At 68.3% G+C, this 55333-nt stretch carries 57 protein-coding genes (1 of these 57 cut by a window edge); 29 read left to right on the top strand and 28 right to left on the bottom strand.

Going from position 1 to position 55333, the window contains the following annotated elements:
• A protein-coding gene (locus tag Q2100_RS02145) for an AurF N-oxygenase family protein (protein ID WP_302912669.1) crosses the window boundary here: on the bottom strand, positions 1 to 477 show its 5' portion. It extends 429 nt beyond the left edge of the window; the window shows 477 of its 906 coding nt (coding positions 1–477); it begins with the start codon at positions 475 to 477; its stop codon lies beyond the left edge, outside the window.
• Positions 478 to 656: 179 nt separating this feature from the next.
• Here Q2100_RS02145 and Q2100_RS02140 point away from each other — a divergent pair, with 179 nt between their 5' ends.
• Entirely contained in the window at positions 657 to 1910 is a 1254-nt protein-coding gene (locus Q2100_RS02140) for a PucR family transcriptional regulator (RefSeq protein ID WP_302912668.1), read from the top strand.
• Positions 1894 to 3294, top strand: a complete 1401-nt coding sequence (eat, locus tag Q2100_RS02135) for an ethanolamine permease (RefSeq protein ID WP_302912667.1) — start codon at positions 1894 to 1896, stop codon at positions 3292 to 3294. Before Q2100_RS02140 ends, eat begins: the two co-directional genes overlap by 17 nt.
• A 61-nt stretch (positions 3295 to 3355) precedes the next feature.
• Here the strand turns inward: eat and Q2100_RS02130 are convergent, their stop codons facing one another.
• The 4 genes from Q2100_RS02130 to Q2100_RS02115 form a co-directional block, all read right to left on the bottom strand.
• Entirely contained in the window at positions 3356 to 3826 is a 471-nt protein-coding gene (locus Q2100_RS02130) for a VOC family protein (protein ID WP_269894864.1), read from the bottom strand.
• A 4-nt stretch (positions 3827 to 3830) separates the two neighbouring features.
• Positions 3831 to 3962, bottom strand: a complete 132-nt coding sequence (locus tag Q2100_RS02125; protein ID WP_302912730.1) for a hypothetical protein — start codon at positions 3960 to 3962, stop codon at positions 3831 to 3833.
• A 120-nt stretch (positions 3963 to 4082) separates the two neighbouring features.
• A complete protein-coding gene (locus tag Q2100_RS02120) occupies positions 4083 to 4640 on the bottom strand; it encodes a TenA family protein (protein WP_302912665.1) in 558 nt (185 codons plus the stop codon).
• Positions 4641 to 4679: 39 nt separating this feature from the next.
• Positions 4680 to 5474 (bottom strand): TetR/AcrR family transcriptional regulator, encoded by a 795-nt coding sequence (locus tag Q2100_RS02115; RefSeq protein WP_302912664.1) that lies wholly within the window; start codon positions 5472 to 5474, stop codon positions 4680 to 4682.
• A gap of 147 nt (positions 5475 to 5621) precedes the next feature.
• On the opposite strand from Q2100_RS02115, the gene Q2100_RS02110 reads away from it, so the two are divergent.
• Positions 5622 to 6719, top strand: coding sequence for a ferredoxin reductase (locus Q2100_RS02110; RefSeq protein WP_302912663.1), 1098 nt, complete (start codon positions 5622 to 5624; stop codon positions 6717 to 6719).
• Between the two features lie 17 nt (positions 6720 to 6736).
• The gene (locus tag Q2100_RS02105) at positions 6737 to 8131 is read left to right on the top strand and encodes a fatty acid desaturase family protein (RefSeq protein ID WP_302912662.1); all 1395 of its coding nucleotides are present in this window, start codon (positions 6737 to 6739) and stop codon (positions 8129 to 8131) included.
• A 32-nt stretch (positions 8132 to 8163) separates the two neighbouring features.
• Here Q2100_RS02105 and Q2100_RS02100 read toward each other — a convergent pair whose 3' ends face one another.
• A complete protein-coding gene (locus Q2100_RS02100) occupies positions 8164 to 8532 on the bottom strand; it encodes a hypothetical protein (RefSeq protein WP_302912661.1) in 369 nt (122 codons plus the stop codon).
• A gap of 28 nt (positions 8533 to 8560) precedes the next feature.
• Here Q2100_RS02100 and Q2100_RS31805 point away from each other — a divergent pair, with 28 nt between their 5' ends.
• Positions 8561 to 8956, top strand: a complete 396-nt coding sequence (locus Q2100_RS31805; RefSeq protein ID WP_407667563.1) for a hypothetical protein — start codon at positions 8561 to 8563, stop codon at positions 8954 to 8956.
• 40 nt (positions 8957 to 8996) lie between these two features.
• Here Q2100_RS31805 and Q2100_RS02090 read toward each other — a convergent pair whose 3' ends face one another.
• The 3 genes from Q2100_RS02090 to Q2100_RS02080 all read right to left on the bottom strand — a co-directional run bounded on the left by Q2100_RS02090 (position 8997) and on the right by Q2100_RS02080 (position 12291).
• Complete coding sequence (locus Q2100_RS02090; protein WP_302912660.1) at positions 8997 to 9599, bottom strand: dihydrofolate reductase family protein; 603 nt, start codon at positions 9597 to 9599, stop codon at positions 8997 to 8999.
• A gap of 97 nt (positions 9600 to 9696) precedes the next feature.
• Positions 9697 to 10068, bottom strand: a complete 372-nt coding sequence (locus tag Q2100_RS02085; protein WP_302912659.1) for an SgcJ/EcaC family oxidoreductase — start codon at positions 10066 to 10068, stop codon at positions 9697 to 9699.
• A 138-nt stretch (positions 10069 to 10206) separates the two neighbouring features.
• Positions 10207 to 12291: an AMP-binding protein gene (locus Q2100_RS02080; protein ID WP_407667562.1), complete on the bottom strand. Its 2085-nt coding sequence runs from the start codon at positions 12289 to 12291 to the stop codon at positions 10207 to 10209.
• A gap of 122 nt (positions 12292 to 12413) precedes the next feature.
• Here Q2100_RS02080 and Q2100_RS02075 point away from each other — a divergent pair, with 122 nt between their 5' ends.
• Together Q2100_RS02075 and Q2100_RS02070 are read left to right on the top strand one after the other, a co-directional pair.
• The gene (locus Q2100_RS02075; protein WP_302912658.1) at positions 12414 to 12851 is read left to right on the top strand and encodes a hypothetical protein; all 438 of its coding nucleotides are present in this window, start codon (positions 12414 to 12416) and stop codon (positions 12849 to 12851) included.
• Positions 12852 to 13087: 236 nt separating this feature from the next.
• On the top strand, positions 13088 to 13540 hold the full coding sequence (locus tag Q2100_RS02070; RefSeq protein WP_302912657.1) for a DinB family protein: 453 nt from the start codon (positions 13088 to 13090) through the stop codon (positions 13538 to 13540).
• Here Q2100_RS02070 and Q2100_RS02065 read toward each other — a convergent pair.
• The 4 genes from Q2100_RS02065 to Q2100_RS02050 form a co-directional block, all read right to left on the bottom strand.
• Complete coding sequence (locus tag Q2100_RS02065) at positions 13537 to 14250, bottom strand: nitroreductase (protein ID WP_302912656.1); 714 nt, start codon at positions 14248 to 14250, stop codon at positions 13537 to 13539. The genes Q2100_RS02070 and Q2100_RS02065 overlap by 4 nt on opposite strands.
• 64 nt (positions 14251 to 14314) lie before the next feature.
• Positions 14315 to 14914, bottom strand: coding sequence for a TetR/AcrR family transcriptional regulator (locus Q2100_RS02060; RefSeq protein ID WP_302912655.1), 600 nt, complete (start codon positions 14912 to 14914; stop codon positions 14315 to 14317).
• A gap of 95 nt (positions 14915 to 15009) precedes the next feature.
• Positions 15010 to 15357 (bottom strand): hypothetical protein, encoded by a 348-nt coding sequence (locus Q2100_RS02055; protein ID WP_302912654.1) that lies wholly within the window; start codon positions 15355 to 15357, stop codon positions 15010 to 15012.
• Between the two features lie 5 nt (positions 15358 to 15362).
• Complete coding sequence (locus Q2100_RS02050) at positions 15363 to 16643, bottom strand: lipase family protein (RefSeq protein ID WP_407667561.1); 1281 nt, start codon at positions 16641 to 16643, stop codon at positions 15363 to 15365.
• Positions 16644 to 16803: 160 nt separating this feature from the next.
• Here Q2100_RS02050 and Q2100_RS02045 point away from each other — a divergent pair, with 160 nt between their 5' ends.
• Genes Q2100_RS02045 through Q2100_RS02025 form a run of 5 tightly spaced genes read left to right on the top strand, consistent with a single transcriptional unit; the run spans position 16804 to position 19803 of the window.
• Positions 16804 to 17382 carry a TetR/AcrR family transcriptional regulator gene (locus Q2100_RS02045; RefSeq protein ID WP_302912653.1) on the top strand — a complete coding sequence of 193 codons (579 nt, stop codon included), beginning with the start codon at positions 16804 to 16806 and terminating at the stop codon, positions 17380 to 17382.
• 42 nt (positions 17383 to 17424) lie between these two features.
• Positions 17425 to 18060, top strand: a complete 636-nt coding sequence (locus Q2100_RS02040) for a TetR/AcrR family transcriptional regulator (protein ID WP_302912652.1) — start codon at positions 17425 to 17427, stop codon at positions 18058 to 18060.
• Positions 18057 to 19340 (top strand): glycosyltransferase, encoded by a 1284-nt coding sequence (locus Q2100_RS02035; protein WP_302912651.1) that lies wholly within the window; start codon positions 18057 to 18059, stop codon positions 19338 to 19340. The genes Q2100_RS02040 and Q2100_RS02035 overlap by 4 nt, the downstream gene beginning before the upstream one ends.
• A complete protein-coding gene (locus Q2100_RS02030) occupies positions 19330 to 19578 on the top strand; it encodes a F0F1 ATP synthase subunit C (protein WP_264012589.1) in 249 nt (82 codons plus the stop codon). Before Q2100_RS02035 ends, Q2100_RS02030 begins: the two co-directional genes overlap by 11 nt.
• A gap of 33 nt (positions 19579 to 19611) precedes the next feature.
• A complete protein-coding gene (locus Q2100_RS02025; RefSeq protein ID WP_302912650.1) occupies positions 19612 to 19803 on the top strand; it encodes a hypothetical protein in 192 nt (63 codons plus the stop codon).
• A 12-nt stretch (positions 19804 to 19815) separates the two neighbouring features.
• Here the strand turns inward: Q2100_RS02025 and Q2100_RS02020 are convergent, their stop codons facing one another.
• Together Q2100_RS02020 and Q2100_RS02015 are read right to left on the bottom strand one after the other, a co-directional pair.
• The gene (locus Q2100_RS02020) at positions 19816 to 21684 is read right to left on the bottom strand and encodes an alpha/beta hydrolase (protein ID WP_302912649.1); all 1869 of its coding nucleotides are present in this window, start codon (positions 21682 to 21684) and stop codon (positions 19816 to 19818) included.
• Between the two features lie 127 nt (positions 21685 to 21811).
• Positions 21812 to 22249 carry a nitroreductase family deazaflavin-dependent oxidoreductase gene (locus tag Q2100_RS02015; protein ID WP_302912648.1) on the bottom strand — a complete coding sequence of 146 codons (438 nt, stop codon included), beginning with the start codon at positions 22247 to 22249 and terminating at the stop codon, positions 21812 to 21814.
• Positions 22250 to 22341: 92 nt separating this feature from the next.
• Here Q2100_RS02015 and Q2100_RS02010 point away from each other — a divergent pair, with 92 nt between their 5' ends.
• From Q2100_RS02010 to Q2100_RS01985, 6 genes are all read left to right on the top strand, one after another.
• Positions 22342 to 22923 carry a TetR/AcrR family transcriptional regulator gene (locus tag Q2100_RS02010; RefSeq protein WP_302912647.1) on the top strand — a complete coding sequence of 194 codons (582 nt, stop codon included), beginning with the start codon at positions 22342 to 22344 and terminating at the stop codon, positions 22921 to 22923.
• Between the two features lie 171 nt (positions 22924 to 23094).
• Positions 23095 to 24858, top strand: coding sequence for an NAD(P)/FAD-dependent oxidoreductase (locus Q2100_RS02005; protein ID WP_407667566.1), 1764 nt, complete (start codon positions 23095 to 23097; stop codon positions 24856 to 24858).
• 62 nt (positions 24859 to 24920) lie between these two features.
• Positions 24921 to 30461: a type I polyketide synthase gene (locus Q2100_RS02000; protein ID WP_328518101.1), complete on the top strand. Its 5541-nt coding sequence runs from the start codon at positions 24921 to 24923 to the stop codon at positions 30459 to 30461.
• Entirely contained in the window at positions 30458 to 31306 is an 849-nt protein-coding gene (locus Q2100_RS01995) for an ABC transporter ATP-binding protein (RefSeq protein WP_302912644.1), read from the top strand. The genes Q2100_RS02000 and Q2100_RS01995 overlap by 4 nt, the downstream gene beginning before the upstream one ends.
• A 14-nt stretch (positions 31307 to 31320) precedes the next feature.
• Positions 31321 to 32163: an ABC transporter permease gene (locus Q2100_RS01990; RefSeq protein ID WP_302912643.1), complete on the top strand. Its 843-nt coding sequence runs from the start codon at positions 31321 to 31323 to the stop codon at positions 32161 to 32163.
• A gap of 8 nt (positions 32164 to 32171) precedes the next feature.
• Positions 32172 to 33533, top strand: a complete 1362-nt coding sequence (locus Q2100_RS01985; RefSeq protein ID WP_264012581.1) for a cation:proton antiporter — start codon at positions 32172 to 32174, stop codon at positions 33531 to 33533.
• Between the two features lie 35 nt (positions 33534 to 33568).
• Here the strand turns inward: Q2100_RS01985 and sodC are convergent, their stop codons facing one another.
• A complete protein-coding gene (gene sodC, locus Q2100_RS01980) occupies positions 33569 to 34393 on the bottom strand; it encodes a superoxide dismutase[Cu-Zn] (RefSeq protein WP_302912641.1) in 825 nt (274 codons plus the stop codon).
• A 118-nt stretch (positions 34394 to 34511) separates the two neighbouring features.
• Between sodC and Q2100_RS01975 the strand changes: the two genes are divergently transcribed.
• Together Q2100_RS01975 and Q2100_RS01970 are read left to right on the top strand one after the other, a co-directional pair.
• Positions 34512 to 36170, top strand: coding sequence for an ABC-F family ATP-binding cassette domain-containing protein (locus Q2100_RS01975; RefSeq protein ID WP_302912640.1), 1659 nt, complete (start codon positions 34512 to 34514; stop codon positions 36168 to 36170).
• A 48-nt stretch (positions 36171 to 36218) separates the two neighbouring features.
• A complete protein-coding gene (locus tag Q2100_RS01970; protein ID WP_264012577.1) occupies positions 36219 to 36362 on the top strand; it encodes a hypothetical protein in 144 nt (47 codons plus the stop codon).
• Positions 36363 to 36376: 14 nt separating this feature from the next.
• Here Q2100_RS01970 and Q2100_RS01965 read toward each other — a convergent pair whose 3' ends face one another.
• A complete protein-coding gene (locus tag Q2100_RS01965) occupies positions 36377 to 36940 on the bottom strand; it encodes a TetR/AcrR family transcriptional regulator (protein WP_302912639.1) in 564 nt (187 codons plus the stop codon).
• A 53-nt stretch (positions 36941 to 36993) separates the two neighbouring features.
• The gene (locus Q2100_RS01960) at positions 36994 to 38019 is read right to left on the bottom strand and encodes a fused (3R)-hydroxyacyl-ACP dehydratase subunits HadA/HadB (RefSeq protein WP_264012575.1); all 1026 of its coding nucleotides are present in this window, start codon (positions 38017 to 38019) and stop codon (positions 36994 to 36996) included.
• A 156-nt stretch (positions 38020 to 38175) separates the two neighbouring features.
• Between Q2100_RS01960 and Q2100_RS01955 the strand changes: the two genes are divergently transcribed.
• Positions 38176 to 38799 carry a flavin reductase family protein gene (locus Q2100_RS01955; protein WP_302912638.1) on the top strand — a complete coding sequence of 208 codons (624 nt, stop codon included), beginning with the start codon at positions 38176 to 38178 and terminating at the stop codon, positions 38797 to 38799.
• A 15-nt stretch (positions 38800 to 38814) separates the two neighbouring features.
• Here Q2100_RS01955 and Q2100_RS01950 read toward each other — a convergent pair whose 3' ends face one another.
• Positions 38815 to 40020: an FAD-dependent monooxygenase gene (locus Q2100_RS01950; protein WP_302912637.1), complete on the bottom strand. Its 1206-nt coding sequence runs from the start codon at positions 40018 to 40020 to the stop codon at positions 38815 to 38817.
• Between the two features lie 216 nt (positions 40021 to 40236).
• On the opposite strand from Q2100_RS01950, the gene Q2100_RS01945 reads away from it, so the two are divergent.
• Positions 40237 to 41370, top strand: a complete 1134-nt coding sequence (locus tag Q2100_RS01945) for a cellulase family glycosylhydrolase (protein WP_302912636.1) — start codon at positions 40237 to 40239, stop codon at positions 41368 to 41370.
• 15 nt (positions 41371 to 41385) lie between these two features.
• Here Q2100_RS01945 and Q2100_RS01940 read toward each other — a convergent pair whose 3' ends face one another.
• A complete protein-coding gene (locus Q2100_RS01940; RefSeq protein ID WP_264012571.1) occupies positions 41386 to 41970 on the bottom strand; it encodes a TetR/AcrR family transcriptional regulator in 585 nt (194 codons plus the stop codon).
• A gap of 77 nt (positions 41971 to 42047) precedes the next feature.
• On the opposite strand from Q2100_RS01940, the gene Q2100_RS01935 reads away from it, so the two are divergent.
• Complete coding sequence (locus Q2100_RS01935; protein WP_302912635.1) at positions 42048 to 42887, top strand: alpha/beta fold hydrolase; 840 nt, start codon at positions 42048 to 42050, stop codon at positions 42885 to 42887.
• Here the strand turns inward: Q2100_RS01935 and Q2100_RS01930 are convergent.
• Both Q2100_RS01930 and Q2100_RS01925 read right to left on the bottom strand, forming a co-directional pair.
• A complete protein-coding gene (locus Q2100_RS01930) occupies positions 42879 to 44249 on the bottom strand; it encodes a phenylacetate--CoA ligase family protein (protein ID WP_302912634.1) in 1371 nt (456 codons plus the stop codon). The genes Q2100_RS01935 and Q2100_RS01930 overlap by 9 nt on opposite strands.
• Positions 44250 to 44350: 101 nt before the next feature.
• On the bottom strand, positions 44351 to 44932 hold the full coding sequence (locus Q2100_RS01925; protein ID WP_302912633.1) for a TetR/AcrR family transcriptional regulator: 582 nt from the start codon (positions 44930 to 44932) through the stop codon (positions 44351 to 44353).
• Between the two features lie 51 nt (positions 44933 to 44983).
• On the opposite strand from Q2100_RS01925, the gene Q2100_RS01920 reads away from it, so the two are divergent.
• Positions 44984 to 45856 carry an SDR family oxidoreductase gene (locus tag Q2100_RS01920; protein ID WP_302912632.1) on the top strand — a complete coding sequence of 291 codons (873 nt, stop codon included), beginning with the start codon at positions 44984 to 44986 and terminating at the stop codon, positions 45854 to 45856.
• Between the two features lie 7 nt (positions 45857 to 45863).
• On the opposite strand, the gene Q2100_RS01915 is transcribed toward Q2100_RS01920, so the two are convergent.
• A complete protein-coding gene (locus tag Q2100_RS01915; RefSeq protein ID WP_407667560.1) occupies positions 45864 to 46709 on the bottom strand; it encodes an adenylate/guanylate cyclase domain-containing protein in 846 nt (281 codons plus the stop codon).
• Between the two features lie 95 nt (positions 46710 to 46804).
• Here Q2100_RS01915 and Q2100_RS01910 point away from each other — a divergent pair, with 95 nt between their 5' ends.
• Positions 46805 to 47803, top strand: coding sequence for a glycoside hydrolase family 6 protein (locus Q2100_RS01910; RefSeq protein ID WP_302912631.1), 999 nt, complete (start codon positions 46805 to 46807; stop codon positions 47801 to 47803).
• A 3-nt stretch (positions 47804 to 47806) separates the two neighbouring features.
• Here Q2100_RS01910 and Q2100_RS01905 read toward each other — a convergent pair whose 3' ends face one another.
• Together Q2100_RS01905 and Q2100_RS01900 are read right to left on the bottom strand one after the other, a co-directional pair.
• Positions 47807 to 49048 carry an MFS transporter gene (locus Q2100_RS01905; RefSeq protein ID WP_302912630.1) on the bottom strand — a complete coding sequence of 414 codons (1242 nt, stop codon included), beginning with the start codon at positions 49046 to 49048 and terminating at the stop codon, positions 47807 to 47809.
• A 136-nt stretch (positions 49049 to 49184) separates the two neighbouring features.
• Positions 49185 to 49853, bottom strand: coding sequence for a response regulator transcription factor (locus Q2100_RS01900; protein WP_264012561.1), 669 nt, complete (start codon positions 49851 to 49853; stop codon positions 49185 to 49187).
• Positions 49854 to 50079: 226 nt separating this feature from the next.
• On the opposite strand from Q2100_RS01900, the gene Q2100_RS01895 reads away from it, so the two are divergent.
• Positions 50080 to 50265 (top strand): GlsB/YeaQ/YmgE family stress response membrane protein, encoded by a 186-nt coding sequence (locus tag Q2100_RS01895; RefSeq protein WP_302912629.1) that lies wholly within the window; start codon positions 50080 to 50082, stop codon positions 50263 to 50265.
• A 119-nt stretch (positions 50266 to 50384) separates the two neighbouring features.
• Positions 50385 to 50750: an STAS domain-containing protein gene (locus Q2100_RS01890; protein WP_302912628.1), complete on the top strand. Its 366-nt coding sequence runs from the start codon at positions 50385 to 50387 to the stop codon at positions 50748 to 50750.
• Here Q2100_RS01890 and Q2100_RS01885 read toward each other — a convergent pair.
• Genes Q2100_RS01885 through Q2100_RS01875 form a run of 3 tightly spaced genes read right to left on the bottom strand, consistent with a single transcriptional unit; the run spans position 50731 to position 52904 of the window.
• On the bottom strand, positions 50731 to 51306 hold the full coding sequence (locus tag Q2100_RS01885) for a carboxymuconolactone decarboxylase family protein (RefSeq protein WP_302912627.1): 576 nt from the start codon (positions 51304 to 51306) through the stop codon (positions 50731 to 50733). The genes Q2100_RS01890 and Q2100_RS01885 overlap by 20 nt on opposite strands.
• The gene (locus Q2100_RS01880; RefSeq protein ID WP_302912626.1) at positions 51303 to 51623 is read right to left on the bottom strand and encodes a carboxymuconolactone decarboxylase family protein; all 321 of its coding nucleotides are present in this window, start codon (positions 51621 to 51623) and stop codon (positions 51303 to 51305) included. Before Q2100_RS01880 ends, Q2100_RS01885 begins: the two co-directional genes overlap by 4 nt.
• Before the next feature lie 60 nt (positions 51624 to 51683).
• Positions 51684 to 52904: an MFS transporter gene (locus tag Q2100_RS01875; protein WP_302912625.1), complete on the bottom strand. Its 1221-nt coding sequence runs from the start codon at positions 52902 to 52904 to the stop codon at positions 51684 to 51686.
• 84 nt (positions 52905 to 52988) lie between these two features.
• Here Q2100_RS01875 and Q2100_RS01870 point away from each other — a divergent pair, with 84 nt between their 5' ends.
• Positions 52989 to 53816 carry a class I SAM-dependent methyltransferase gene (locus tag Q2100_RS01870; protein ID WP_302912721.1) on the top strand — a complete coding sequence of 276 codons (828 nt, stop codon included), beginning with the start codon at positions 52989 to 52991 and terminating at the stop codon, positions 53814 to 53816.
• A 129-nt stretch (positions 53817 to 53945) separates the two neighbouring features.
• Positions 53946 to 55292, top strand: coding sequence for an ammonium transporter (locus Q2100_RS01865; RefSeq protein ID WP_264012554.1), 1347 nt, complete (start codon positions 53946 to 53948; stop codon positions 55290 to 55292).
• Positions 55293 to 55333 lie beyond the last annotated feature (41 nt).

Below are 55333 nucleotides of genomic sequence, written 5' to 3'. Positions count from 1 at the left end.
CAGCATCGGTCCGCGGAAGATCAGCGCCATCGTGTTGACCCTGCGTGCGCCGCCCTTGGTCGGCCAGAACGGTTCGACGCCCACCCGTTCGATGGCCTTCCCGAACATCAACATGTGGCGCGCCTCGTCGCCCAACTCCGTGAGCTCGTAGAAGGTGCTGTGCGACGTGGGGGAGGAGTGCATCATCGCGCGCAGCAGGGACTGGTTGAGCATGTTCTCGAACCAGATGCCCATGGAGATGTAGTTGACGAACTCCTGCCGGGACAGGTCGATGCGCTGCCGATCGCTCATGCGCTCCCACAGCGGGGTGCCGTACAGGCTCAACATCTGCGGAGGCAGGAAGTACTTGTCGTCGGGAAGCGGAGCGTCCCAATTGATGTCGACGATCGGCTCGTATGACTTCTTGGCCGAACCCTTGAGCAGGCGAAGGGCGAAGTCCTCCCGGCCGGGCGCGGTGGGCGAAGCAGATGCAGTCATGAAGTCCTCTCTCGACGACGGAGGCGTGTCCGCGAGGCCGACGCGGATGCCGCGCGACCTGATGACACCATCATGGCGACTTCTTCGGACAGTTTCTCGCCTCGTACGGGCCAAAGTTCCGCACGAACCTGTCCTCTCCGGACAGTCGTATGCCTGCGCGCGGCCTATCATCGCGGACTATGTCGAACGTGCCGCCCGCCGCGGCGAGACTTCCCCAACTGCCACCGCAGACGCTGGAGGCGATGCGCGCCGGGCTGCCGGCGCTGACGGACAGGATGGTAGAGGCGGTGATCGCCGAGGTGCCCGCATTCGCGCTGGCCGCGCAGGAGTCGTGGCGGCCGGTGATCTACGCATCTGCTGATCAACTGCTGACCGCGCTGATCGAACAGCTGCGCGGTGCGGCCGATCCCCAGAGCTCCGCGACGTCGATGCAGGAAGTGCTCGACACCGCTTACGGTTTCGGCCGGCGGGAAGCGCGCCAGGGCCGGCCCACCGAAGTGCAGCTGGCGGCCTATCGAATCGGGGTCCGTGAGATCTGGCGCGAGTGGTCGGCGTTGGCCGTCGGGCACGGCGTGGGAAGCGACGAGGTGAGCGTCTTCGCCGAGACGTCGTTCGCCTACCTCGATCGGATCTCGGCAGCGGGCGTCGCGGGCCACGCCGACGAAGTCGCCCGACTGGGCCTGGCGCGGGAGAGGCACCGGGAGCGGCTCGTGCGGGCTCTGCTGCGAGATGGGTCGGCCGACGAACTGCGCCGGGCCGCAGAGGAGGCGTCCTGGACACCGTCGCAGACGCTGACCGCGGTGGCACTTCCGAACCGGCACCACGAGAGTGGCGGGCTCATCACGGCCGACTCGCGCACCCTCGAGGTGCCCGACGACGCGATCGAGTTGCCGCACGGGATGCGGATGTTCCTGGTCTCCGCCGTCGGCGGGAAGGCGCGGGCATCGTTCCTCGAATCGATCGGCGCGACAGGCGCGGTCGTAGGGCCCGTCCGCCCGTGGATGCAGGCGCGCTCTTCGGTTCGCCGCGTCATGCGTGCAGCTGAGTTCCAGCCTGCGCAATCAACGGCCGTACTCGACACCGACCAGATCCTTGTGGAGCTCGTGGTCAGTGCCGATGCCGAGGCATTGTCCGACCTGCGGGCACGCGCGCTGGCGCCCCTGCACGGACTGCCCGCTGCGTCCGTCGCCCGGCTCGCCGACACGCTGCGCTCATGGCTGCTGCATCACGGTCGCCGCGACGAGATCGCCGCCGACCTCCACGTGTCACCCTCCACGGTGCGCTACCGGCTCCGCCAGCTCCGTGACGTCTACGGTGGGCGGCTGCAGGATCCGCGATCCATCGCCGAACTCACGGTCGCCCTCGCAGACTCCGGGTTAACCGACGCCGACGGCGATCGCGATCTAGCATCAGCGGGTGGAGACCACATCTGAGTCCAACGAGTACCTCGCCAAGCGCACCCTCAAGCAGGGCACCGCGGGATGGCTACTCCTCGCCGGTCTCGGCGTCGGGTATGTGATCTCGGGCGATTACTCGGGATGGAATTTCGGGCTCGCCGAGGGAGGGTTCGGCGGACTACTGATCGCCGGCGTCCTGATCGCGGGCATGTACCTGGCCATGGTGCTGGGGATGGCGGAGATGTCCTCCGCGCTGCCTGCCGCAGGCGGCGGTTACACGTTCGCCCGTCGGGCACTCGGCCCGTGGGGTGGATTCGCAACCGGCACAGCCATTCTGATCGAGTATGCGATCGCACCCGCGGCGATTGCCACCTTCATCGGGGCCTATGTCGAGTCCCTCGGCCTGTTCGGCATCACCGACGGCTGGTGGGTGTACCTGGCCGTGTACCTGCTGTTCATCGGCATCCACCTCAGCGGTGTCGGCGAGGCGCTCAAGGTCATGTTCGTCATCACGGCCATCGCCCTCGCCGGTCTGCTCATCTTCGCCATCGCGGCGATCGGCAGCTTCGACACCGCGAACCTCACCGACATCGCGCCCACCGATGCGGCCGGCGCCTCGTCGTTCCTTCCCTTCGGTTACCTCGGGATCTGGGCGGCAGTGCCGTTCGCGATCTGGTTCTTCCTCGCCATCGAAGGTGTGCCGCTCGCCGCCGAGGAGGCCAAGGACCCGGCCCGCAACGTGCCGCGCGGAATCATCGCCGCGATGGCCGTCCTGGTGGTCACCGGAGCCACGGTGCTGGTGCTCGCCGCCGGCGCCGGTGGTGCCGAGGTGATCAGCGCATCCGGCAATCCCCTGGTGGAAGCGCTGGGAGACTCGACGATGGCCAAGGTGGTCAACTACATCGGCCTGGCCGGGCTGATCGCCAGCTTCTTCTCGATCATCTACGCCTACTCCCGTCAGCTGTTCGCGCTGTCGCGCGCCGGCTACCTGCCGAAGCGGCTGTCGCTGACCAACTCCCGCAAGGCGCCGACGCTGGCGCTGATCGTGCCCGGCATCATCGGCTTCGTCCTGTCGCTGACCGGCCAGGGCGCGATGCTGCTGAACATGGCGGTGTTCGGCGCCGCCCTGTCCTACGTGCTGATGATGATCAGTCACATCGTGCTCAGGGTGCGTGAGCCGGACATGCCGCGGCCCTACCGCACCCCGGGCGGCGTCGTCACCACGGGCTTCGCGCTGGTGATCGCGGCGCTGTCGGTGGTGGCCACCTTCCTGGTGGACAGTACGGCCGCCACCTGGTGCCTGGTCGTCTTCGCCGCGTTCATGGCGTATTTCGGGCTCTACAGCCGGCACCATCTGGTGGCGAACTCGCCCGACGAGGAGTTCGCGGCGCTGGCTGACGCGGAGAAGGAGATCAAGTAGGGGTGATTGCGCCGGCGTGTCCGGCCCACCGGTGCCACCAAGAGCCGCTGGCCGTGCGGCCTCAAGCGCCGCGCCACATCTGCACGGTGCTGGTCAGACCCCCGGGCAGTTCGATCAACTCGATGGGGGTGCCGTCAGGATCGTGAACGAAAAGCATCCGCACGCCGCCGATGTCGGTGGGTGGGGTGTAGCGCACCCCCACGTGCCGGCCCAGTGCCTCATGCGCCGCATCGAGATCCCTCACCCGGAACGACATGTTGGTGTAGCCGAGATGCGGGCCGTCCACGACGGCGGGTACGTCGCCGAGCGACAGGAGTTCGATCATGGTGGCACCGATCAGGCCGCCGACCATGCGTCCTGCGGCGCCTGCGGTACCGGTGACCTCCTCTAGTCCCGCACCGGCCAGTTCGACGTCGAAGACGACATCCATGCCGAGCACACCGGTGTAGAACGCCAGCGAGGCGTCCAGGTCCGACACGCCGACACAGAGGTGGGAGAAGTTCTCGATCGGCAGCGGGTCCGGCGCGGTCACCACCTCACCAAAGCAAGGTTCCGAGATCGCTGTCAACGGCGCCGCTCAAGGGTTCGGGAAGCTGCGCGTCGCCGATGCGGCGCAGATGGCCGGTTGCGGACCGACACGCGGCACGCAAGGGCTCGCGGTCAGTCACCTCTGAATGCTGAGGCAGTTGAGTAGCATCCCCCTGCCGCGTCCTTGACGCGAGCATCCCTCTCTCGCAGTACGCGCTCCCCGTGTGGTGTTTCGCAGACCACCCCGAGGTCGTCGGACTTCAGGCGAGGGCCATGTCCCAGAACTCGATTTCGTGCGCGAGCACCTCGTCGACCAGCGATGCGTACTCGACCGGGTCGGCGACATCGCCGAGCGCCTCCACGTAGGCCACGAAGTCGGAATCTGTCCAGTGGTCGACGAATTCCTTGAAGGGCGACGCAGGTGATGATGCGGAAGTCCATGCCATCAGGTACACCCGCTCGATGACCCACAGCGCCGTCAACGCTGCGTCGGTAGGCGAATCCTCCAGTCGCGTCAGTAGTTCGCCGTAGGCGACAGTCGCCGGCAGTGCCGGCTGGTCGAGGTCGATGCCCCGCTGCGACGCCTTGTCCTCGAACCAGTCGAGTTCGGCGACGAGCGCGGCACAGCCTGCGGCGAGTACGCCTTGCGCCGGCCGTGGCGCCCGTGCAAGCAGGCGCGCCTGAAAGCTCAGCAGGTCGGCGACGAAGAGCGCGTCCTGAGCGAGCCAGCTGTCGAATGCCGAGTCGGTGATCGTGCCGTCACGAACCGCATGGAGGAACGGATGCCGCGTCGCGGCAGCCCACAAGACATCGGCCATGGTCGACCAGGCTAGTCAGCCGGGCCGGGCCGGGTTGCATCACCTGGCAGCCGTCCCATCGATTGCGACTGCGCGCACGAAAGCGTCGGCGAAGAAGTCGCACGTCGCCTCCAGTTCAGGCAGGGCGACCTGTGGGAAGTTGACCAGTCCGGGCCGCATGATGGCGTGCACGGACATCGGGCTGATCAGCTGTTGGATGAGCAGGGAGCGCGGCAGGTCCCGGATGCGGCCGGCGGCGACTTCGCCGTTCAGCCACCTTTCGAGAACCGCGATGAGGCGCAGGGCGCCGTGCTCGATCAGTGCGCCCGCGCCGGTGCCCGCCGGACGGGCCAGCGTCTCACCGAGCACCGCGGCCAGCACCCGCGGCTCTCGCAGGTACAGATCGGCGAGGGTTCGGTGAATGGCGCGGACCATCTGCGTCAGGTCGGTGTTCGGCGATCCGATGACGTCTTCCATGTCCAGCGCCGGGATGTAGTGGTCGTAGACCGCACGTAGCAGACCTTCGCGGCCGCCGAACGCCGCATACAGGCTGTGCACCGAACACTCCGCATCCTCGGCGATCGCCTCGAGGGTGGCGGACGACACGCCGCCGGCGCCGATGAGTGCGGCCGCCGATTCGACTGCGCGCACCTTCACCGGCGGGCGCCCGCCGGGGTCGACCCCGATGTCGCGTACCGCATCGTCGAGGGGGCGTCGTGAGCCCCCGAGCTGACGCAACAGTGTGCTGCGCGACACCCCGAGGGCGTGCGCGATCACGACGATCGGCACATCGGCGACGTCGCGGCCGAGGCGTTCCGCGGAACGCAGCGTGGCCCGGATGACGTCTGCGGGCACTGGACCCGCCCGACTTGTCTCCCGATCTGACACAGATAGTCAACCTCCCCGTATTAGTGTTTCAGATCACATCAGAGCGGTAACACAGGGTGCTGAGTCGGCCGCTGGGTCGATTCTCGCCGAGTCGGACACGAGAAGCGGGGGATCATGGCGGAACGCGGTGCCGAGCCTCCCGTCCCGCGGGGCCGTCGGCTGTTCCTTCGGGCGGTGCGGTACCTGTTCAACCCGTTGCGCCCGGACGACTACCTCGAGATGGTGAATCCGCTGTGGACCACCAAGGAGCTGCGGGGCAAGGTCGAGCGCGTCGAGCGGCAGGGATCGGAAGCTGTCAGCGTGCTGATCCGGCCGGGGTACGAGTGGCCGGGCCACAAACCCGGCCAGTACGTCCGGTTGGGGTTGGTTATCGATGGTCGGTACCACTGGCGCGCCTACTCGCTGACGTCCGACCCGCAGCCGGACGACGGCTTGATCAGCGTGACGCCCAAGAAGGTCGACGAGGGCGTGGTGTCGCCATATCTGGTGGAGAAGATCCAGCCGGGCGAACTGGTTCGGCTCGGCGAGGTGGAGGGCGTCTTCACGCTGCCCGACCCGGTGCCGGCCAAGATGCTCTTCATCAGCGCAGGCAGCGGCATCACACCGATCATCAGCATGCTGCGGAGCCTCGACCATCGCGGCGAGATCGGCGACGTCGTGGTGCTCCACTCGGCCCGCACCCGCGACCAGGTCATGTTTCTGGAGGACCTGGAAGGTCTCGACCAACGCCACGACGGCTTGCGGTTGGATCTGCGGCTCACGGCTGATCGCGGTCGGATGTCAGCCGACGATCTGGACGACGTGTGCCCGGACTGGCGCGAACGCGACGCGTTCTGTTCGGGTCCGAGCGAACTGCTCGACGCGATGATCGAACACTGGGAGCACAACGGTGACCCGGACCGGCTCCGCTTCGAGCGGTTCCAGCCGAAGATCGACGCCGATGCCACCGAAGGTGAGGGCGGTCAGATCACGTTCCTCAACAGCGACACGACCGCCGACTGCGACGGTGGCACACCCATCCTGGAGGCCGGCGAACAGGCCGGCCTGGAACTCGCGTTCGGTTGCCGAATCGGCATCTGCCACACCTGCGTTGGCACGCTGAAGTCGGGGAAAGTACGCGACCTGCGCTCCGGGGAAGTCACCGAACCCGTCGACCAGGACGTCCGGATCTGCATCCACGCCGCAGAGGGTGACGTGGAGTTCGCACTGTGACCGTGAAGGAGTCAACCGTGACCACAACCGTCGAGAGCCCACTCACCCGCCTCAGCGAGCAGGATCTGGAGAAGCTCGCCAAAGAACTCGACGCGATACACGACGAGATCTTCGCCGAACTCGGTGACCGCGACCGGCACTACATCAAGACGGTGGTCTCGGTGCAGCGCCAGATCGTCGTCGCTGGACGGGTGCTGCTGCTCGGCTCGCGGTCACGAACGGCGTGGGTGCTCGGCACCGCCTGCCTCGGGATGGCCAAGATCCTGGAGAACATGGAGCTCGGCCACAACATCCTGCACGGCCAATGGGATTGGATGAACGATCCCGACATCCATTCCTCGGTCTGGGACTGGGACACCGCATCGTCGGCGCAGGCGTGGAAGCACTCGCACAACTACATCCATCACACCTATACCAATATTCGGGGCAAGGACAAGGATCTCGGCTACGAGATCATGCGGATCGACCCCAACCAGAAGTGGCGCCCCGCCAACCTCGGCCAGCCGTTCTACAACCTCCTGCTCACGCTCCTGTTCGAGTGGGGCGTCGCGATGCACGACACCGACGTGGAGGCGTTGTGGCGAGGCGAGAAGACGATGGCCGACCTCAAGGAGGACTTCAAGAGCATCGCCGGGAAAGCGCGTCTGCAGATCATCAAGGACTACATCGGCTGGCCGGCAGTGAGCGCCGGCGCATTCGCGCTGACCAAACTGGCGCTGGGCGACCGGATCGAGCAGCCCACCCACTCCCGTCTCGGACGTCGGCTCCGCCAGATATCGACCAAGGGCCGGATGGGCTCGGCCGCGGCGACGGCCGATCGGCTGCTGCCCGGCGTCGAGAGCACCTTCCTGCGAACCCTGGCAGCAGACGCGCTGGCCAACCTCATCCGTAACGTGTGGGCTCACGCCATCATCTTCTGTGGCCATTTCCCGGACCAGACCTACACTTTCAGCGAAGAGGAAGTGGAGAACGAGACCCGCGGCGGGTGGTACGTCCGCCAACTGATCGGCGCGGCGAACATCGAGGGCAGCCCCCTGTTCCATGTCATCAGCGGCAACCTGGGCTACCAGGTGGAACACCACCTGTACCCGGACATGCCGAGCAGCAGGTACTCCGAGATCGCGCCGAAAATCAAAGACATCTGCGAGCGATACGAACTGCCCTACAACTCAGGACGATTCGGCAAGCAGTGGTTCACGGTGCACCGCACCATCTTCCGGCTCGCGTTCCCCGGCGGGAAGCCGAGGCCCAAGCCCGGCCCGTACCGCAGCGGCGAGCGACGGGCAGGGCCGCAGGGTCCGAGCGAGGCCAGTCGGTTCCGCGAGCGGGTGCCCGCCGAGCACCCCGACGCCGGGCCGGAACACAAGTCGAGTGGCGTTGCGGTGGAACCACCGCCGCGCGGCAAAGACTGACATTCCTCCCGCGCTGAAGGCTCGGCGCGTTGTCAGGACCCGCTGACCGGCCCCGCCAGAGCGGCGATTTGGAAAGCCGCGATGATGAGCGCCGCGTGGACGACGCAGCCCAGCGCGGGAACGACGACCGTCCTGCGCCGTTTGGCCAGAAACACCGTCGACACGACGACGTCGACGAGTAGGACCGCCACGTTGCCGTAGATCGCGAGGAACATCGCGACGCCGATCCACTTCTCGTCGCCGCACTCGACGTACGCGCACGAATCGATGCTCATCGCGATGCCGAAGCTGAGCACGAAGAACAACAGCGCCAACAGGACATGCAGCACCAGCAGCGCCACCGTTCCGGCGACGTTTCCCGACTTCCGCCGCCGCGGGTCGGCGTCGATGGGGTTCGACATGCGCCCGAGTATTCCGTGTCGCAGACGCGTGGGGCCGCACGAATCCGATTCGCACCTCGATTCAACCGTCCGGCCGATCAGTGAGAAGGTCCGCGTCGCTCCGTTCGATGGAATCAACGGTCTGATCCCGCCGTTACAGAAAGAATCCCGGGCGTTCGGCCCGTCGACGGAGCTGTACAGAGGGAAGAAGGCGGGACCGATGAAGAAATTCGGACTGGCAGGAATTGTCGCAGGCGCGCTGTCTGCAGCCGTGATCGGTTTCGCCGGTCCGGCGCAGGCCGACGACCACGACCACGGATTCAATGGACATCACGGGGACCGCGGTTATCACTTCGGGTATGACCGCGATGACTACTACCCCTGGATCGATCAGCTGTACCCGTCAGTGAGGGTGCCGCACGTCGACACCTCGGTGCACAACTGATCGTTGTTCCGCTACGAGGGCGTCCGCATCGCGGGCGCCCTCAGCGTTTGTCCGACAGCGATATCGAGGCATGCAGGGACGGCCGGTAGATGAGCTCCTGGATGCCGCCGTCCAGCGTCCGGCCTTCGATGAGTTCCAGGTCGAAGTCCGCCGCGCCCGCGAATATCGGATCGTCGCCGGTCTGACCGGTGATCACGGGGAAGATCGTCACCTGGAGCCGGTCGACCAAGCCGGCGGCCATCAGCGCCCGGTTCATCGACAGGCTGCCGTGTGAGCGCAACGGCACCTCGGACTCCTCTTTGAGGCGGGCGACGACGTCGACCGCGTCACCGCTCACGATGGTCGCGTCCGGCCAGTCGAGAGGCCCGGCCAGGGTGGTCGAAACCACCGTCGCCGGCAGATTCCTCATTCGCGTCACCCATGGATCGAGCACCGCCTGCTCGCTGCCCGAGGCCAGCATTTCCGCGAACATCTGATAAGTGGTGCGTCCGAGAACCATTCGCTGCTCCGGCCGATACAGCGCGAGGCGGTGGTCGAGCAGTTCGGGGCCCTGCTTGCCCCAGTAACCGCCCCAGTCGCCGCTGCTGACACCGCCGAAGCCATCCAGGCTGGAGAAGACGTCAAAGGTGTAAGTGGCGGTCACGGCTCTCCTCGAGTGGGTGTGTTTCGGCTGGCTACCGATACAGACGGGAAGCCGCGCCCAAACTCATCGGCAGCGCACGTCTCGTTGCCGCGTCGGTCTACAGCCTGGACGCCTGGTACTGCGCAACCTGCCACCGCTGGCTGTCGCGGGTCAGCACCACGCCGATGGCCAGCTCCGCCGAAGGCCGGTCGGGGTAGGTGAAGGTCGCGGCCAGATAGCCCAGCACGACATCCGCCGAAGGACTACGGGTTTCGAGGATGCGATACGTAACAGCCATGCCGGCGGGCTGCGACTCGTAGTACGCAGCGACGGCGTCGCGGCCCACTCCGTAGGGGCGCAGCCCCTTGAAGACGGCGTCTTCGGTGAACACGGCGGCCACCCGGGACGCGTCGTGGGCGTCGATGGCGGACCGCCACTCGTCCATGACGGCGCGGATGACCGGGTCTGCGCCCGACTGTGTGGGTGTCATGTTCTGTTCCTTTTCTCGACGATGCTCATCGGAACGCCGCAGGGGCGCGCGGAAGTCCGGGTTCGCAGGACGAATGGACTCGTTCCTGGTAGGCGCAGGCTCGCAGCAGTGCTTGCGGCGCGAAGACCGAGACCGGGACTAGCTGGCCGGCCAGCCCGTCCCCAGCGGGAACTGTCCGTCGACCAGGTGGCGCTTCATCACCTTGCCCGTCGTGGTGCGCGGAAGCTGACCGACGAACGTGACGTCGCGTGGAATCGAGAAGCGGCTCAGGCGGTTCCGGACGTAAGTCTTGACCATCTCCTCGTCCAGTGACGCGCCTTCGGCGCGGACGACGAACGCGGCGAGGCGTTGACCGAACTCCGGATCCGGGACGCCGACGACGGCCACGTCGGCGATCTGCGGCAGGACGGCGAGCGCTTCTTCCACCGGCCGTGGGAAGACGTTCTCACCGCCGGAGATGATCATGTCGTCGTCGCGCCCGGCGACGAAGAGTCGCCCGCCGGCATCGAGGTAGCCCAGGTCGCCGGTGTCCATCAGCTGATCTTCGACGGCCGGGGAGTCCGCGTTGGTGTAGCCCTCGAACAGCATGTCGTTGCCGACGAAGATGCGTCCCACGGCGCCGACCGGCAATGGAACACCGTGCTGATCGAGGATGGCGATCCGGGTACCGAGCGGCGGTCGACCGGCGGTGGTCGGAGCGAGTCGCAGATCCGTTGGGTCGGCGATCGTCGCCCACGACACCTCGGTGGATCCGTAGAAGTTGTAGAGAACGTCGCCGAAGGTGTCCATGAACTTGACGGCGGCCGCACCGGGGATCGGTGAGCCGCTGCTTGCGACCACCTTCAGCGACGACGTGTCGTATCGGTCGAGCACGGCGGCCGGCAACTCGAGAATGCGCTGCAACATCACCGGCACCAGGACCATGGCGGTGCAGCGGTGCTGCTCGATCTTCCTCAGGCACTCCTCTGCGTCGAAGCGCTCCATCAGCACCACCGTGGCGAGCAGAGGAGTACTCACCTGCAGGGCGGCGAGACCCCATGCGTGGAACAGCGGCGCGGCCAGCAACATCACCTCGTCGCGACGCAGCGGCATCCGCGACAACATCGCAGCGATGGCGCCAAAACCGGGTGGGGTCGGGCGCCGTGCGCCCTTGGGTGTGCCGGTGGTGCCGGAGGTGAGGACGATGAGTCTGCCGGGTTGCTTCGGTGGCGCCACCGGTTTCGCACCGGCGCCGGCGGTGATGAGCTCCTCGATCGAGTGTCGCTGCGGCACAACAGAGTCAGGGCGTGTCGAGATTCGTGAGATCTCCGGGGGGAGGTAGCGCACCTGTGGCTCGAAGTCGTCGTCGACGAAAATCGCGTCGACCGCGTGGTCACGGACGATGTCTTCGATCGTGCGCGCCGCCAGGCCGGTGTTGAGCAACACCAGATCGGCGCCCAACTTGCTTGCCGCGACCATGCACTCGACCATCGCCGAGTGATTGCGCGCGAGCACCGCGAACTTGCTGTCCTTGGTGAAGCCCTCACCGACGAGGCCCGACACCAGGCATGTGGTCCGCCGGGCCATGTCCTCGTAGGTCGACCTCCCGTACCCGTCGATCGACGCCGTGTTCTGCGGTGACCGCGCCGCAGCCGCCCCGAGGCCGCCGGCGAGGGTGAATCCCCAACGGGCGAGTGAGTTGAGCTGTCGTACGCCACGATCGGGCCGTGACGCGCGGACCACCCCGCTCACGAGCATCGTCTTGACGATGCTCAGGTGCAGCGAACGGCCGTCACCCATGTTGGCCAGCAACGAAGACGGCTTGCGATCGAGGAAGTCCGAGATGCGCGCCAGACCTTCCCGGACCCAGTTCTGGACCGCGCTGTCACTGGCTTTCGCGATGTCGGGGTGCAGCAGACCGACCGCGAAGATCCGCACCGCGATCCGGGTGCTGTCGCCCTCAGGGTTCAGCCGGATCGAGACGAAGCTGCGACTGGCCTGTGTCGACTCCAGTCGGACCTCCAGGCCGGACCGTCGGACGGTCTGACGCATCCCGTGCACGACGACGGCGCCGCGGGGAGTGGACAGCCGCACCTCGAACTCGCGGGCAGCGCCGGGAAGCTGCTCGCACGAACCGACGCCGTGGAAGAACCGCGGGTACCAGTCGGGTTCCTGCAGGATTCGCCAGATATCCGGGCATGAGTGACCCAGCGTCGTGTCGAAGGCGATCACGTCACGTGCCACGCTGGTCCTGCCAGGTTGTTCATGGGCCGGCTGAGAGACACATTGTGGTTCATCCGTAGTGCATGCGGACCTGTTTCGTCGACCAGTGCTAACGCCGTCGCCACGGCTGCCGATACACAGGCATGACCCCGCTCCGCACTGCCGGCGTGCTCGCCGTCGCGCTCGCTGCACCCTGGTGGTCGGTGGCTGCCGCGCATGCCGAGCCCTTCGCCCAACTCGATCGGGTCCCCGTGGTGGCGTCTCCGACCTGTGCCGGCAGCGTCAGCGCCGAGGCTCAGGTGGCGTCGGTGCAGGTCGACGATCGGGTAGAAGACGGTGTCCGGGTCGCGATCCACTACGACGCCGGCGTCTACGACGGACGTTGTGCGCTCACCGTCACCGCCCGTTGGGAGAATCTCGACACGGGGGCCGCCGGAAGCGGTCCGATCACCGCGGTGTCGACGATCGACGGACACTACGGTTTCATCGGCTATGCCAACACCACGTTCGGAACGGGCAGCGGCACGGTGGTGATCACGCTCAGCTCGCACCCGGGTGCCGAGATGCGCATCACGGCCTGAGGCACCGAAACCCGTGACATAGTCTCCTCAGGGGCAGTCGTCCCTGACCGGCCGGGGCGGCGATCGCTGCCCGGCCCGCTGCGCGTGATGCGTTGCGATCTTCCTGGTTCCGCCTCTGAGCCGCCGACACACATCACCGCGACCTGTGGCGCAATTCAACTGCAAGGGATCGGAGCGAAAGAATCATACCCATCGACAGAATCACCAGCGGTGCCGAGCGAACGCTGATCGAGAACATGCTCGACCGCAACCGCCTTGCGCTCATCGCGACCGCGCAGGGTCTGTCCGACGCGGACGCCCGCCGGCGACTCGTGGCGTCGCTGACGACGCCGATCTCCCTGATCAAGCACGCCGCCGCCGCGGAACGGATCTGGTTCCAGCGATTCTGGGCGGAGCTGGACGCTTCCGAATGCGACGGATACTCGAACCGGGACGAGGGCACCTTCGCGGTGGTCGACGGCGAGTCGCTGGCCGACGTCATCGCCGAGTTCGAGCGCGCCAGTGCGCGATCACGTCAGATCGCCGCCCGCTTCGACCTCGACGACGTCAAGGACAGTCCCCGTGAGGGAACCGTCAGCATGCGATGGACGCTGCTCTCGATGATCGAAGAGTTCGCGCGGCATGCCGGTCACGGCGACATCCTCCGCGAGCAGATCGATCAGCCCGTGCTGCGGCAGCCCAACGCCTAGGAGTTCGCGCAGCCCCACTCCGGGACACCGTGCATGACGACGCTCTGTTCCACAGGGAGCCGGTGCATGCGGATCCTGTTCACGGCGGCGTCGGGGTCGGCAGTGCCGAAGGAGATACCGAAGAGCAGCTTGTAGTCGTCGGAGACGTCCAGCGCCTGGCGGACGACGTCGGCGTACATGCCGAGGATGGTCTGGGGAATGCCGTGAAATCCGCGTGCGGTCAACGACAGCAGGAAGTTCTGCGCATACATGCCGATGTCGCCTGCGGTACGGACACCGTCGCCGAGCATCGGCATGAACAGGAAGGCGACGTGAGGGGCGTCGTAGAAGCGGAGGTTCTCGCGCACCACCTCTCGTCTGCCCTCCACGTCGGTGCGGCCTACTCCCCGCGCCTGGTAGACGATCGCGGCGTGGTCGTGTGAGCGTTCCAGGTACACGCCCGTGCCGTAGTCGGCGGTGAAGTCGGGTGAGAAGCGCTCCTCCTCGAATGCCCGCACCAGTTCGGCGCTGAGCGCATCGCGTTTCGCGCCGGACACGACGTGCACGACCCACGGCTGGGTGTTGCTGTTGGACGGGGCTCGCTGCGCGTCTTCCAGTACTTCCCGGATGTCCGGCGGCGACATGGGCGTGGGAAGGAATTGCCGGGCGGAGCTGCGCGACCGCAGCAGGTCGATGAGCGGCGCGGCAGGAACGGCGGCGTCAGTGGTCATGTCAGTGGTCTCTCGAATCGTGGTGAAGCAGGGCTCATCGCCGGATGAGCCCGTGCGGGGATTGCTAGGTGTTGTCGCCGGTCTCGCGAAATCCGTGCTCGATGAGTCCGCGCAACCGGTCCAGTGACTCTTCGTCGACGGTGCCGGCGCCCATGGTCCAAGCCACGGAGACGGCCGCCAGGAACAGGTCGACGCCCTTGACGGACGTGCGGACCTGCCCTGCACGTTGCGCGGTCATCAGGTATTCGTCTGTCGTCGCGATGATCTCGTGACATGGGATGGTCAGCGGGTTCCCGGGCTCCTGTGCCCGGGCGGCAGCCATCAACGGTTCGGGTAACCCGCTGAATGCGCTGAAGTACGCCTCCATCGCCCGAAGCCAGTGCCGCAGGGCGGTGAGCGGGTCGTCGACCTCGGCGATGTCCGCGCGGCGCGCCTCGAGCTCCTGTCGGCGAGTCTGGAGTACCTCCGCCAGGAGCGCTTCCCTGCTGGGGAAGTGCCGGTACAGCGTGCCCGGTCCGACGCCGGCCTCCTTCGCCACCGCCTCGAGTGACGTGCCCACCCCGTAGGTCAGGAAGTGCCGCTGAGCGGCGTCGAGCAGTGCGGCGCGGTTGCGTTGCACGTCGGCGCGAGTCCGACGTCCCTGTTGTTGCGTGTCACTGCTCACGATCTTCTGCCTCCCGGAGGACCGGAAGCGGATGGTGCCTCCGTATACCCACGGTAAAACGGAGGCGGCATCCGGTCAAGTCGATGTCATGCGCATCACGACGACTCGGGTGTGTGCGGTCGCGCAGTGCGGTAGACGTCGCGCACCGTGAGGTATCGCATGCCCGGGACCGGCGGCCGGTCCTCGCCCATGTCGGCGGTCCGTTCGAGGAGTTCGGCCACCATCGGGCCGGCGTCGGGATAGGCGTCGCGCCAATTGCGCAGAGCCGCCGCGGTTCCCGCCGGTATCTCGGCACCGTGCAGGACCAGTGCCCGTGTCGCGATCTCGATGGCGGTGGCGAGATCGCCCGCTCCAAGGGCGACGTAACAGTCGAGGCGCTGGCGCGCCGTCAGACACTGCTCGGCGGCACCGGCGAGCGCCCACGCCAGGTCGACGTGATTCATTCGGCTCAGAAGCGGCCGCAGTTGGGCGTGGTGGCGCGGTCGGCGAATCTGTCGGCCACCCATTCCAGCGCACGGTGCGCGTCGACGACGATGGGGAACGCGTGGTTGACGATCAGCTTGTTGAACAGCGGTGGTTGCTCGTTGGTGAAGAACTCGGCGTCGGCGCCCAGCGCGCACCAGTCCCGGCCCAGTTGGGCAGCCGGGCCATAGGGCACCAGGGGGTCGTAGCGGTTGCTCACGATCAGTACCGGCGCGGCCGGCTTGTGGCGGCCGATGCGCTGCTGCTCGAACAGGCCCTTGAACGGTTCCCTGGTGGGCGCGACCGCCGTGTCGACGGTGAAGTAGCGCTGATTGTGGCGGAACATGAAGTTGGCCATCGTCTCCCCGAGGCACTGATTCTGGGTCTTGGCGATCAGGTCCTCGCCGTCAGGCGTCAGGGCGTGGTGGATGGCATCGGCGTAATCCGGGTAGGACGCGATCGCGGAATTGATGACGTACCCGAGTATTCCGGCGACGGCGCTGCCATCGAGGAACGGCAGCATCACCGACAGGTCGGCCGGTGGTGCGCCGGCGTAGGTGCCGACGATGGGAAGTTCGGGCGCGTAGACGGCGGCGAGTTCGGCCGCCGATGCGGTGGCCGCCCCGCCCTGTGAGTACCCGTAGAGCGCAATCGGTCCCGCCGCATCGAGACCGGAGTCGGGAAGGTTGCGGGCGGCACGCGCGGCGTCGAGGACGGCGTGCCCGGATGCGAGGCGATTGACGTACGTGTGTACGCCGGGGGTGCCGAGCCCTTCGTAGTCGGTGACCACCACCGCCCATCCGCGTTTGATGATGCGCTGGACGAGCAGCAGTTCGTATTCGAGGAAGGTGTCGAGAACCCGGTTCTGATAGAGGTATTCGTTGATCAGGCGAGAGGGTGCGCACTGGTCGCCCTGCCCGTGGGTGCCCACCGCGAAGGACACCAGGGGCCTGGGTCCCGGACCGCTCCACGGCAGCGTGGGGCGGATGTAGGTGCCGGTCACCGGTATGGCCGCGCCGCGAGCGTTGGTGCTGCGGTACATGATTCGGGTGGCCGTCGCCGGCAGGGCGGCGGGGAAGTCGACCGCGGCCGGGATGCGCGAGGGCTCGGTGCGCAGGATCTCCCCGGGTGGGCCCGGCGGCAGCGGATCCGGTGGCAGATAGAAGTCGCCGAGGTAGCCGTTGTCGGCGCGCGCCGACGGCGCGGCCGTGAGAAGGCCGCACACGGCGACCATGACGATGAAAAGGATCCCCCCGGATCGGTGCATTACTGGACGGTAACAACGCAGCAGCCCGCAGGGAAGACTTTTTCTCTATATTTCTAGAGAAAGCATCACAGGCGTTCCAGCCCGCTGCCTTCGGCCCTCGGTATCCTGGGGACCCATCAGTGCACGTCGGAAATACAACGCTCCCGAGCGGCGGCGGGAGTTGGCCGACGCTGCGATCGACCTCCTGGGGCGCGGCGGAGCGCGGGAGATCAGCCACGGCAAGGTGGACCGGCACGCGAACGTCCCGCCCGGCACCACCTCGTTCTACTTCCGCACCCGCAAGGCGCTGCTGCACGCGATCGCCGAGCGGGTCACCGAACTGGACATCATCGACCTCTCCCGCATGACGGAGCTGGCCGGCGACGCCGCGGCCGGCTATACCGGCACCATCGGACTGGCCAGGCTCGTGGTGGCCTCCAACGCGGAACCGTTCCTCACCCGCAGCCGTGCCCGGTACGAACTCGCGCTCCAGGCCAGCCGGGAGCCTGAACTCGCGGCGTACCTCTCACACTTCGCCTCGCAGATCACCGAGCTGACACGCCAAGTCATCCGGGAATGGCACGGCGCCGACGCGGAACCGGACGACGCCGCGCTCGACGAAGAGGTGTTGATGGTCTTGACCTGTATCAACGGCGTGATGATGAGCTTCGTTCACGGCGCTCCCGCCGTCACCGACGCCGAGCAACTCGACCGGTGGCTGCAGACGATCCTCAGCGGTGTGGGCCGCCTGAACAGATGACAGCGTTTGCAGGAATCTGACCGATCGGTCTAATATCTGACCATGCGGTCTAACACCGAGCCAACGTTCACCGAGCGTGCGCGGCGGGATCAGATCGTCGCCGCGGCGCTCGAGATCATCGCGGCGGGCGGCTACGGGCAGGCGTCCGTGGCCAAGATCGCCGACCACATCGGTATCGCAAAAAGTGCTGTGCTGTACCACTTCACAACGAAGTCCGACATCATCGAGGCAGCGGTGGCGACCGTGATGACGCAGGCCGCGTCCGCGATCGTCTCCGCGGTGCGCACCGAACACACCGCGACGGGCAAGCTCGCCGCGTACATCCGGGCGAATGCCGCCTTCATCGCCGCGAACCGCATCCCGGCGGTCGCGATGCTCGACATCGTCACCAGTTACCGGTCGAGTGACGGCCTGCGGTTCGACCAGGCTGCCGCGAAGCCGGCCGGCGACGATCCGCCCACCGGCGATCTGGCACTGCTCGATCCGGCGGCGATCTTCGCCGACGGAGTGGGCAGCGGTGAGTTCCGGCCGCTGTCAGTCACGTTCATGAAGAACGCGTTGCGCGCAGCGCTGGACGGAGCGGTGTGGGAGGCCGCGCGCGACCCGGACTACGACGTCATCGCCTACGGCGAGGAGCTCGTGACGATGTTCGAACTGGCAACGAGGGCGCAGAGATGACGCGAATCGTGATCGAGGCGTTCGGCACACGTGGTGACGTTGCGCCGCTCACCGGGCTCGGCGCCCGGTTGCGCGACGACCTCGGGGTCGACGTGGCGATCGCCGCGCAGCGACCCTATGAGGACATGATCGCCGGCGCGGGTCTGGAGTTCCGATGGCTGCCCAGGGACACCGAACACGCCACCCGGACATCCGGTTACGGGCAGGCGCTCGTCGACGGCGCACGCATGCGCCCGTCGAAGGAGACGCTGGCCGCGATGCGCGACGATCTCTCCGGCGTGGGGGAGGCGATGGCCGATGCCGGGGGCGACGCCGACCTGCTGCTCCTCGGCGGACCTGTCGGGTCCCTGCTCGGCTATCACGTCGCTGAGGCGCTGGACATTCCGAGCCTTGGCGTCTTCCTCCAGCCCGCCAGTGCGACAGCAGAATTCGCCCCTCCACCGTTGACAGCCCGATCCTTCGGGCGAGTGGGCAACCGGTTGGCGTGGCACATGGCCGGCATCGGCGAGAAGGTCTACACACCGCTGATCGACGACCTGCGGCGGACCCTCGGTGTACCGCGACGGCCGCGGCGTGCGTACCAGGCGCAACGCGCGGCACGATGGCCGATCCTCTACGGATTCAGCGCACACGTGGTGCCGCGGCCGCGGGACTGGCGACCGGGTCTGGACGTCACCGGCTATTGGTGGCCCGCGGACAGCCCGGGCTGGCGGCCGCCGGCCCAGCTGGTCGACTTCCTCGAGGCCGGGCCGCCTCCGGTTTACGTGGGGTTCGGCAGTACCGCGACCGCTCGCGGTGACGCACTGTCCCGGACGATCTCCCAGGCGCTGCGCAGCGCGGGGGTGCGCGGCGTGGTGCAGTCCGGGTGGGCGCGGCTGCACTGCGCCGGCGAGGACGTCCTCACCATCGAGGACGTCCCGCACGCCTGGCTGTTTCCTCGGATGGCCGCGGTCGTCCATCACGGTGGCGCGGGCACCACTGCTGCCGCCCTGCGGGCCGGAGTGCCGTCGGTACCGGTGGCCGGGATCGTCGACCAGCCGTTCTGGTCGCAACGGCTGCACCACCTCGGTGCCGCCACGCGGCCATTGCATCGAAATGCGCTCACCGCTGAGGATCTCGCCGCAGCGATCACCGCGGCGACGAGGTCGGCGACGTACCGCCAGAAGGCACAGCACGTTTCGCGGCTACTCGCCGATGAGGACGGCGCCGACGACGCCGTCGGGATCATCGCGGCACAGCTGGACGCTCGACCAACGCAGGAGGTGTGGGATGGCCACTGACGAACTCATGGGCAACGCACTGCTGGCCGGGGCGATCGTCCTTGCCGGGGGAGCGATCGGCGCCGGTGTCGGCGACGGCATGGCCGGTGCACAACTCATCGCCGGAGTCGCACGCCAACCCGAGGCACTGTCCCGGCTCTACACGCCGTTCTTCATCACCATCAGCCTCGTGGAGGCGACCTTCTTCATCAACGTCGCCTTCATGGCGCTGTTCGTCTTCGCCACGCCCGGCGGCTAGGTCGCGCAGAGTTCAGCGGGATACGGTGGCCGGGTGAGAAGCGTCTTGCTGGTGGCGGTCGGAATCCTGGTGACCCTGGCGGGTGTGTTGTTCACCCTGCAGGGGATCGGGTTGGTGGGCGGCAGCCCGATGAGCAACACGACGACGTGGTCGGTCGCCGGGCCGCTGATCGCAGCCGTGGGCATCGGCGTGACCTACGTGGGCTGGCGCCTCAGAAGACCGTGATGCCGTCGGCGCTCAGGCCGCGATCTGCAGGGGAATCCAGTACTGCCAGCCCCGCGGCACATCCGCCGAGGACGCGTCCCGCGGCTCGAAACGGTCGGTCAGCCGCGCGCCGGCAGGCAGCTCGCCGGAGTCGATCACCACGGCCGACGCCTCACCCTTCTCGGTCGGGATCCGGATCGTGCTGCCGACATCCCCGTAGATGCCGTGGCAGTCGTCGCCGAGGCAACGACCTGTCGTCGGGTCGACAGTGCCCTCGAACATGTCGTTGATCCACCCGGCCATCAGCCACTGCACGGCCGGCGGATTCTGCGGTTGCGGGATGCCGGCGACGAGATAGGCCGCCGCCTGTATCAGCGGGTTCCCGCCGAGCATCCCGTCCATGTGGACACCGCCGTCGATGACCACGCCGTTGAACTTCCCGGGCCGTGCCTCGGTGAGTTCGTCGTTCACCGAACTGAACGCGTTCAAGAGGTTGGTCGGCGCACCGATCTCGTACATCGGCACGTAGTCGGCGGGATCACCGCTGGACTCAAGGGTTTTCAGGCGGTCCATCGCCCGCGGCATGATCGGGTGGAACGGCACCGCGTCGAGCATCACCACGCCGGCCAGGTGATTGGCCTCGTCCTCGGCGTTCGCCGGGTCGTCGCGGCGGGTCACCAGACCCTCGGCGTAGTGACCGGCGACACCGGGCACGAAGCCGCCGCCGAGAGAATGACCGACGAGGACGAAGTCCTTGGGCACGGTCATGATCGGAGCGTCGGCCTTGAGCGTGGCCGTCGTCAGGCTCGCGTTCAGCGCTGCACGGTCGTCGTCGAGGAACAGCTGGGCGACGGCCTTGTGCATGTTGTCGCCGCCCAGCCACATGCCGTCGTCGGCGAAGGGGTTGGACGTCACTGTGGTCACGACGACGACGCTGTTGGTGCGCTGCGCCAGATAGGAAGCGGTGTGGCTGTACATCGGTCCGCTCGCGAGGATGCCGTGCTGGAGGTAGATGATCCGTTGCGGAGGTTTCGCCGGATCGGCCTCGGCGGGGAAGTACCAGTCGGCCGCGATCTCGTTTCCTGGCGAGACGACCAGGGTGGAGCTGCTGACCTTGACCGAGTCCCGCAACTCCTGCGGCACCTGGGGCGGGCCGTCGACGGCCTGCACCACGGCGCCGAGCAGGTTGAAGATGGCCGATCCGACGGCCCTGACCAGCGGCGGGTAATCGGGTTGGTCCGGCCCGAGGATGTCGCCGATGACCGGGATCTTGCGCGACGCGGCGGCCGGTGCGGTGTCTTCGGCGGCGATGGACGCGGGAGCCTGCAGCGTTGTCACGGCGTCGGTGCCCGGGCCGGTGTCGACGGTCTTGGCCGGTTGCTCGCGGTCCGGGATGCGCGGCGTCAGGCGCGCAGTGATCTCGCGGCGGATGTCGGAGAGTCCGGGGCGGGTGGCCGGCTCCTTCGTCGCGACGCTCGGTGCCGTCACAGACTCGATGCCGGGTTCGGTGCCGGCCCGCGCGTCGGGCTCGACGACGCCGCGGCGCTTCTTGTCGGTCCGGGCTGTTCGGGCGGTTACCTGATCGGCGGATACGGCTTCATCGGCACCCGGGTCGCGATCACCGCGAACTCTGTCGCGCACCGAAGCCTCGCCACGCCGAAGGTGGCCGACCCGGCGCGGCTCCTTTGCTGCGCCGGAATTTCGTTCACCGAGGGCGGGGCGTTTCCGGTGTTCGGCCGAGGCCGTCGTCTTCGATGGGGCGTCGCTGGTCGCCGATGTCGCGGTGTCCTTGGGATCCGATCCGCCTTCGTCGGCGCTCGCCACGCCCGCCCCGGCGAACATCGCCGCCGAGACGCCGGCTGTCAGCACGCCGGCCCCCACCCATGCCGAAACCTGCCTCATGAATCCCCCTCCGACCGAATGTGACCCGGGCGGGATGCTATGCGGGATGCGTGAAAAGCATTGCGGTTTCGCCAATTCAGTGCGATGCCCGGCAGGCCGTGGCCACGGCGGAGTGTCACCGATCCGTTCAGGGCCGCGGATCGAGGCGGAAGATCGGCATGGCGCCGACCAGAGCCTCGAACTCTTCGGGGGTGCCGTCGGTTATGAGGCCTCCCTTGCGGAGGAATCCGACCCAGCCCGGCACCAGCTCCGGCAGCTGCCGGAGCAGCGGTCGAGCCTCCTGCTCGGCGAGCTCGACAATCCGGACCTGCTCGGTTCGACGACCGCGCTGCAGCGTGGCCCGGCCCGCCGCACGTGCGTTGGCGATCCAGTCGGCTCCCGGGACGCCGGCGACGTACCGTTTCCCATCGACGGTCATCGGAGTCACCGGCGTCGAACGTGCCGCCCCCGATTTGCGCCCGGTCACCGTCAGCACCACCGGACCCTTGTCGCCGAAGTTCAATCCGAGTCGCGACAGGGCCACGATCGCCTTGTTGCCGGGCTTCATGTACCACGCCATCTTCATGTGTCTCTCCTGAGTGTTCGGTCGTGCGACGGCCCTACGGGAAGTTACACTCTGTAAGTTACAAAGTGTAGGTAGAGGGAGGAGCGCCGTCGATGACCGGCCGGCTGTCGAAGCGGGAGAGGCGGCGACAGCTGCTCGACACGGCACTGGCGATCGTGCGAGACCGCGGGACCGACGACCTGACGCTGCTGACCCTCGCGCAGGCAGCCGGGGTGAGCAGGCCCATCGTCTACCTGCACTTCGAGACCCGCCCCGGCCTCCTGCTCGCGCTCTACCGCGAGCTCGACGAACGACACCGAGCCGCGACGCAGCGGGCGCTGCAGGACGCCGGAGACAGTCCCGGTGAGATCGCACGGGTGATGAGCACCGCGTACTTCTCCTGCGCCACCGAGGCGCCGGAGTTCACCGTGATCTCCGCCGCGCTGAAGGGCGACCCGGAGATGGAGGCCTTGCAGCACGACATGCTCGACCGCTACGCGGACCTGATGGTCCGCGCACTGAATCCGCACTCGAGCCTTCCGCCGGCAGCCCTTCGCCTGCGCTGCGTGGGCATCCTGGGGGCAGCCGAGGCGATCGCCGCCGAGATGAACCGAGGGCGGACCTCGGTCGCCGCCGCGGTCGACGCGCTGACCGGCCTCATCGCCGCGGTCCTGCAGAGCCCGACGCAGACGTAGGAGGCCCGTCGGCCGGCAGTCCGGGGAGCCCCATCGTGCTGCCGCGCGAGGAACTGACGTCTTCGTGACGAAGCCGCTCACCAGGCTTTTCGGCCGAGAATTGCTGTGTAGCGTCGCTGACGGTGGGGTAACTCTTCTCCTCCGGCGGCGAAAGGAAGGTGACGCGTGGAGGTGCGAGCGCAGCTGTCGCGGCTGGACTCCGAGACACGGGCGGCACTGGCCCGCCGGATCCGGTCTCAGCTGTCCGATGACGGCGACACCGCCGCCGACCACGATCTCGTCATCGTCGGAGGCGGCGTCGCAGCGCTCACGCTGGCGCTGGAGATCCGCTCCGCGCGTCCCAGGACACGGATCCGGATCATCGAGCCGTCCGCGCATCCCGTCCCCGAGATCACCCACACCGTGGGCGAGTCGACCGTCGAGGTCTCCGCGCACTACCTGCGTGACCGGCTCGGTCTGGGCGACCACCTCAGCACCGCGCAGCTCCGCAAGATGGGGCTTCGGATGTTCTTCTCACACGACGGGAACACCGACATCGCGCGCCGGGTGGAGCTGGGCAGCTCCTCGTTCGTGCCGCAGGTGACCTACCAGATCGACCGCGGCAGGTTGGAGAACGAACTCGCCCGCCGCTGCCTGGCGGCCGGGGTCGACATCGCCCGCGGCCGGGTCCGCAACGTCGAGTTCGGCGCCGACGGCCGCCCGCACACGGTCACCTTCCAGGACGGCGACCAGACCGCCCGCACCACCGCCCGCTGGGTGGTCGACGCCTCGGGGCGGAACCGGACACTGCCGCGTCAGCTGGAACTGAAACGGGCCACCGAGCACCACTGCAACGCCGCCTGGTTCCGGGTCGCGGTCGAGCTCGACGTCGGCAAGTGGAGCGACGACCCGAGCTGGCAGTCGCGCCTGGTCGAGGGTGACCGGGCGATGTCCACGAACCACCTCATGGGCGAGGGCTACTGGGTCTGGCTCATCCGGCTCGCCTCCGGTGCCACCAGCGTCGGCATCGTCGCCGACCCCCGGTTCCACGCCTTCGACGACTTCAACACCCTCGCCAAGGCCAAGGCCTGGATCCGCGAACACGAACCGCAGTGCGCCGACGAACTGGCCAAGCACGACGACCTGATCAAGGACTTCAGGGTGATGAAGCACTACAGCCACGGCGCCACCAAGGTGTTCGACGGCCGGGAGCGCTGGGGCATCACCGGGGACGCGGCGATCTTCCTCGACCCGCTGTACTCGTCCGGACTGGATCTGGTCGCGATCGGCAACGGCCTCATCACCGACATGATCACCCGCGACCTCGACGGCGAGGACGTCGTCGCGAGGTCGGGGATCAGCGACTCCCTGTTCCGGTCACTCACCGACATGTGGCTCGCGGTGTACCAGGATCAGTACACGCTGATGGGCACGCCGACGGTGATGTCGGCGAAGATCATCTGGGATGTCGCCTTCTACTGGGGATTCGTCGGCCTGCTCTACCAGAACGGCCGGTTCGTCTCTGTCGCCGACGATCCCGCCGTGGTGCCTCACCTCGAAGGCCTGATCGCGCTCAGCAACCGGGTCCAACGGTTCTTCCGGGAATGGGCTGCCGTTGAGGGCGGCGGTTCGCCGGTGCAGTTCGTCGACCTGTACTCGCCGCTGAACTTCATGGTGGCACTGCACACGGCCATGATGGGCACCGCGCCGAACTTCGCCGAGCAGTTCGACGCCAACGGCCGGCTGCTCCGTCAGATGGCAGGCCAGCTCGTCGAGACCGTCCTCGCGGCCAAGTCCGGGGTGTTCACCGACGACGCCGCGGTCGCGCAGGTGCAGGCGTGGCAGCGCGACTCCCTGCTGCGGGAACTCCGCTCCGTCTACCGCCGCGAACAACAGGACAACCCGATCAGCACGGAGTGGATCCACACCGCCGTCCCCGAGCTCCGACCGAGTTGAGTCGCGGAAGTCTCGCGTCGGCGCGATCCACCGTGTTTCACGACGAGGCGTGGAGGGCACGCATGGAGATGCTCAGTCACCGAGGGACGCCGGCGCCGTTGGCGGTGGTCGGAATCGGGTGCCGCCTGCCCGGTGGCGCGGATTCCCCGAACGGCTACTGGAGCCTGCTGACCAGTGGCACCGACGCCACCGGTGATGTTCCCGAATCACGGTGGAACGCCGCACGTTTCCACGACCCGAATCCGGCGAAGGTCGGCAAGATGGTCACCCGGCGAGGGGGCTTCCTCGCCGACATCGACCAATTCGATCCTCAGTTCTTCGGGATCTCGCCGCGCGAGGCGCACTCGATCGACCCGCAGCAGCGGCTGATGCTGCAGACCGCGTGGGAGTCGCTCGAGGACGCGGGGATACCTCCCGACCGGCTGGCCGGAACCGACGTCGGGGTGTTCATCGGCGGCTTCACCCTCGACTACCAACTCCTGCAGAACCAGGGCCGCAGCAGTCGCTACCAGTTCAAGACCCATTCCGCCGCCGGGATGATGATGACGATGCTGGCGAACCGGATCTCGTTCGCCTTCGACTTCCGCGGCCCGAGCATGACGGTCGATACAGCGTGCTCGAGCTCGCTGGTGGCGGTGCACCTGGCGGCGCAGAGCATCTGGAACGGCGAGAGCGATATTGCCCTTGCCGGTGGCGTGAACATCATGATCGGCCCGAACACGGCGATCGCGGAGTCCAAGAGCGGATTCCTCAGCCCGGACGGCCGTTGCAAGGCGTTCGACGAGTCCGCCGACGGGTACGCGCGGGGAGAGGGCGGCGCGGTCGTCGTCATCAAGCCACTCGAGCAGGCGCTGCGCGACGGCGACGAGATCTACGCGCAGATCCTCGGGACGGCGGTGTCGCAGGACGGCCGCACCGACGGCATCACCGTGCCCCGCGCGGAGGCGCAGGCAGCCGCGATCGGGTCGGCGCTGCGGCGAGCGGGCGTCCACGCCGGCGAAGTCGGCTACGTGGAGGCACACGGCACCGGAACGCCCGTCGGTGACCCGGTGGAGATGCGGGCACTCGCCGCCGCGCTGACCTCGGGCCGGGCCCCGACCGACCCGCTGCTGATCGGGTCGGTCAAGACCAACATCGGCCACCTGGAGGCGGGTGCCGGGGTGGCCGGACTGATCAAGACGGCGTTGGTGCTCAAGCACGGCTACATCCCGGCCCATCTGCATCTGCAGAATCCGAGCAGCCAGGTCTCCCTCACGGAGCTCAGGCTCGACGTGCCACGAACGGGTCGCCCGTTCCCCAGCCGGGAACGACGCATCGCCGGGGTCAACTCGTTCGGTTTCGGCGGCACCAACGCCCACGTCGTGCTCGCCGAACCGCCCGCGCCCCTCGGTGCGCCTCCCTCGAAGCCCGTCGGTGACCTCCCGCTCACCCTGCTGCCGATCTCGGCGCGCAGCGAGGAGGCCCTGGTGGCGACGGCGCGCCAGTTGGCCGACCACCTGAGCGCTCACAGCGACATCACACTGCACGATCTCGGCTACACGCTGTCGCAACGACGCGCCCACCTCAACCATCGCCACACCCTGGTCGCGGCCGACGTCTCCGACGCTCGAGACCAGCTCCGGGCGCTCGCCGACGGCGGGCAGATCGCCTCGGGGCGAACAGCTTCGACGACGCCCAAGCTGGCGTTCGTCTGTACCGGGATGGGTCCGCAGTGGTGGCGGATGTGCCGCGACCTGCTCGACGTGCTGCCGGCCTTCGCCGACAGCATCGCCAGAACCGACCGCGAACTCGCCCGCTACGCCGGCTGGTCGCTGATCGAGGAGCTCCGCCGCGACGAAACCACCTCCCGCATGGGCGAAACCGAGTTCGCGCAACCCGCGAACTTCGCCGTCCAGGTCGCGCTCGCCGCGCAACTCGAGCAGCTCGGGATCACACCCGACGCGATCATCGGCCACAGTGCCGGTGAAGTGGCCGCCCACCACCTCTCGGGCCTGCTGAGCTTCGAGCAGGCCGTCGAGGTGATCTATCACCGCAGCAGACTCCAGCAGCGCACCAGCGGCCTCGGCCGGATGCTCGCCGTCGGTCTCGACGCCGAATCGTTGTTGACGGCACTCGATGACAGGACACGCGAGGAGTTCGGCCGCCGGGTGTCCGTGGCTGCGATCAACAGCCCGTCCGCGGTGACCATCGCCGGCGACGGCGACGTCCTCGACGACATCGCCCGCCGCCTCGACGAGAACGAGATCTTCAACCGGTTCCTCACCGGCAAGGTGCCGTATCACACCCATTACATGGAGGCGATCAGGGAGGACCTGTACGACGCCTTCGAGGGGATGTCCTCGGACCCGGCGACCGTCCCGCTGTACTCGACAGTCACCGGCGAACGCCTGGACAAGTACGACGCCGGCGCCGCCTACTGGTGGCAGAACACCCGCGCCACAGTGCTTTTCGAGCCCGCGATGCGTGCGATGATGGAAGACGGCTACACCCACTTCATCGAACTGGGCCCGCATCCCGTGCTCGCGGCGTCGATCTTCGAGATCGCCGGAAGCGAGAAAGCCGTGGTGCTGGCCACCCAGCGGCGCAACGACGACGACGTGCGCACGTTCATGGCCGGGGTCGGCGCGCTTCACGACCACGGTCACGACATCGACTGGGAGGCACTGCATCCGCGCACCGACGCACGGCTGCTGAAGCTGCCGTCCTACCCCTGGCAGTCCCGCCGGTTCTGGAACGAGACCCAGGAAGCGGCGGAGGCGCTGCACTACCACCCGGTCCACCCGCTGCTGGGGCAACCGGTGAGGGCCGTGCATCCGACCTGGGAAGTCGAGTTGAGTACGCGCCTCGTCCCGTTCCTCGCCGATCACCGGGTGCAGGGCAGCGTCGTCGTTCCCGCGGCGGTGTACATCGAGATGGCCACGGCGGCCGCGCGGGAGACCTACGGCACCGACCTCGGCGTCGACGACCTCGTGCTGCACCGGGCGCTCATCCTCGACGACACGTGCGACCCCATCCTGCGGACGACCCTCAACCAGGACACCGGCGGCCTGGAATTCGCCGCGTTCACCGCGACGGCCGACGGTGAACTCAAGTGGACGATCACCGCGACCGCGGAACTCAACACGCTCCCGAGGTCTCCGCGTTGCCGCGATCTCGGGACCGGCGGGCAGCCGGGCGGCACCATGAGCGGTGACGACTTCTACGCCCTGACCCGGGCGATCGGATTCGATTACGGCGATGCGTTCCGGTCGATCACGGGACTCACCGCCGGCGACGGCTGGGCGGTCGCCGACATCAGCATTCCGCCGGCTGTCGCCGGCGAAGTCGACGACTACCGGTTCCATCCCACGCTCGTCGACGCCGCCTTCCAAACACTCTTCGGCACACCGCTTCCCGGCCGCGACGCCGACGGCAGCACCTACCTGCCCAGCCGGATCCGGCACAGCGCCGTCTACGGCCCGGCCACGAGCGACATGACCGTGCACCTGCGCGTGGTGTCGGCGACCGCGGAGGAGATCGCGAGCGACATCACGATCTGCGACCACCGCGGCGAGTTGGTCGCCGTCTTCGACGGCTTCACGGTGGCATCGCTGAGCGCCTCGTCCCGCATGTCGCCCGAGCGCATCGACAAGGGCCTCTACGAACTGCAGTGGGAACCGCTGCCCGAGAGTCCCGAGCACCCCGACCCGGTCGAGCCCGCGTCCTGGCTGGTGTTCGTCGACGGCCTCGACGTCGGTGCCGGCATCGCCGACCGGCTGCGGCGCAACGGCCACCGCGTGCACACCGTCGCACACCGGAATGTCGAGACGCTCACCGAGATCGACGGCGGCTACGCGATCGACCCGCACAGCCCCGAGCAGCTGGCCCGGCTGTTCGACGTGCACCTCGAGCGCGAGGGCGGCCTCGGCGGCGTCGTCGACTGCTGGCCGGTGGACGTCGACGCCGACACCCCCGAGATGAGCCACCAGTTGGGGCTCCTCACGGTTCTGCGCCTGACGAAGGCCCTCGCCGCACACGACACCGTCACACCGCGGCTGTACCTGATCACCGCCAATGCTCAACCGGCGCTGGGAACCGAACCGCTGGCCGTCGACCAGGCCGCGGTCTGGGGGCTCGGCCGGGTCATCGGCCATCAGGAGTTCGTGGAACGCTGGGGCGGACTCGTCGACATCGACGCCGCCGACGACCTCGACGACACCGCGACACGGGTCTGCCGGCACATCCTCGACCCCGAATCCGAGGACCAGGTCGCGATCCGCGGCGAGGTCACGCTCGTCCCCCGACTGCGCGTCAGCACAACACTGACGAAACCGTTCCCCACCAAGCTCTCCCCGGACGCGACCTATGTCGTCACCGGCGGCACCGGAGCACTCGGCCGCACCGTCGCCACCTTCCTCGCCGAACGCGGCGCGCGACACATCGCACTGCTCAGCCGCAGCGGGCTCCCGCCGCGGGATCGCTGGCCCGACCTGACCCAGGGCGACCGGCACTTCGCCACCGTCGACGCCGTCACGGCGATCGAACGTCTCGGTGCGACGGTGAACATCGCCGGCGTCGACATCACCGACGCCGACGAGCTGACCGCCTGGCTGACCGACCTCGACCGCGAGGGCGGCCGACCGGTGCGCGGCGTCATCCACGCCGCGGGATCGGTGCACGACCAGCTCCTCGTCAACGTGAGCGAGGACGACTTCCTCAAGGTGCTGGCACCCAAGATCACCGGAACCCGGGCGCTGCACTCCGCTTTCGCCGAGCACGACCTCGACTTCTTCGTGATGTTCGGGTCCGCCGGATCGGTGGTCGCCTCGCCCGGTCAGGGCAACTACGCCGCCGCCAACGCCTTCCTCGACGCCTTCGCCCATCAGCGGCATGCCGACGGGCTGCCTGCGCTCACCATCGGGTGGGGCCCGTGGTCGGTGGGCATGGTCGAAGAGCTCAACCTCGAGAACGTCTACGCCATGCGGGGGATCGAACTGATCACGCCCTCGGCGGGCGCCCGGATCCTCGACCGCCTCATCAACCAGGCGACGCCGAACATCATCGCGATCAGCGCGGACTGGAGCCGGGCACGGCAACTCCTGGGCGGGCACCTGCCGAAGATGTTCGCCGACCTCGATGCCGCCATCGCCTCGTCCGGGCACACCGGATCGGACGGCTCGATACTCGACGTTCTCGCGAGCACGCCGGAGCCCGAGCGCCTCGGGGTGGTCGTCGGTCAGGTCGAGCGCCTCGTCGCCGCCGTGTTCGACTGCGCGGTCACCGATTTCGAGAACGACGACATGCTCGACGACATCGGCCTGGACTCGATGATGGCGATGGACTTCAGGGTCAGGATCAACACCACGTTCTCGATCGACCTCCCGGTGCTCGAGATCCTCAAGGGGGTGAGTGTCGATTCACTGGCCGATCGCGTGCTCGCCGAGCTGCGTTCGATCCACGGCGAGGCGCCCGCGGCGACCGCCGCGGGTGAAACACCCACGGCGATGACCGAAGTCCCGTCGGAGACGTCGACGGACGACGACGTCGACCGGCTGATCGACGAGCTGTCGGATGCCGAACTACGGGAACTGCTGGCCGAACTCGAGGGTGGCGCCGCCCCATGACGGCGGCGAACTCGACCGCGATACACGTCCGAGGGCTGTCCAAGGCCTACGGACGCACCAAGGCGGTGCGGGACCTGGATCTGGACGTCGGCTACGGCGAGGTCTTCGCCATCCTCGGCCCCAACGGCGCCGGGAAGTCCACGACCATCGAGATCATGGAAGGCAACCGAACCCGCGATTCGGGTGCCGTCCGCGTGCTCGGCGTGGACCCGGAAACCGCGGGCCGGAACTGGCGGGCCAGGATCGGCATCGTGCTGCAGGAGGTCAGCGACGCCGGGATGCTCACGGTGATCGAGACCGTCCGCATGTTCACGAGCTGTTACGGCACCGCGCGCGACCCCGAAGAGGTACTCGAACTCGTCGGCCTCGGCGCCGTCGCCGGTTCACGGGTGCGGGCGCTCTCCGGCGGGCAACGCCGCCGCCTCGACGTCGCCCTCGGCATCATCGGCAGGCCCGAGCTCCTGTTCCTGGACGAGCCGACGACCGGATTCGACCCGGAGGCGCGACGCCAATTCTGGCAACTCATCAAGCTTCTGGCGGCCGACGGCACCACCGTCCTGCTGACCACCCACTATCTCGAGGAGGCCGCCGCGCTCGCGGATCGTGTCGCGGTGATCGCGGGCGGCAGGGTGGTGGCCGTCGACTCGCCGGTGATGCTGACCGAGCACGTCAGCTCGGCGGCGACGGTCCGGTGGGTGGAGGGCGGCGAGCTCCGGGAAGAGACAACGGATTTCCCGACCGAACTGGTCCGGCGGCGCAGTGCCGACGGGGTGGAGCTGGCCCAGCTGACGATCACCCGGCCGACGCTCGAAGACGCCTACCTGCATCTGATCGGCCACGCGTGATGTCCCTCGAGCACATGACCGGAACCACACCGCCGCGCCACCGCGCGACGAACCCGGAGCCGGCGCTGCCCTCGGCGGTGCGCATCGGGTTCTCACGTGTGGTGCCCGAATTGAAGATGTTCTACCGCAGGCCCGAACAAGTGGTCTTGACGTTCTCGATGCCTGCGGTGATATGCCTGCTGCTGGGATCGATCTTCACGGCGAAACTGCCGGGCACGCAGACGAGTACGGGCGCCGTCATCGCGGCCAGCATGCTCGCCTACGGAATCCTCTCGACATCGTTCGTCAACCTGGGCGTCGGCATCGCCGCCGATCGTGAGACGGGGGCCTTGCGGCGACTGCGCGGCACACCGGCCACCGCGTCGTCGTACTTCATCGGGAAGATCATGCTCGTCGCCATCGTGAGTCTCGCCGAGGCCGTGATCCTGTTGGCGGTGGGAGTGCTGGTCTTCGGACTCCACCTTCCCGCCGACGTGTCCGGGTGGCTCACCCTGGCATGGGTGTTCGTCCTCGGCATCATCAGCTGCTCACTGCTGGGCATCTTCGTCAGCAACCTCGTCAACAACGCCCTCTCGGCTGCCGTGATGACAAATGGCCCTGCTGTCGGCCTGCAGTTCCTGTCAGGAACCTACGTACCGCTCATGGTGTTGCCGGCCTGGATGCTGATCGCCGGATCGATTTTTCCCGTCAAGTGGATGGCGCAGGGATTCCGGTCGGTGCTGCTGCCTTCTGACATGGTCGCCTTCGAGCCGGCAGGCAGCTGGGAACACGGGCGAATCTTCCTGGTGCTCGCGGCGTGGAGCATCGCCGGTCTACTCGCGTGCCTGTCCGTGTTCCGTTGGTCGGATCGGCGTTAGGAACCCCATTGCCCTCTCTGCTCTCGATCACCGCCCACTTCTTCCTGCAGGTCGCCGTCATCCTGCTGACCTACCGCCTGCTCTGGCCGCTGTTCCGCCGACTCGCCCAGGTGCAGGTGGTCGCGATCATGGTGGCCGGATTCCTGCTCGGCCCTTCGGTTCTGGGCTGGCTGTGGCCCGCTGCGCAGCAGTGGCTCTTCCCGACCAAGCTCACCATCGGGGCCGAGACGTTCACCCACCCGAACCTCACCGCCATCTATGTCGTCGGCCAACTCGGGCTCGTGCTCTACATGTTCCTGGTCGGGGCGTCGTTCAAGCTGGACATCCTCGGCGCACACGTGCGGCAGGCGGGTGTCACCGCGGCCGCGGGCATCGGCGTCCCGCTGGTCCTCGGCGGGCTCGTCGGATGGTGGATGGTCGGCCTCGGCGGATACTTCACCGACAAGGTGGTGCACTGGCAGGGCGGTCTGTTCGTCGCGGCCGCCGTCGCCATCACCGCGTTCCCGATGCTGGCGTGGATCATCTATGACTCCGGCCTGCTCAACACCAGGCTCGGGACGATGGCGCTGTCTTGCGCCGCGGTCGACGACGCGTGCGCCTGGGTGCTGCTGGCGACCGTCGTGGCGACGACCAAGGGAAGCCTGTTCGGCGCGTTCCTCGCCATCGGCGGCGGGCTGCTCTATCTGCTGTTCATGGCCTATCTGGGCCGCCCGCTGCTCGCGAAATTGGAGACGTGGACGCCGCCCCGCGGCGACGTCGAACGCACCGGCGGGCTGCCGATCGCCCAGTTGAGCATCATTCTCATCGTCGTCCTGATGGCCAGCTGGTTCACCGACGTGGTCGGGATCTATTCCGTGTTCGGCGCTTTCGTGGCAGGCGCCGTCATGCCGCGCGGTGCGCTGCTCGACACGATCCGGGAGCGCTTCGAGCCGCTGGTGGGATACCTGCTGTTGCCCGCGTTCTTCATCTATTCGGGGCTGAACACGCAGCTCACCCTGATCCTCGACCCGTCGACCCTGCTGATGGCGGGGCTCGTGCTGGTGGTGTCGTTCGCCGCCAAGTTCGGTGCGATCGGGCTGGCGGCGCGTTCGCAGGGGATGAGCTGGTACGAGGCCGGTTCGATGGGAGCCCTGGCCAACGCCCGCGGACTGATGGAACTCATCCTGCTCAACATCGGTCTCGAAGCCGGATTGATCTCGGGGAAGCTCTACACGATTCTCGCGCTGATGACGATCATCACCACGTTCCTCGCCACGCCGCTGCAGCGACTGTTCGAACGCCGGCTGCGCAAGACGGGGTCGAAGTTCGGTCCTGCGGGGGAGGAGCCGCACGACGACGTGCCTCGAGCGTCGTACGCATCCGACTCGTAGTCGCACGGTCTCAGGACGAGCCCGCCCAGGCGGCTCTAGCCAGGCGGCGGCAGTGTCGCAGTCGTCGTGGCCGGCGTCGTGACGGTGGTGGTGGTGCTCGGGATCACCGTCTCGGTGACCGGCGGCGGCACGATCACCGTCGGGTTGATCACCGTCGTCTCGGTGACGGTGCTCGGAGTCGTGGTGGTCGTCGTGGTCGTGGTGGTGGTCGTGGTCGAGGTCGTGTCCGATACCGCCTCGATCACGCCGCAGGCGAGGCGTCCGCCCGCATCGCCGGTGGCGAGTGTGTTCTGATCCGGGCCCGCGGTTCCGTCCGGTTGGCTGTAGCGATCCGGGATGTGCCCGAAGTTGTCCTCGTCCTCGTGGATCATCAACGCGGTGCCCGCTCCGTCCAGGAGATCTTGGGCGGTGAACGCGTCGGTGGTCGTGACGAGCTCGGCCGAGCCGTCCGAGCGCACCTCGAGCGAGGTCAGATCCCCGCTCGCGGGATGCCCCGTGTGGCCCGGAGCCTGGAAGTGGCCGCCCGCGGAGAGGAAGTCGCCCGGGTCTCCGCCGGTGGGGGCAACCGAATCGGCTTCGCATTTGCCGACGGAATGGATGTGCATCCCGTGGAAGCCGGCGCTCAGAATGCCGCTCTCGACGGTTTCGACGGTGATCCTGGCGAAGCCGTTCGCGAAGTCGAGGGTCGCGTTGGCGACCGGCGTTCCGTCGGCCGTCCTCAGCTGCGTGGTCAATCTCTCTGTCCCGGCGGGCGCCGGATCGGTCGCGTTCTCATCGGTCTGATCGGCTGAGCGGCATCCGCCGAGCACAGCGAGGGGCGCCGCCAGCAGGGCCGCCGCGACGGCGATTCGGTTTGCCATGGCGCACGGAATACCCCCGAATGTGACCGGCGACACATGCCACCCGACCGCATGGTGCGCGTCGGCGTCGGTTCGGCGGCGCGCCGAACCCGCGACCCGGTGATGCGACGATGGACCCATGACCGCAACGCTCGTCGCGAAGAACGTGGCGGGTGGATTCGCGCATCGCTCCCTCTTCGAGGGGCTCGATGTCACCGTCGCTCCCGGTGACGTCGTCGGAGTCGTCGGTGCCAACGGCGCCGGGAAGAGCACGCTCCTGAGGATCCTGGCCGGCGATCTCGAACCGCTCGACGGTGCGGTGAGCATCGCCCCCGCCGACGCGTTCGTCGGGTGGCTGCCGCAGGAGCACGAGCGGGTCCCGGGGGAGACGGTCGCCGGGTACATCGCGCGCCGTACCGGCTGCACCGACGCCACGCGGGCCATGGAGGAGGCGGCCGCGGCCCTGGCGGATCCGGACCCTGCGCACGGCGATCCGGCCGCTGTCTACTCTGCGGCGCTGGATCATTGGCTCGTCACCGGCGCCGCGGACCTCGACGAGCGGGTGCCTGCCGTGCTGGCCGACCTCGGGCTCGACTCCGACGCGGTGCGACCGGAGACGACACCGATGACCGCCCTGTCCGGCGGGCAGGCGGCGAGGGTGGGGCTCGCGGCCCTGATGCTGTCGCGTTTCGACATCGTCCTGCTCGACGAGCCGACCAACGATCTCGACCTTGACGGGCTGGCCCGCCTCGAGCAGTTCGTCCGTGATCTTCGCGGCGGTGTGGTGCTGGTGAGTCATGATCGGGAGTTCCTCGCCCGCACGGTGACTCGGGTCCTGGAGCTGGATCTGGCGCAGAACACCACCACCGTCTTCGGCGGTGGCTACGAGAGCTACCTCGAGGAGCGCGAGGTCGCCCGCAGGCACCGGCGCGAGCAGTACGACGAGTTCGCGGACAAGAAGGCCGATCTGGTGGCGCGCGCACGCATTCAGCGGGAGTGGTCGAGCCAAGGTGTGCGCAACGCGATGCGCAAGGCCCCCGACAACGACAAGAACCGGCGTCGCGCCGCCACCGAGTCCAGCGAGAAGCAGGCGCAGAAGGTCCGCCAGATGGAGAGCCGGATCGCACGCCTCGAGGAAATCGCCGAGCCCCGCAAGGAGTGGACACTCGAGTTCACCATCGGCGCTGCACCGCGGTCGAGTTCGGTTGTGGCGACACTCGACGAAGCCGTGGTGCGCCAGGGTGATTTCGTGCTCGGGCCGGTGTCGCTACAGGTCGATGCCGGTGAGCGGATCGGCATCACCGGCCCGAACGGCGCGGGGAAATCGACGTTGTTGCGACTGCTTCTCGGTCGGCGGCGTCCCGATCAGGGCCGTGCGAGTCTCGGCGCCAACGTCGCAGTCGGCGAGATCGACCAGGCGCGAGCAGATTTCACCGGATCCGGCCGACTCGTCGACCGCTTCGAGGAGCGAGTGCCGACATGGTCGACCGCCGACGTGCGGACGCTGCTCGCGAAGTTCGGGCTGCGCGCCGATCACGTGGAACGTCCGGTCGACGCACTCTCGCCCGGAGAGCGGACCCGCGCCGGCCTCGCGCTGCTGCAGGCATGCGGCACGAACGTGCTGGTGCTCGATGAGCCGACCAACCATCTCGACCTCGCGGCCATCGAGCAGCTGGAGCAGGCGCTCGACACCTTCGACGGTGCGCTGTTGCTGGTGACGCACGACCGCCGGATGCTGCAGAACGTCCGGCTGGACCGGTCGTGGCGGGTGGCCGGCGGCCGGGTCACGGAGGTGTGAAGCCTGCCGCGATCCGGGTAAGCCACGGGTCGACGGGAAGGAACCCCCATGAGCACGCCCGACCACGCGGAGAACACCGGAGACAACCTGCGTCACGCCGCGGAAGTCCAGCAGCAGGCGCTCGACGAGGACACGCAGACGCAGGACCCGCCCGAGCAACCCGTCGCCACCCCACCCGACTTCAACACCTGACCAATCGCTCGGACTCAGGCGGAGTAGGGGCCGACGAGGAGCTGACGGATCAATGGCTTGGTCCAGCGGATGATCTCCTGCTGGCTGAGATCGGCGACTGCCGGGTTGGCGAGCACGTATCGCGTGGTGGCCAGACCGATTACCAGCGCGCCCATCAGGCCGGCGCGCTGGGCGGGGTGATCGGGTGCGACAGCGGCGAACGCCGGCGCCACCTGGGTGGCGAACACCTTCCGCATGGTGTCCGCCGCCGTCTCGCTGGTCATCGCCGCGCGCAGCAGAGCGACGAACGTGGTGTCGCGTTCCCACACCGCGAAGAAACGGGACAGCAGGACGTCGGCGATCTCATCGTGATCCACGGCGCTCAGGTCGGGCAGGTCGATCGTGAACTCGGCCGCTTCGGCGAAGAGTTCCTGTTTGGTGCCGAAGTACCGGATGATGAGCGCCGGATCGATGCCGACGTCCGCGGCGACGGCACGCAGGGTGGTGCTCTGGTAACCGTCGGAGCCGAACCGGAGCCGAGCCGCAGCCAGGATGTCGGCGCGTGTCTGCGCAGCATTGCGCGATCGGCCGGTGCTCATCCGGCAACGATATGCGGTCGCGGCGAGCGATCCGCCGATCCCCGCGCCGGCTGTCAGCGGAAGCGGACGTCCATCGTCGCCAGGCCGAAGATCTTCCGGCCGCCCGACTTCGCACCGACGATGACGGTGCCGCTGCGGGTCGCCGGGTCCAGCGACTTGATCCGGCCGCTGAACTCGATGTCCGCACCTTCGGCGGATGACACGACCGCGGGCGCGGACAGCCGGATCGCATAGCGGGTGACCGCTCCCGGGTCGCCGGACCACGCCGAGGCGAAGCCCGCCCCGAGACCCATGGTGAGCATTCCGTGCGCGATCACGTCCGGTAGCCCGGCCAGCTTCGCGATGTCCTCGTCCCAGTGGATGGGGTTCGCGTCCCCGGCCACGCCCGCGTAGTTCACCAGGTCGCCCCGGGACAGCCGGGCGTGGTGCACCGGGAGTTCGTCGCCGACCTTCACGTCGTCGAAGGAGGGCGTCCCCGGCGTGCGGTCGGCGTCGCGGGTGGAGATCCGGACCTCGCCGTCGGGGCGCTCGGTCTTGCGGTACTCCTCCTCGCCGACCCCGAAGATGTTGACGTCGTGCATCATCGCGTTGTTCACCGCGGTCTTGATCTCCGGGTTGAGATCCTCGGCGGTGACACCAACGACGGTGGTGTGCAGCGTGTGCACCCGCTCGCCGGCCGCGTCGGTGAACGTGTTGGTCACGGTGATGAGGTCCCTACCGGCGATCCGGCGCACCGAGGTCAGTTCGACGTCGATGTGCAGCTCGTCTCCCGCCACGATGGGCCGGTGCTGCTCGAAGACCTCTTCGGTCTGCATGTAGGTGTCGTAACCGACGACGACCTGCTCGAACATGTGGCGATTGCACTTCATGCCCGGAGTCGAGGTGAAGGTCAGCGGCGCCACCAGGTCGGGATACCCGAGCTTCTCTGCGGCGGCGACGTCCCAGTGCGCGGGGTGATAGTCCTGCACCGCGCGGGCGTAGTCGCGTAACGTCTCGCGGCCCACCAGGTAGGTGCCGTCCATCTGGTAGTAGTGGCCGACCCGCGCCTCGAGCGGCGAAGGTTCTGCTGCTGCGGTCATGAATGTGCTCAACTCTTCCATCGGCTTGGTCGCTGAGGCCGACACAGCACACTAACGCGCCGGGTCCGGCGCCGTTCACACCGCGGCGCTGCGCCGGTGACGGCAGCGTGGCAGTCTGACGCTCCTCGAGAACGTCGTGCGATCAGAAGAGGTGTCATGGCCGGGACAGGAGCCCACTACTACCGGACCGCCGACGGAACGGGGCTGCCGCACGATCCGTTCAACGCGATCGTCGGACCGCGCCCGATCGGCTGGATCTCCACCCAGGACGCACACGGAGTGCGCAACCTCGCGCCGTACAGCTTCTTCAACGGGTTCAACTACCACCCCCCGATCGTCGGGTTCGCCTCGATCGGCTGGAAGGACAGCGTCTCCAACATCGACGCCACCGGCGAGTTCGTGTGGAACCTGGCGACGCGCGAACTGGCGGCCGCGATGAACGAGACCTCCGCCACGCTGCCGTCCGATCAGGACGAGTTCACCCGGAGTGGGCTGACACCGGTGTCGTCGACCCTCGTCGCGTCGCCGCGGGTGTGGGAGAGCCCGGTCAACTTCGAGTGCCGCCTGACACAGCTCGTCCAGCTCCAGGACACCGAGGGCGAAGCGGTCGAGACATGGCTGGTGCTCGGGCAGGTGGTCGCCGTGCACATCGACCAGCAGTGGTTGGTCGACGGGATCTACGACACACCCGGTCCGCGGCCGATCCTGCGGGCCGGCGGGCCCGCCGCCTACTCCGAGATCGGCCCCGACAGCGTCTTCACCATGACCCGGCCCGGCTAGCGGCGGTGCCGGCCGTCAGCGGTGTCCATTCGGGTAGTCGGGCAGGGCAAGCGGGTCCCCTCCGATGTTGCCGAGGCCCCTGCTGCTGACGGCGGCGACGGCCCGGCCGATGGGCCCCGCGGCGAGTCCGGCGCCGGCGTGGAGAACACGAATCCCGTTGCGTGTCCGTGGATTGGCGAGTCTGAGCACACCGGCGCGCACGGTGGGCGCGGTGGCGACGAACGGCTGCATGACGCGTTGGTATTCCGTCAACGCCCGTCGGACGTCGTCGCCACCGGCCAGTTCGCCCGCCAGTACGTAGGCGCCGATGAGTGCCAGGCTGGTCCCGGCGCCGCCGAACGTCGCATTGCAGAACGCGGCGTCCCCGAGCAGCGCGATCCTGCCCCTGCTCCACGACGGGCTGCGCACCTGGCCGACGGCGGAGAAGTACATCGGTGCACCGTCCTCCAGTGCGGCGATCACCCGCGGCGCGGCGCCGCCCACATCGGCGAACGTGCTGCGCAGGATGGTGATCTGACCGTCACGGTCGAGGTCGTCGAATCCCCGCACGTCGCAGATGAAGCTGAGGATTGCCCGGGTGGTCCCGAGATTGTCGGGCCGCAGGTGCACGCCGCGATGCTGCGTCGCGTGCTGCCAGTTCCACCACTGGTCATCGGACTCGAGCCGCGGGATGGTGGCGTAGGCGAAGTACATGCCGAGCTCGTCGACGTCGACGGACGAGACGAAGCGGCGCGAGCGCGAGTGCAGGCCCTCGGCGATCACCACGAGGTCGGCGTCGATGGCGGCACCGTCATCGATCATGGCGGTCACATGGCTGCCGTGGTCCGTGACGTCGGCGATCCGGGTGTCGAAGAGGTAGTCGGTGGTCTCCTCGGTGTGCTCGATCAGGATGCGCGACAGTTCACCTCGCAGGATCTCCAGCTCGGCGGTGGGACCGTCGCGTCCCCCCGGCGAGGCCACCGGGAACGACGCCGCCGCCGAACCGTCCGCCTTGACGAAGCGCGTTCCGATTTCGCCGGTGCCTGCGGCGCGGACGTCGTCGTCGATGCCCATCCGTGCGACCACCTCCCGGGCGGCGCCCCGGATGTCGACGTTCTGGCCCTCCTCGCGACGCCGCGGAAAGCGCTCGACGACCGTCGTTCGCCAGCCGCGGGCGGCGAGTTGATGGGCGAGCGCGGGTCCGGCGATGCCGGCGCCCGAGATGACAGCGTGGGGACTCATGAAGCGCAGCGTCCTGTCTGGGAAGGCGCCGGCGGCAGCTGGGCCATGGAGATGGGAGATCCCTGTGTGCCCGTTGCGGGCCGATTCGAATCAGCGCCACCCGCGGGCCGGTCGAGGACCGCCTCCGGACGGAGATGGATAACGATTCGAAATCCGTTGTGTTGCAGGAAGCATTCTGGCGGCCGTCGGCCCCGAGCCGAACACTAGAGTCACGACGTGCAACGGCGAACTGCTCTCAAGCTCCCGCTGTACCTCGCAGCAGCTGCGACGCTGACCAGAGTGCCTCTCGCTTCTGCTGAGGCTCCTCGATGGTCGGCCGATCGCGCCAACGCCTGGTACGCAGCCCAGGGCTGGCTACTCGGCGCCAACTACGTCACCTCGACCGCCGTGAACCAGATCGAGATGTTCCAGGCCGGCACCTACGATCCGACCCGCATCAACGCCGAGCTCCGGCTGGCGCAGCGCCTCGGATTCAACACCGTCCGGGTGTTCCTGCACGATCAGCTGTGGGCCACCGACCGGGAGGGGTTCAAGCGCCGGCTGACGCAGTTCGTCGGGATCGCGGCGAGTAACGGCATCAAGCCGCTCTTCGTGCTGTTCGACTCGTGCTGGGACCCGCTGCCCAAGCCGGGTAAGCAGCGGCCGCCGGTCACCGGCGTGCACAACTCCGGCTGGGTGCAGGGTCCCGGGGCGCATCGTCTGCGGGACCCCGCCTACACCCGCGTGCTGCAGAGCTACGTCACCGGCGTGGTCGGCATGTTCGCCAACGATCCCCGCGTGCTGGGCTGGGACGTGTGGAACGAGCCTGACAATCCGGCCCGCGACTACCGCAAGGTCGAACACGAGGACAAGCAGGAACTGGTGGCCGCGTTCCTCCCGCACGTGTTCCAGTGGACCCGCGCCGTCAACCCGGTGCAGCCGTTGACCAGCGGCGTCTGGCAGGGGCACTGGAAAGATCCCGGCAGCCGCAGCAAGATCTGCAGCATCCAGCTCGAGCACTCCGACGTCATCAGCTTCCACAGCTACGGAGACCCGGCCGAGTTCGAGGCCCGCATCGACGAACTCGCGCCGCTCGGACGGCCGATCCTGTGCACCGAATACCTGGCGCGGGGCCTGGGCAGCACCGTGGAGGGTGTGCTGCCGGTCGCGAAGCGGCGCAACGTCGCCGCCTACAACTGGGGTTTCATCGCCGGGCGGACGCAGACGTACCTGCCGTGGGATTCCTGGAAGAAGCCCTACGCCGAGCCACCGGAGCGGTGGTTCAGCGACCTGCTCTATCCCGACGGGCGGCCCCATGACGAGGAGGAGATCCGGGTGATCCGCCAGCTCTCCGGAGCGAAGCCCACCTGACGGTGCAGGCGATCCCTACGCGCTCACCTCGGCGAGTGCCGTACTCACGGCGGCCTGCACCCCGTCGCCCGCGGCGATCATCGGTTCGATCGAGCGCAGGGTGCGGCACAGCACGAACGCTCCTTCGAGGGCCGTCAGTGTCACGAGCGCGAACCGCCGGCTCTGTTCGCCGGTGATGTCGAGTTGGCCGAACCAGTCCGCGAGCCCGGCCAGCCAGCTCTCGAACACCTCGGCGGCCTCCAGGCGTAGCCGCTCGTTGGTGCTCGCCACCTCCAGGGCGATGGTCTCGATCGAGCAGGCCTCGCTGTAGTCCTGAGCCTGCAGGAGCCGTCCGGCGTTCATGAACAACTGCGGGATGCCGGTCGCCGGGTCGGTCTGCGCCAACTGCGCGCCGACGAATTCGCCGTACCGAACCCCCTCGCTGCGAATGACTTCGGCGCTGATCGATTCCTTGCCACCGGGGAAGTGGTGGTAGATCGAGCCGAACGGCGCACGCGCCGCGCCGGAGATCTGCTTGAGGCCGGTCGCCGACATGCCCTGGCGCCGGTACAGCTCCGCCGTCGCCTCCAGTATCCGGTCACGGGTGCCGAGATCGGCCATGACAACTCCTCCTTGCGCAAGCGTCCTGGCACAGCATATCGTCAGCCTGAGTAGAACGATCTATCTAGGAGGCCTGGATGCCCACAGTCGACGTACCGGCCGGACCCATCGCGTACGAGGACACCGGTGGACGGGGACCCGTCCTCGTCTTCGGCCACGGCCTGCTGATGGACGGCCGGCAGTGGCGCAAGGTACTGCCACTGCTTCCCGGTTACCGCTGCATCACGCCCACCCTTCCCATGGGCGCCCACACGACGCCGATGAACGACGACGCGGTGCTGACCGAGGACGGGATGGCCCGCATCCTCGCCGACTTCCTCGACGCCCTCGACCTCGACGACGTGACCCTGGTCCTCAATGACTGGGGCGGAGGACAATTCGTCATCTCGGAAGGCCGGGACAAGCGCGTGGGCAGGCTCGTGCTGGCCTCGTGCACGGCGTTCGACAACTACCCGCCCAAGCCGGCGCGCCCGGCCGCGATGCTGTGCCGGTTCCCCGGCGGCGGATGGGTCCTCAGCAGGATGTTCGGCACCAGCTTCTTCCGGCACAGCCGGCGTGCCTACGGCGCCCTGAGCAAGAAGGGACTGCCCGACGCGCTGTACGACGAGTGGTTCCGCCCCGTCGTGCAGAACGCCGCGATCCGGCGCGACCTGGTCAAGTTCGCGACGGGCGCTCCTTCGCGCCGGCGTCTGCTGGAGATGTCGGAGCAGATGCGGGCATTCACGCGGCCGGTGCTCGTGGTCTGGGCCCGCGAGGACCTGATGATGCCGCTCGAGCATGCGGACCGGCTTGTCGAGCTCTACCCCGACGCGACCAAGGTGATCGTCGACGACTCCTGGACACTCATTCCCGAGGACCAGCCCGAGGCGATGGCAGAAGCGTTGCGGGAGTTCGTTCCGATGACCGGGTCAGCGTGACGCCAGCGGTACGAATCGCCTGAGCTTGCCGCTGCCCGAGTGGCGGGTCAGCGTGTCGACCGCCTGTATCCGGACCGCCGGGTGCGCGACGCCGTGCCGCCGCATCGCCGCCACCAGCGCCGGGCCCAGGGACTGGACGTCGGCGCCGGTTATCACCAGCACGTCCGCACCGTTCTCGGTCTGCACCACCTGATACTCGGCAATGCGTGGATCGGTGCCGAGGACGTGGCGAAAAGCGCTGGCGGGCACCGACTGTGAGCCGTAGACGAAGTCGTCGTCGCGGCGGCCGCTGATGTCGGCGACCCGGGCGAACGCGCTGCCACAGGCACACGGGCCGGACATCATCGTGATCTGGTCGCCGAGGTCGTACCGGATGAAGGGGAACGTGCGGTTGGACAGACCGGTGGCCAGGGTGCGTGCCGCGGGCTCATCGGGCGCCACCGGCAGACCATTGCCGTCGACGCGTTCCAGGATCACCTCGTCCTCGCAGATGTGCAGTCCCTGCCCCTGCCCGCAACCCACCGCCTGCACGCCGATTTCGGTCGAGCCCCAGAGATTGTGCAGCGGCGCGTGCCACGCGTCGACGATCGCGTCACGATCCTCCGGCAGAAGCGGTTCCGAGTTGGTGCTGACCCGCGAGGGGGTGATCCGGAGGTCACCCGCCAGGGTGGCGCGAGCCAGCCGCCCGATGACGCTGGCGTAGCCCACGAGGTGGGTGGGGGCGTGTTTCTGCACCGCCGCGAGCACCTCGTCGAATGGTGCACCGGCTTCGATGACGACGGTGTCCATGCCCGCGACGGTGGGCACGTCGAACAGCGGTGTGCTGGCGTGCGGTGGCACTCCGGCGGTCAGCACCGCCAGCAGCGCCCTCGGCGTCGGCTCGCGTCGACGTTCGGCACGCGCCTGCATGCGCCAGGCAAGGCATGCGGTGGTCACGAAGAACGGCCAGTCCCAGACGTACACCCCGCGCACGCCGCTCGAGCCGCCGCTGCTGAACACCTGGTGATCGTGAGCGGTGTAGGAGAACCACGTCTGCTCGCCCAGAATGTGTTCCGCTGCTGCGTGATCGAGGTCAGGCGTCGTCACGATCGAATCCCACTCGGTCTGTGCCTCGGATTTTGTCAGCATCGGGATCGACGCCAGGTCTGCGGCCGTCACCGCCTCGAGGTCGATGCCGTGCAGCCGTTCGGAGTAGAACGCGGAACGTTCGCGGGCATATCTGAGCAGGGAGCGCAGCCTGCGGTCGCGGTGCCGCCGGATCTGCTCCGCCGGCCAGTCGAGACGGCCAACATGATCGTCGAGCGCCGCCTGCACGGCGTCGAGGTGGGCGGCGCGGATGCGCTGATAGGCCGACCGTCCCATGGCGGTTCCTTCCTTCGTGGCCGCAACGCTATGGAGCCCGGCGGATCCTGTCCTGCGAACAGCGAGCACCCTGCGATGCGCGCCGACCGGCCGTTCCGCGTTCAGTCCCGGCGACCGGCCTGTGCTGCCATGGCCAAGAGGGCGTCGACGAGTTCCTCGGCGGTGGTGTGCCACACGTCCGTGCTGAGCAGGCCGCTCCCGTCGAGACCGGCGGCGCCGTGTGCGCCGGTGAGGAAGATGGCCGCGTAACGGTGCGGATTCTCGTCGCCGACGACCGCGGCGACGATCGCGAGGAACTCGTCGCACATGCGTTGCGCGGCGCGGGCCGTCGCGGCGGGGTCGCCGGCCGGGGGGCGGAACATCAGTCGATACAGGTGCGGCCGTTCGCGACTGAGCGTGATCACGCCGACCAGCGCGGCGCGCAGCCTGTCGGCGGGTGAGAGGCCCCGGTCGTTCCGCAGCGCCTGCATGTGGGCGCCGATGTGCTCCCAGCCCTCGACGGCGACCGCGGTCAGCAGGCTCTCCTTGTCCGCGAAGTGCCGATAGGGCGCACCGCGGCTGAGGCCGGCGCGCGCGCCCACCTCCCGCAGCGTCACGGCGGCGGGGCCTCCCGCGTCGATCAGTGCGGCGGCATCGTCCAAGAGGGCCCGGCGCGTGGCGGCGGCTGATTCAGCGCGCTTCATGGTTCGCCCATCATATGTTGACACTGTCATCTGGACAGGTACGGTCTTGAGATGACAATGTCATCTGAACTTGGCGAGCTCGTCGTCGTCACCGGTGCGTCCACCGGCATCGGCGCGGCCACGGCACGCGAAATGGGACGGCGAGGATTCCACGTCCTCGCCGGAGTGCGGCGCGAGCGGGACGCCGGCGCGATCCGGGCGCCGGGCATCGAGCCGGTGATCGTCGACGTCACCGACCCGGACCACATCCAGGCTCTGGTGGCCCGGGTGCGTGACGACCCGCAGCGCCGGACGCTGCGGGCGCTGGTCAACAACGCCGCGATCCAGGCCAACGTGCCGATCGAGGCGTTCCCCGTCGAACAGTGGCGGCGCATGTTCGAGGTCAACCTGTTCGGTCAGGTCGCGGTGATCCAGGCGCTGCTGCCCGCCCTCCTCCGCAGCAAGGGACGCGTGGTCAACATCAGCTCCGTGGGTGGCAGGGTCGCGATGCCCACCTACGGTCCGTACGCCGGAACGAAGTTCGCGCTCGAAGCGGTCAGTGACTCCTTGAGGCGCGAACTCGCCCCGTCCGGCGTCCGGGTGGTGGTGGTCGAACCGGGCGCCGTGCGCACGGAGATGCTCGGCCGGGCGATCGCCACCGCGGCCGAGTTGGTGTCGGCGATGACGCCCGAGCAGCGCGGGCGCTACGGCGGGCTGGTGCACGCCGTCAACGCGCAGGCCTCCTCGTCGACCGAGTCGGGCCTGCCCGCCCACGCCGCGGCCGGCGTGATCGCGAAGGCGGTGACCGCGCGCAGGCCGCGCACCCGCTACACCGTCGGCCGTGACGCCGCGCTGATCACCCGCATGGTGCGGTTCCTGCCCGACCGCGCACTCGACCGTGTCCTCGTCGCTGCGCTGCGTCCCCACTTCCCGACGGGCCACTGACCTCGACTCACCGCTGCAGGAGCCGGGGTTCCTGCTCCGCGGGATGTACCGCGTAGACCGTCTGCATGCCGCGGATTCCCTTGAACTCCACCTCCTGCGGCGCGTCGAACTCGAAGCCCTCGGCTCCGCAGACCGACTCCTGCAGCGCTGCGGTCACCAGGATCTGTCCGCCGTCGGCGAGATCGGCGACGCGCGCCGCCACGGCGACGTCGAGGCCGAAGAGGTCCTCGCCGCGCCGCACCGACGTGCCGACATGCGCGCCCATCCGCACCCGGATGCCGTCCCATCGCCGGCCGTCCTGCGCCAGGGCCTTCTGGACGGCGATGCAGCACCGCAGCGCGTCGACCGGTTCGGCGAAGGCGATCATGAATCCGTCACCCTGGTTCTTGACGACGTAGCCGCCGTGCTCGGTGACGAGTCCTCCGATCAGCCTGTTGTGCCGTTCGAGCAGCTGCACCCACGCGCGGTCGCCCATCGACTCGTTGCGCCGGGTGGAGCCCTCGATGTCGGAGAACACCAGGACGACCGTCCCCGCGGCGGTGATCTTCGCGAGTTCGGGTCGCTCGACGCGCGCCCAGCCGGCGAGGTCCTCGATCGAGCTGCGCACCTGGCCTCCGAGGCCTCTGCGGAGGATCGCGTCGGCGGTCTGCACCGTGTTCGTCACCGCCCTGACCGCCAGGGGGCCGACGCCCACCGGTTTACTCCTGCGGCGCGGCGCCTCGTCCTCCCGCTGTCGGCTTCGGAGAGCCCGGCGCGTCGCTGACAGGCTTCGCCGCGACACGATCAGCACGATCCCGAGCGCGATCAGGCCGGCGGTCTCGAGCGCGATCACGATCAGCAGCGCAACGGTCACCCGGACCATTATCGACGGCCCGTCCAGGCCGTCCGCCTGCACCGCGCAAGGGAGATTGGCGCGAAGTGTTTCGAAGCACTAATTTCCCTGGGGTGATGTCCTCAGCTGTTGGCGCGCTCGCGCGGTGGTTCACCCCCTTCCTGGCAGTGGCGGCCGTCGCCGGGATGGCTCTGGTCGCCGACCCGGCACCGGCTGGGCCCGCGCCGGCGGTGCGCCTGGTCAGTGATGCGAACCCGCTGGCCGGGAAGGCCTTCTACGTCAACCCGGCGTCGAAGGCCAGACGCGCCGCGGACGGCGTCGATCCGCCGAACCCCCAGCTCAACGCCATCGCCGACACGCCGACGGCGTATTGGATGGATCATCTGTCGACGCCCTCGGTGGACGCCAAGTTGATCGCCTCCGCGCAGGCGGCGGGCACCGTGCCGCTCCTGGCGCTCTACGGCATCCCGAACCGCGACTGCGGAAGCTTCGCCGCGGGCGGGTTCGGCTCCGCCGATTCCTACCGGGCTTGGATCGACGGCGTCGCCGCCGCCGTGGGCTCCGGTCCGGCCGCGGTGATCCTCGAACCCGACGCGCTCGCCATGGCCGACTGCCTGTCGCCCGACCAGCAGCAGGAGCGCTACGACCTGATCCGCTACGCCGTCGACACGCTGACCCGCAACCCCGCCACGGCGGTGTACGTCGACGCCGGTCACCCGCGCTGGGTGGCGGCCGACGTCATGGCCGCCCGGCTGAATGACGTCGGGGTGGCCAAGGCGCGGGGCTTCAGCCTCAACACCGCGAACTTCTTCACCACCGAGGAGAACCTCGGATACGGCGGAGCGATCTCGGGGATGACGGGCGGCAAGCCCTTCGTCATCGACACCTCACGCAACGGCGCCGGGCCGGTGGAGGGTGACGATCTGTACTGGTGCAACCCCAGCGGCCGCGCGCTGGGCGTCGCGCCCACCACGGCGACCGGCAATCCGCAGGTCGATGCCTTCCTGTGGGTCAAACGGCCCGGTGAGTCCGACGGCTCGTGCCGCGGCGCACCGAGCGCGGGGACCTTCGTCAACCAGTTCGCCATCGATCTGGCCAGCAACGCGGGCCGGTAGCCCTCACGCGCACACTGCGGCCGCCGGCCGGGACCTCTGCTGCGCGGTGACGGTCAGCACCGCCACCAGTCCCGCCGCGGCCACGACGTAGAACCAGCCCAGCGGCGCCTGTGACCGCTCGGGCAGCCACGCCATCAACGCGGTCGCCAGCGCGATCGACCCGTAGCAGAACGTGCTGATCAAGCCGGTGATCAGCCCGATGTTGCGGGAGAACACGCCCATCGCCAGACCCTTGGTCAACGGATCGAGCACGCCGATGCTGAGCAGCGCGACCGCCGCGCCGCCGGTGATCGCCAGCGCTGACAACCCGACGCATTGCGCGGAGGCGAGCATGATCGCCCCGGCCAGCGCGAGCACCGCCGACGCGGCGATGGTCAGTCGCCGCGTCGTCGTCCGCCGGGCCAGCGCACTACACGTCGCCGCGCCGACGAAGTTCGCGGCGCCGACGCCTAGCGCGACGAAACCGTAGGCGGCCGAGGAGAATCCGAGACCGTCCTGGTACAGGAAGGGGCCGACGACTGCGAACACCGTCTGTGCCGCCGCGACGACACCGAACATCATTGCGAACGCGACGAAGCCGCGGTGCCGCAGCGCCTCGGCCAGCACGCCTGCCGCGGCGCGCAGGTCCACCGGCGACCGGCGTTCGCGCTGCAGCGTTTCCGGCAGCACCACCGTCACCAGGATCGCGACCGTCGCCGTCAGCGCCGCCAGCACCACGAAGACCAACCGCCATGACCCGAACTGCGAGATGAAGCCGCCGATGGCCGGCGCCACCACGGGAGCCGATCCCCACGCCGCGCCGAGCAGGCCCAGCACCGACACCAGTTTGGCGCCGCGGAAGCAGTCCGCGGCCACCGTGGCTGCCAGCAGCAGGCAGGTGCCCCCGCCGAAGCCCTGCAGGAGGCGCAGCCCGATCATCACCGGTAGATCGCCCGCCAGTGCGCACCCGATGCTCGTCACGGTCATCACACCGATCCCGGCCAGCAGCACGCGCTTGCGGCCGATCGCGTCGGCGAGCAGGCCTGCGGGCAGCACCACCAATGCCATGCCCAGCACGTAGGCGGTGACGGTGTTCTGCACCATCGTGTTCGACGCGGCGAAGTGCTCGGCGATCCTGGGCAGCGCCGGGGTGTAGATGTCGAAGGCGACCTGTTCCAGGGGACTGACCAGGAGCAGGACGCCGATGATCCGCCGCGCGGTGGACGCGTCGGGCGCCCACTTGGTGTGAGATGTCGGCTGCGGCATCGGGAGCTCCGTTTCTCGAACACACCGGTGATGGTGTTGGCTCGAAACTACGAAGCGCGAGCGACGGTGTCGTGGTTGTGCGCACTACCGCCGCAACCAGCGAATAACGCCTTGTGCGCATTGTGCTCGCAGGCGGTCAGGGGCCGCCCTTCCAGTGTTCGATGCGGTTGTGGTCCGGGGTGAAGCCGTGTTTGACCCCCCACAGCACCGCCTGGGTGCGGCTGGCCACGCCGAGCTTGCGGTAGATCGTGCGGATGTAGGACTTGATGGTGTTCGGGCTGAGGTAGGTCAGCGCCGCGACGTCGGCGTTGCTCTTGCCCTGGGTGATGAGCGCGAGGATCTCGGCCTCCCGGTCGCTGAGCCCCTCGCCGCGGCCCGGCCAGTCGAGCCCGGGAGCGCTCCGGACCCGCGGTGGGGGATCGCTGATGACCGTCTCGCCGGCGTGCACCGCCTCGATGGCGGCGACGAGCTCCCGTGCGGGCAGGGTCTTGGAGAGATAGCCGTGGGCACCGTGTTCCCGGGCGCTCTCGATGAGGGCGGGGTGGAAGTTCCAGGTGTAGACCACGACCCGACGTGCACGCGGATTCGCCACCAGGTGGCCGATCTCCTCGTGATCGGACTCGGGCTGGGCGAAGGAGTCGTAGAGCACGATGTCGACGGCGTCCTCCAGGCCCATGTTCGCGTCGATCTCGGCGACGACGACACGGTCACGGTAGCGGTCGAACATGTTGGCCACGCCCATCAGCACCACGTCGTAGTCGTCGACCAGGGCGACGGTGATCGGTGCCTTCGGCGGCGGTGCCATGAACCTCAGATTACCTACCTAGGGGTGTATCTGCACCACCCCTAGGGGTGTTCGACTGAGTGCAGTGTCAGGCAGCCGCCCGACCGCCCGATCCCAGCGCTCACCGCGCTGAAACAGAAAGGCTGACAGCCATGATCGGACTCATCATCACCGTCGTCGTCATCGGACTCATCGCGGGCGCCCTCGCGCGCCTGCTCGTGCCGGGAAGCAGAACCTGTCGATCCCGATGACCATCGTGCTCGGCGTCGTCGGCTCGTTCGTCGGCGGATTCCTCGGGTATCTGCTGTTCCACAAGGACGGTTCGGACGGATTCCTGCAGCCGGCCGGCCTCATCGGCTCCGTCATCGGCGCCGTCATCGTTCTGGTGATCTGGCTGCGCGTCGGCGGACGCAAGTCCGTCAGCCACCGCTAGGCACAGAGTCCGGCGAAGAGGCCGGCTCCGGTGCGACCGGGGTTCGGCCTCTGCCGCTTCGCATCTCGCATGCCCGGCACCTGCACGAGCACACCCATCAGCGTGTCGAAAGGGGAATCATGATCCGCCAGCACGCTGTACGCGCCGGATTCGGCCTCACCAGCGAGTGGATCGAACACATCGCGGTGATCACCGTTTCGGGAGACCTGGACTTGCTCACCGCGCCGGCGCTGAGCGAGGCGATCGACGTCGCGTTGCGCGAATCGCCCGACGCCCTGATCGTGGACCTGTCCGAAGTGCACTTCCTGGCGGTGGCGGGAATGAATCTGCTCCTGGTCACCCATCGCGGTATGCCACCGTCGACACCTTTCGCGGTGGTCGCCGACGGTCCCGCCACCCGCCGGCCGCTGACGCTCACCGGAGTGGACGCCGTCGTCCGCGTTCACCGAACTCTCGACGAGGTGCTCAGCGGTATCCGCGCTTGAGCAGATGTCGTGCACCGGCCGTCATGGCGTCGGGCGGTGCGATCGCGAAGTCGAACGCGTTGGCCAACCGGGCGGTGATGTCGAACGCCAGACACACCGCCAGCGCATCCTCGATCTGCTTCGCGGACACCCCGGCCGACAGGACCTTTCGGATATCGTCCGCGTCGACGGTGTGCTCGCGAGCGAGCTTGCCGAGCATGCGAAGCGTCGCCCGCAGCGGCTCCTCGATCGGCGCCGTGTCCAGATCGGCCAGGACGGCGCTGACCCTCGCCGGATCGCCGAACCAGATGCCCGACGTGGTGGAGTGCGCCGCGACGCAGAACGGGGATGCATTGGCCTGGGCGACGACCGCGGCCATCAGCTCACGATCCCCGATCGACCACGACGAGCTGCCCCGCATCGCCTCGTGCGTGAGATCCCCGGCTCCGTAGAAATCCTTTCGGTACAGCGCCAGCTTGACGGCGTCGACCACCGGATGACGCGACACCAGCCGGATCATCGCCAGTAGCGCCTTCGTGCCGAATGGGTGTCCGCGGTCGAGGATCTCGAGTCTCATCGCCCGCCCTTTCCTTCACCGGTCGCCTCGGCGAGCGCGGCAAGAGCACAGCTGTGGTGGCGGTCCGCCTGGCCGATCGCCGCGCACACCACGATCTCGAAGACCTGGTCCTCGCTCAGCCCGGCGGCACGGACAGCGGAGACGTCTTCGTCGGTCACCGCGTCGGAGTGCACGGCCACCTTGTCGACCAACGAGCGCATCGGTTCGTCCAGACCCGTGTTGTCGAACGCGGCCCGGCGGAGTTCGAGCGGCGCCGTCGCGTCGTTGCCGAGCACGCGGGCGATGAGCTCACGGTGCAGGCGGCTGATATCGGTCATGGTCTTCGATCTTCGCGCGAACGACCCCGCGATGGAACCGCTGTCCGCTGACCGGAAGGATCAGGCTGGTCGACAAGGCGCGTCGTCCGAAGCCGTTGCGGGACGTACGAGCGCCGCGGCGGAACCCAGCACGGCCATCACGATGAATGTGTTCGCGGCTCCCAGTGCCTCGATCAGCGCTCCCGCGGCGGGAGCGCCGAGCGCCTGGCCGAACGCGATCATGAAGAACGCCAGGCCGACGCCGAAGGACGTCGAATCGGGATAGACGCGGGTGCTCCAGACCAGGACGAGCCCGGTGAGGCCGATGTAGGCCGCCCCGAAGACCGCGACGGCGACCATGACGGCGGCGACGCTCGACGGGGCGAGCGCGAGGATGACCGTCGCCACCGACATCGCCAGCGTGGTCACCACCCAGGCGCGCCGGAGGCCGATGCGCTGAGCGGCATCGCCGCCGAGCGCTCCGACGATGCCTGCGGCGCCCAGGACCGTCCACGCGATCGACGCGACGGCGACGCTCGCCGAACCGGTCGTGCTGATCAGGTCGCGACCGAAACTCCACACCGCGATGCTGCCGAGGCCGGTGAGCAACGACGCCGCCACCAGACCCCAGCTGCCGGTGCGCCATCGGCGGACGGGCGGGCCGGTGTCCGAGTCCGACGTGCCGCGGACGGTGACGGCCACCCACAGCGTCACGACGGCGGCGATGACCGCGTAGACGCCCCACGCGAATCGCCAGTGATCGAACAAGGCGAAGGCGATGGGGCCGGAAACGACGACGCCGACACCGGTTCCGGCGTTGACGATGGTCTGCGCGCGGTCACCGGCGTCGCCGTGGATGCGTTGCGACACCGCGGCCGCCAGCGGGGGCGATGCGATACCCGTGCTGGTCCCGGCGATGAGGACGCCGGCGGCCAGGACCCATGCCGACGGCGCGAGAGCCACCATCGACATCCCGGCCGTGGCGACGACACCGGCGGCGACCGCCACCAGCCGCGGACCGACACGATTGGTGACAGCGGCGCTCGCGGCGATCGCCGCGCAGTAACCGACATAGCTTCCCGCCGCGATCACGCCGACCGTGGTCGACGTCAGACCGAATTCGTCGGTGAGCACCGGCGTGAACAATCCGTATCCGAAGCGCGCGAGCCCGTAACAGCAGGCGATGAGCGCGGCGCCCGACGCGATGAGCGGATAGGACGAGTTCTTCACGCCTCGGGTTGCCTCTTTCGTGTCCGGTTCGAGCAGGTACGAACGGCGGTGCGCGAATCGTACGGCCGCCATTACGCTCCTGGACGAGGAGGGCGACACCTCCGAGAGGCGGACGACGTGGGCACTGACGAATTCGGCGGGGCATCGGCGACACCGGTGTCGAACGTCTCCGACACCGCACGCTGGGTGGCCGTGTATCGCGCCGTCGAGTCGGCGCGCCCCGATGCGGTGTTCGACGACCCCCATGCCGATCGGCTCGCCGGTGAGCGGGGACGCCAGATCGTCGCGTCGGTGCCCCGGATGATGCGTTCGGGTTGGTGGATGGTCGCGCGCACCAAGACCATCGACGACCTGATCTTCGACGCGATCGGAGCCGGTTGCGACCGCGTGCTCAATCTCGCCGCCGGGCTGGACACCCGGCCCTACCGGTTGGATCTGCCCGCCGAGTTCCGGTGGATCGAGGCCGATCTGCCGGGCCTTGTCGCCGAGAAGGAGCAACTGCTCGCCGGTGAGACGCCGAGGTGCCATCTGACGCGGTACCCCGTGGACCTCGCCGACCCCGAAGCCCGGGACCGGTTCCTGATCGAGGCGCTGGCGGGTGCGACGAAGGCACTGGTGCTCACCGAGGGCCTGCTCATGTACCTGGAACCGGCCGACGTCGACGACCTGTCCCGGGCCTTGACCCGCCCCGAGGTCGCGTGGTGGATGCTCGACCTCGCAGGCCCGGGGCTGAAGAAGGCGATGAACGAGAACAGCCGCGGTCTGCTGCGCAACGCGCCGTTCAAGTTCGCCCCGCCCGAAGGGATCGGCTACTTCGAGGCCCGCGGTTGGCGGGTGGGCGCGGTCGAATCGGTGTTCGTCGTCGCGCACCGGCTGCGCCGGCTGCCATGGTTCCTTCGGCTGGTGGCCCGCCTGCCCCAGCCCGACCCTCACCGTCCGCCCCGCAACAGGCCGTGGAGTGCGGTGGTGCGTCTCACCCGCTGAGGCGAAGCACGTCCGCCGCCCTGCGGGCGCACGATTTCGCGGCTGACGAAACACGCCGGAAACATCGCCGTCGCCTGTATGAAACGCGCGGCCGACATTCTCGTCCGGAACCGTCGAAGGAGCCGGACAGTGGACCAGATCGACCCCGCCGCAACCGCCTGGTTGTTGGCCAGCACCGCCCTCGTACTGCTGATGACGCCGGGACTGGCGATCTTCTACGGCGGCATGGTCCGCACCACCGGTGTGCTCAACATGATCATGATGAGCTTCATCGCCATCCCGCTGGTCACGGTGTCGTGGCTGCTGTTCGGCTACACGTTGGCGTTCTCCGGTGACGGCCCCGGCGGTCTGATCGGCGGCCTGTCGCACATCGGGCTCAGCGGCATCGGGCCGGACACCCTGCACGGGCAGGTCCCCGAGCTGTTGTTCGTCACCTTCCAACTGAGCTTCGCGGTCATCACCGCGGCACTGGTCAGCGGCGCGATCGCCGACCGGGCGAAATTCGCCGCCTGGGTGGTGTTCGTGCCGGTATGGGCGGTGGTCGTGTACGCCGTTGTGGCGCACTGGGTGTGGTCGCCGGACGGCTGGCTGTTCCAGCTCGGCGTGCTCGACTACGCGGGCGGTCTCGTCGTGGAGATCGTCTCGGGAGCCTCCGCGCTGGCGCTGGCGCTGGTGCTCGGGCCGCGGATCGGCTTCAAGAAGGACGCGATGCGCCCGCACAACCTGCCGTTCGTGCTGCTCGGCGTCGGACTGCTGTGGTTCGGGTGGTTCGGATTCAATGCCGGCTCGGCGCTGGCCGCCAACGGGACGGCCGCCGCGGTCTTCTTGAACACCCTGGTCGCCGGCTGCCTGGGCATGCTGGGCTGGCTGACGGTGGAACAGGTGCGCGACGGCAGGCCCACCACATTCGGGGCGGCGTCCGGGGTGGTCGCCGGTCTGGTCGCGATCACTCCGTCCTGCGGCACGGTGAACACCGTCGGTGCAGCCGTGGTCGGCTTGGTCGCCGGCATCGTGTGCTCGTTCGCGATCGGCCTCAAGTTCCGCCTCGGCTACGACGACTCACTCGACGTCGTGGGCGTGCACTTCGTCGGCGGTGTGGTCGGTGTGCTGCTGATCGGTCTGCTCGCGACCGACGTGATGACCGGTGGTCCGCGCGGTCTCCTCTACGGAGGCGGGCTGTCCCAGCTCGGTAAGCAGGCGATGGCCGTCGTGGTGGTCGCGGTGTATGCGTTCGTGGCCTCCTACGTGTTGGCCAAGCTGATCGACCGGCTGATGGGCTTCCGCATCAGCGCCGAGGACGAGACGTCCGGCGTCGACCTGTCCCAGCACGCCGAAACTGCCTATGCCGAAGGCGTTCACGGTCACGCTGCGCCGCGACGGCCCGGCCCGTTCGGCGCGCCGGGCACGCTGGCACAGCGACCGCACACCGCGGACGATGAATCTGCCGGCCCGCCGTCGAAAGCGCGCGACGACTAATGGGAGTCGATCAGCGTGGCGTTGCCGGTGTGGAGCCTGCG

This window comes from Mycolicibacterium arseniciresistens (assembly GCF_030519285.1).
GTDB classification, from domain to species: Bacteria; Actinomycetota; Actinomycetes; order Mycobacteriales; family Mycobacteriaceae; genus Mycobacterium; species Mycobacterium arseniciresistens.
The sequence above is the reverse complement of the archived record's forward strand: the minus strand, read 5'-3'. Positions and strand labels throughout refer to the sequence as shown.

Excerpts from the sequence above, each read along its gene's own strand:
- Q2100_RS02100 (WP_302912661.1), bottom strand. The coding sequence starts at position 8,532 with ATGTCGAACCCCATCGACGCCGACCCGCGGCGGCGGAAGTCGGGAAAC.
- Q2100_RS01905 (WP_302912630.1), bottom strand. The coding sequence starts at position 49,048 with ATGCCGCAGCCGACATCTCACACCAAGTGGGCGCCCGACGCGTCCACC.
- Q2100_RS01930 (WP_302912634.1), bottom strand. The coding sequence starts at position 44,249 with ATGGGACGGTCGGCCTATCAGCGCATCCGCGCCGCCCACCTCGACGCC.
- Q2100_RS01965 (WP_302912639.1), bottom strand. The coding sequence starts at position 36,940 with ATGAGCACCGGCCGATCGCGCAATGCTGCGCAGACACGCGCCGACATC.
- Q2100_RS01880 (WP_302912626.1), bottom strand. The coding sequence starts at position 51,623 with ATGACCGATATCAGCCGCCTGCACCGTGAGCTCATCGCCCGCGTGCTC.
- Q2100_RS02120 (WP_302912665.1), bottom strand. The coding sequence starts at position 4,640 with ATGGCCGATGTCTTGTGGGCTGCCGCGACGCGGCATCCGTTCCTCCAT.
- Q2100_RS02055 (WP_302912654.1), bottom strand. The coding sequence starts at position 15,357 with ATGAATCACGTCGACCTGGCGTGGGCGCTCGCCGGTGCCGCCGAGCAG.
- Q2100_RS01995 (WP_302912644.1), top strand. The coding sequence starts at position 30,458 with ATGACGGCGGCGAACTCGACCGCGATACACGTCCGAGGGCTGTCCAAG.
- Q2100_RS02035 (WP_302912651.1), top strand. The coding sequence starts at position 18,057 with ATGACGCGAATCGTGATCGAGGCGTTCGGCACACGTGGTGACGTTGCG.
- Q2100_RS02065 (WP_302912656.1), bottom strand. The coding sequence starts at position 14,250 with ATGACCACTGACGCCGCCGTTCCTGCCGCGCCGCTCATCGACCTGCTG.
- Q2100_RS01910 (WP_302912631.1), top strand. The coding sequence starts at position 46,805 with ATGTCCTCAGCTGTTGGCGCGCTCGCGCGGTGGTTCACCCCCTTCCTG.
- Q2100_RS01970 (WP_264012577.1), top strand. The coding sequence starts at position 36,219 with ATGAGCACGCCCGACCACGCGGAGAACACCGGAGACAACCTGCGTCAC.
- Q2100_RS01895 (WP_302912629.1), top strand. The coding sequence starts at position 50,080 with ATGACCATCGTGCTCGGCGTCGTCGGCTCGTTCGTCGGCGGATTCCTC.
- Q2100_RS01950 (WP_302912637.1), bottom strand. The coding sequence starts at position 40,020 with ATGAGTCCCCACGCTGTCATCTCGGGCGCCGGCATCGCCGGACCCGCG.
- Q2100_RS02110 (WP_302912663.1), top strand. The coding sequence starts at position 5,622 with ATGGCGGAACGCGGTGCCGAGCCTCCCGTCCCGCGGGGCCGTCGGCTG.
- Q2100_RS01975 (WP_302912640.1), top strand. The coding sequence starts at position 34,512 with ATGACCGCAACGCTCGTCGCGAAGAACGTGGCGGGTGGATTCGCGCAT.
- Q2100_RS01990 (WP_302912643.1), top strand. The coding sequence starts at position 31,321 with ATGACCGGAACCACACCGCCGCGCCACCGCGCGACGAACCCGGAGCCG.
- Q2100_RS02030 (WP_264012589.1), top strand. The coding sequence starts at position 19,330 with ATGGCCACTGACGAACTCATGGGCAACGCACTGCTGGCCGGGGCGATC.
- Q2100_RS01955 (WP_302912638.1), top strand. The coding sequence starts at position 38,176 with ATGGCCGGGACAGGAGCCCACTACTACCGGACCGCCGACGGAACGGGG.
- Q2100_RS01940 (WP_264012571.1), bottom strand. The coding sequence starts at position 41,970 with ATGGCCGATCTCGGCACCCGTGACCGGATACTGGAGGCGACGGCGGAG.
- Q2100_RS02020 (WP_302912649.1), bottom strand. The coding sequence starts at position 21,684 with ATGAGGCAGGTTTCGGCATGGGTGGGGGCCGGCGTGCTGACAGCCGGC.
- Q2100_RS02040 (WP_302912652.1), top strand. The coding sequence starts at position 17,425 with ATGCGGTCTAACACCGAGCCAACGTTCACCGAGCGTGCGCGGCGGGAT.
- Q2100_RS01885 (WP_302912627.1), bottom strand. The coding sequence starts at position 51,306 with ATGAGACTCGAGATCCTCGACCGCGGACACCCATTCGGCACGAAGGCG.
- Q2100_RS02015 (WP_302912648.1), bottom strand. The coding sequence starts at position 22,249 with ATGAAGATGGCGTGGTACATGAAGCCCGGCAACAAGGCGATCGTGGCC.
- Q2100_RS01935 (WP_302912635.1), top strand. The coding sequence starts at position 42,048 with ATGCCCACAGTCGACGTACCGGCCGGACCCATCGCGTACGAGGACACC.
- Q2100_RS02140 (WP_302912668.1), top strand. The coding sequence starts at position 657 with ATGTCGAACGTGCCGCCCGCCGCGGCGAGACTTCCCCAACTGCCACCG.
- Q2100_RS02075 (WP_302912658.1), top strand. The coding sequence starts at position 12,414 with ATGACCCCGCTCCGCACTGCCGGCGTGCTCGCCGTCGCGCTCGCTGCA.
- Q2100_RS02000 (WP_328518101.1), top strand. The coding sequence starts at position 24,921 with ATGGAGATGCTCAGTCACCGAGGGACGCCGGCGCCGTTGGCGGTGGTC.
- Q2100_RS01890 (WP_302912628.1), top strand. The coding sequence starts at position 50,385 with ATGATCCGCCAGCACGCTGTACGCGCCGGATTCGGCCTCACCAGCGAG.
- sodC (WP_302912641.1), bottom strand. The coding sequence starts at position 34,393 with ATGGCAAACCGAATCGCCGTCGCGGCGGCCCTGCTGGCGGCGCCCCTC.
- Q2100_RS02085 (WP_302912659.1), bottom strand. The coding sequence starts at position 10,068 with ATGACACCCACACAGTCGGGCGCAGACCCGGTCATCCGCGCCGTCATG.
- Q2100_RS02070 (WP_302912657.1), top strand. The coding sequence starts at position 13,088 with ATGCTCGACCGCAACCGCCTTGCGCTCATCGCGACCGCGCAGGGTCTG.
- Q2100_RS02010 (WP_302912647.1), top strand. The coding sequence starts at position 22,342 with ATGACCGGCCGGCTGTCGAAGCGGGAGAGGCGGCGACAGCTGCTCGAC.
- Q2100_RS02050 (WP_407667561.1), bottom strand. The coding sequence starts at position 16,643 with ATGCACCGATCCGGGGGGATCCTTTTCATCGTCATGGTCGCCGTGTGC.
- Q2100_RS01925 (WP_302912633.1), bottom strand. The coding sequence starts at position 44,932 with ATGAAGCGCGCTGAATCAGCCGCCGCCACGCGCCGGGCCCTCTTGGAC.
- Q2100_RS01960 (WP_264012575.1), bottom strand. The coding sequence starts at position 38,019 with ATGACCGCAGCAGCAGAACCTTCGCCGCTCGAGGCGCGGGTCGGCCAC.
- Q2100_RS01920 (WP_302912632.1), top strand. The coding sequence starts at position 44,984 with ATGACAATGTCATCTGAACTTGGCGAGCTCGTCGTCGTCACCGGTGCG.
- Q2100_RS01900 (WP_264012561.1), bottom strand. The coding sequence starts at position 49,853 with ATGGCACCGCCGCCGAAGGCACCGATCACCGTCGCCCTGGTCGACGAC.
- Q2100_RS01875 (WP_302912625.1), bottom strand. The coding sequence starts at position 52,904 with ATGGCGGCCGTACGATTCGCGCACCGCCGTTCGTACCTGCTCGAACCG.